Genomic DNA, 57,671 nt, shown 5'->3' with positions numbered 1-57,671 from the left:
CCTGCAGTGCGGCGCCGAGCAGGACCGCCAGACCGGCGATGGCGAACTCGACGCCGCTCACCGACGCCGTCCGTCCGCGCGGCGGTGCCGGGCGTCCGGGAGGGCGCGATCACCGCGCGGGCAGCCGGGGGCCGGGCCACCGAGCCCGTCCGCGCGAGACGCCCCGGGCCGCCGCCTCACGAGCGGCCGACGTCGGGCGGCATCTGCACCGCCGGGGACGCGACTACGGACGGCGCGGCGGAGTCGGAAGAGGACTGCGGTTCGTCTCGATCAGGCTCGACGATCCAGCGGCCGAGGCCTGCGGCGGCGAGCAGCCCGACCACGCCCATCCCGGCCACCGCGAATCCCAGGGAGAGCGCGGCGCCCGTGCCGATCAGCAGCGGTCCCCCGCTGCCGCCCGCGTCCACACACAGGCGCCAGGCTCCCAGGAACGCGGGTCGTTCGGCGGGCGGCGCCATGTCGGCGCCCAGCGTCATCATGATCCCGCTGCCCATGCCGTTGCCGACGCCCATCAGCGCCGCGACCAGCAACAGGGTCACCGGCCCGCCGGTCAGCGGCAGGAGCAGGCACGACACGCCGAGGACCAGCATGGACGGCACGGCGACGAAGCGACGACCATGGAGGTCCATCACCCGACCCGCCGGGTAGAACAGCAGCATGTCCAGCGCGCCGGAGACGCCGTAGATCAGGCTCGTGACGGCCGGGTCGAGACCGAGATGGTCCCCCCATAGCGGGACGACCACCTGCCGCGACGCGCGGATCGCCCCCACCAGGACGGCCGAGGCCCCGAGAGTGGCGAAGAATCTGCGGTACCGGCCGAACATGCGCAGCGGACCCACCGGGGCGCGGACCTCCGAGGGAGCGCGACGCCGCGCGACGTCAGGCAGCGCGAGCACGATCGTCCCGGCGACGAGCACCGCGAGCACCTGGACCCAGTAGCCGCCGCGCGGGCCGAGCAGCACGAGCGCACCGGCCCCGACCAGCGGCCCGACGAACGCCCCGATGCGCACCACACCGGCCAGGGTCGACATCGCCCTGGCCCGCAGCCGAAGCGGCACGACCTCGGTGAGATAGGTCTGTCTGGCCAGGCCCCATACCGAGTTCGCCAGGCCGGCCACCAGCACCGAGGCAGCCAGCGTCGGCAGGTTGGGCGCCAACACGCAGCCCAGCGCGGCGAGCACGGCCAGCCCGCTGGCCACCAGCAGGGCGCCGCGCTCGCCGATCAGGCCGACCAGCCTGCCCGCGGGCAGGTTGCCGAGGACCTGGCCCACGCTGAGCACGGCCACGATGACGCCCGCGATCGAGAAGGACGCTCCCAGCTCCCTGGCGGTGATGGCGATCAGCGGGGCCGCCGCGCCCTGGCCGACGCCGTACAGCGAAGCGGGCAGGAAGACGGCGGGGATGAGGGAGCGCAGCGTGACCGGCGTCTGTGGACCCGGTGTCTCCTGCGCACTCATCGTCGAGGTGCCCTCCGCTCGTCGAACAACGTCGGAGCGGGCCCGTCCGCTGAACCGATCGTCGACACGGTCCCGCCTGCGCGGACCGGGAACGGCGGCGGTCGAGGCCCGAGGGACTCGTCGTCGCCCGAAGCGAGTCTCTGGCGGGCCTCGTCCGGCGTCAACCCGATTCGTCGGGATCAGCTCGACCTGCGCTGTGCCGCTGATCACGGGCGGGCCGCCGGTTCTGCGAGCCTCGGGCCAGTCGGCCTGCGGTGCGTCGGGTCGACTGTCTGTCTGCGGGGCGTGCGGGCAGCTGTCGAGGGGTGCGGGCGTCGAGGTGTCCGCCTGCCTACGGGTACTTCGCCGACCTGAAGATCGTCGGCCGGATCATGCGACACCGGACCGGTGACCGGCGATGCGACGCCGCTGCGGGAGCCCGTCGCTCTCGACCTCGTAGACCCGAGCGCGACCTGGCAGCCGGGGAGGGCGGTCGCCGATCATCCGGTGCGGGACGTCCGCTGCCGGTGCGCGGTGGCAGAGACATCGGCCGCAGACGGCAAGCGCGGCCGATCGGCGGATCACCCCGCCCGCCGCGAACCCAACAGGTTCATGCGGCTCAGGCGTTCTCAGCGGCCGTCTCCTTGAGCACCACGACCGGGATCAGCCGGGTGGTCTTGGCCTCGTAATCCGCGAAGGGGGACATTTCCTTCACCAGGGCCGCGTAGAGCCGGTCGCGCTCCGGTCCGGATGCCTCGATTCGCGCGCGGACCTCGATGGTGCGGGTGCCCACCTCGATGGTCGCGCGCGGGTCTGCCTCCAGGTTGGCTAACCAGAGCGGGTGCTTGTCCCCGCCCGAGTCGGAGGCGGCGATGACGAAGGAGTCACCGTCGGTGATGGTGCCCAGCGGCAAGGTGCGAGGCTTCCCGCTGCGCCGACCGGTGGTGGTCAACAACAGCAGCGGAACGCCCTCGAACGGTCCGCCGACCCGGCCTTCGTTCGCCCGGAACTCGGCGATGACATTCTCGTTGAAGCTGGACATGTGTTCTCCTCCTCGATGGCTTCGACGAGAATACATGGTCGACCAACTAATCACCGCAGTAAAGCGGCAGGCGATCCGGTGGAGGAGAACGTCTTGCACGACGAGACCGACGAAGTCTGTGCCGCCACGGCATCGCTGTTCGGCATCGAGCAGGGCCCGGTCAGCTCGGCGATCGTCCGAGTCGCCCGCGCACACAAGCTGCTCGCGGGCTCGCTGTTGACCAGGCTGGGCCTCTATCCCGGCCAGGAGATCGTGCTCATGCTGCTCGCCGAGAGCGGCTCGACCTCCCAACGGGACCTGGTCGGCAGGCTCGGCATCCACCCGTCCACCGTCACCAAGACGGTGCAGCGGCTGGAACGCGCGGGCTTCGTATGCCGCACGCGTTCCAGCCGGGACGCCCGCGTGATGCTGGTCGAACTGACCGAGGCGGGCAGCGGACTCCTCGACCGCCTGCACGGGGTGTGGGCCGAACTCGAAGAGCAGACCGTCGCCGGGCTGTCGAGTGCCGAGCGGGCGGAGCTGCTGTCCATGCTCGAACGCCTGGAACACTCGATCAGCGCCGCGCCCACGGCGTCCGGACGCTCAGGTTGAGGCGACGCTCAGGCCTGCCTGCCGTCGATCACCTGCCGCACGCCCTCGGCCGCCGCGTCCCCGACGGCGGCGGGCAGCAGCGCGGCGGGCAGGTTCTGGTAGGCGACCGGCCGGAGGAACCGGGTGACGGCCGCCGTTCCCACCGAGGTGGTCGTGGGGGCGGTCGACGCCGGGTAGGGGCCGCCGTGGTGCTGGGCGTCGCTGACCGTCACGCCGGTCGGCCACTGGTTCCAGATGATGCGGCCCGCGAAGTCCGACAACGGCTCGACGAGCTCGGCGGCCACGTCATCGCCCGCCTCGCTGCCCTGGATGGTGGCCGTGAGCTGGCCGTGTCCGAGCCGGGCCACCGCCAGCAGCTCCTCGGTGGAGGAGTAGGAGACCAGCAGCGCGGCCGGGCCGAAGCACTCCATGCCGAGCAGTTCGGGGTCGGCGAGCACGCGTTCGGCGGTCGTCCGCAGCAGGACCGGGGCGACCGCGCTGTCCGCGCCCGCGACCGTCGGAACCGTGTCGACGCCGTCGCAGTCGGCCAGGCCGCCCGTCGCGGTGAGGAAGCCGGTCTGGATTCGCTCGTTGAGCATCGGCCCGACGGTCAGCTCCGGCAGCAGCCCGACGAAGGCGTCCACATCGGGCACCAGCACGACGCCCGGCTTGGTGCAGAACTGGCCAGAGCCGAGGGTGACCGAGCCCGCGAAGCCCTCGACGATCTCGGCGCCCCGGTCCTGCCAGCCTCGGGGCGTCACGAAGACCGGATTGGTGCTGCCCAGCTCCCCGTAGAAGGGGATGGGCACCGGCCGCCCGACGGCGACGTCGAACAGCGCCCGGCCGCCCGAGACGGAGCCGGTGAACCCGACGGCGGACACCCGAGGGTCCCGCACCGCCGCGATGCCGTCCTCGAAGCCCTCGATCAGCGCGAACACGCCTGCCGGGGCGCCTGCGGACTCCAGCGCGGCGACGACGACGGCGGCGGTCTCCCGCGAGAGCCGGGGGTGGCCGGGGTGGGCCTTGAGCACCACCGGGCAGCCCGCCGCCAGCGCGGAGACGGTGTCGCCGCCCGCGACGCTGAACGCGAAGGGGAAGTTGCTCGCGGCGAACACGACCACGACGCCCAGCGGACGCAGCGCCCGGCGGATGTCGGGCCTCGGTCCCATCGGCCACGCGGGATCGGCGTGATCGATCCGCGCCTCCAGCAGGCTGCCGTCGCGAAGCCGCTCGGCGAACAGCCGGGCCTGGAAGGTGGTGCGCGCCAGCTCACCGGTGAGTCGCCCGGTGGGCAGGCTGGTCTCCGCCTGGGCGGTGGCGATCAGCTCGGGTCCCGCCGCGTCGAGCGCGTCGGCGAGGGCCGCCAGCCAGTCCGCCCGCTCGACAGGGCTGGAGAGGGCCAGAGTCCTGGCTGCCCCCTCCGCCGTGGCGAGGACGCCGTCCAGGGTGGGTGCGGGAGTCGTCACAGTGCTGCTCCGATCAGCGTCGGCCGGGTCGAGGGCCGCCGCGAGCGGCGGTCTCGACCTCGGCGCGGTCAGTGCCCCAGACGCCCGTCACCGGACGTCGGCAGGACGGCCTCGGATCGGTCGGCCTCGCCAGGCCGTCCGCTCCACGATCTCGTCCCGGCCCGGCGGTCGTGGGCTCCCCCGCGTCGTGACGCGCGGTCGACCGACGACCACGTGGGCCTCTCGACGGCGAGCCTGCCCGTGATCCGAGGCCGGCCTGGCGGTGCCCCGACTCGGCCGGGCGAATCGTCACCGCCCGGCTCCGACCGGGCGAATCATCACCGCCCGCCTCCCGGCGGGCGAATCGTCACCGCCCGGCTCCGACCGGGCGAATCATTACCGCCCCCGCCTCTCGGCGGGCGAAATCGCGGCCGCCCGGCTCCCGCCGAGCGAATCGTCACCGCCGGGCTGCTGATGCGGATCGTCCGGCTGCTCCCCGTCGCCGCCCCGATCGTGCCATGAGTGTGCCGGTCCTCGGCGCGGGCGGCGCGTGATCGCGAGCACTGCCGGCTGCGTCGCCGCAGGAGAACACTGGTAGACCGGGCCTGCCCACGGGTCGTCTCAGCGGACCGGAGCCGCGCCGGGCGACCGGGTCGTCCGGCCGGTACCGGGCGCAGGCGGCCCGCCGAGCACCGGCGACCCGGCCGCTTTCGGCCGGCCGGGTCCGCGCCGGACGTCGGCCCGCGGATCGTCGCCGAGGAGTACTCGGCGGCCGCCGAGCGATTCCGACCCGGTCACCGGCCCGACGACCGTCGATGCCGAAGGACCTCGGTCCGTGTCGGGCAGGATGATCGCGTGGTCTCCCCGCGGCTGTCCCGCATTCCGCGCATGCCGAGCGCGCTCGACCGGGTCAGGATCGGTCTGCTCCTCCTCGGCGTGATCTTCGTGCTCACCGGAGCGTTGCCCGCCGACGAGGCGGCGGCGAGCATCGCCAGGGTCGCTCCGCTGCTGCTGTTCCTCGGCAGTGTGATCGTGCTTGCGGAACTGGCGATGCGCGCCAGGGTCTTCGACGTCATCGCCACCCGGATCGCGATCATCGGCGGCGGGAACTACCCGGCACTGTTCCTACTGTGCGTCGGCTTCGCCTCGGTGACGACCGTCTTCCTCAATCTCGACACGACCGCCGTCCTGCTCACACCGGTGTTCCTCGCACTGGCCCCCAGGGCGAAGATCGCCGCGCTGCCGCTGGCGATGACCACCATCTGGCTCGCGAACACCGCCAGCCTGCTGCTGCCGGTGTCCAACCTGACCAACCTGTTGGCGGCCGATCGCGTCGCGCTGGACGCCGAGGACTTCGCGGCCCGGATGTGGGCGCCGCAGCTGGCGGCGATCCTGGTGACGACGGCGGCGCTGTGGGCGTTCTACTGGCGCCGGGGCGCCCGAGGCGCCGATCGCTATCTGCCGCCGTCGCCGGTCCGGCTGGAGCAGCCGAGGGAGCGCGGTCTGTGCGCGGTCGCGGCGGGGGCCTGCGTCCTGTTCGTCGGCGCCGTGATCTTCCTGCACGAGGGGATCAGCCTCGCCGCCGCCGGGGCCGCGCTGATCGTGGTGGCGGCCTTCGCCGTGCTGGACCGGCAGGCGTTGCGGCTGAGCCTGATCCCCTGGCGGCTGCTCATCCTGGTCGCCGGGCTGTTCCTGGTGATCCCCACCCTGAGCCGACACGGCCTCGCGGAGGTGATGACGGCGTTGATCGGCACCTCCGACGACGTCGGCGGCGCCGTCCGGGCGGCGCTGACGGGCGCCGGTCTGTCGAATGTGATCAACAACCTGCCCGCCTACGCCGCAGGAGAGGCCGTCGTGCCGCCTGCGAACGGGGATCAGCTGCTGGCCCTGCTGATCGGGACGAACGTCGGCGCCGTCGTCACCCCGTGGGCGTCACTGGCGACGCTGCTGTGTCTGGAGTCCTGCCGCGCGAACGGGCTCGTGGTGCCGCTGCGCCGATTCGTGCGCACGGGCCTCGTCCTCGCCGTCCTCGCGCTGGCGGCGAGCGTCGCCGCGCTCCTGATCACCGGCTAGTCCGTGCGGGACGCTGCCCTCGCCGCGACACCGGCCTTCCCGCGTCAGCCGTAGGGATTCTTGGGCTGGAGTGCCCTGCTGAGGGTGTCGCTCACGTCGTCGTCGGTGAAGGACTCCGGCAGCGGGAGCTGCAACGTGGTGAACAGCGTGCGCGCCTCGTCGACCGAGGGCTCCTCCGACAGCCGCAGATCTCGCACCAGGGCCACGTCGACCCGCCGCGCCTGGTCGAAGCTGGCGACGAGTTCCCGGTCATAGGACCGGTAGTGCGGCGTGTCCCGCTGGAACTGGACGGCGAACGCGCTCGGGTCCTCCTGGGTCATGATCACCCATCGGGAGGAGAGGTCCCAGCGGAACGTGGTCATCACCGCGGACAGGGCGAGGTCGACGCGCAGGAAGGTGAAGCGCTCGCGGTACCAGCACGCCGCCAGGACCGTCGCGAAGGCCTCTCGGCGGGCCCGTTCGGCCGTCCAGGTCTCGCCGGTGCCGTCGGGCCCCGGCGAGAGCGAGGATCGGTACTTCGCGTACTCGGTGCACAGCGCGTCGTCGGTGGGATCGATGATCTCGATCTGCATCTGCATCGGACGCTTGGCGCGGCGGGCGTTGGCCACGCACTCCTTGATCGTCACGGCGCGCAGGTAGGAGCCGGTGCCGCCCTTGAACATCCACAAGTCTGTGCCGTGGTGCGCGTCGGCGTGTAATCGGGCGATGTCGGAGCCGTGCACCAGCCGGACGGCGTTCGCGTCGGCCACGGCTCTGGCCTGGTGCCTGCGATCTCGCAGCAGCGTCGCGGCCAGCAACGCCAGCACGAGCAGGATCGCCGCGTCGACGGCCTCGCCGCCCTCCTCCCCCGTGCCCAGCAGATCGGGGCCGAAGACCTCCAGCAGGCCGAGCAGGCCGATCGTCCCGGCGATGACCAGGGCAAGGAAGCCGTCGGCGTTCTGCCGGAGCCAGGTGCCGAACCGTCGCATGGCTGTCCAGGTCCTCTGTGAGTGGCGGGGTTCACCCACAGACTGGTGCGACGGCCGCCCTGGCCGGAGCGGAATCGGCGAGCCCGATCTTCGGCCGCACCGAGGCGTGCCGGTTCGCCCGTCGCCGCCTGCGGTTCATCGCGTCACTCCACGCCGACGTCCTCGGTGGTCCCGCGCGCCAGTCCCGCCAGGACGTCCAGCGCCCTGGCCAGCGTCTCCGGCGGCGGAGAGCCCAGCGCTAGCCGGACGGCGCCCGGTGCCCTGGCCGTCCCGACGACGAAGGCGGCGGCGGGGGTGACGGCGATCCCGCGTCGCGCGGCGGCGGCCACGAAGGTCTCGGCCCGCCAGTGCTCCGGCAGCCGCCACCAGCAGTGGTAGGCGGCGGGATCGGCGGCCACGTCGAAGCCCACGAGCCGCTCGGCCACGATCGCCTGTCGAGCGGCGGCGTCGTGGCGCTTGGCCCGCGCCAGGGCGTCGGCCGTCCCGTCGGTGATCACCCTGGTGGCCGAGGCCAGCGCGAATCCGGCCGCCGCCCAGCCGCCGGATCGGACGGCCGAGGCGATTCGGGGCACGAGCCCGGGCGGGGCCGCGACGAAGCCCAGGGTCAGGCCGGGTGCCACCCGCTTGGACATGCTGTCCACCAGCACGACGTGCTCCGCGTCGATCGCGGCCAGCGGCAGCGGGTCCTCCCGGAGGAACCCGTTGACCACGTCCTCCACGACCGGCAGGCCCAGCCGCCCGGTCGTCTCGATCAGCTCCGCACGGCGTCGCTCCGGCATCGTGACGCCCAGCGGGTTGTGCAGCGTCGGTTGGAGATAGACCGCCCTTAGCGGCGTCGCCCGGTGGGCCTCGGCGAGGGCGGCGGGACTCAGGCCGTGCTCGTCCATCGGGATCGGCACAAGCGTGACGCCGAGTCGGGCGGCCACGGCCTTCATCACCGGGTAGGTGAACTCCTCCACGCCCAGCCGCTCCCCGACTCCGACCAGGGCGGCGGTGACGGCGGTCAACGCCTGACGTCCGCCGCCGGTGAAGGTGATCGACTCCGGCTCGGGACGCCAGTCCGCGCGGGACAGCAGCGTGGCGGCGGCATCCCGGCTCTCCGGGGTTCCGGCGGCCACGGCAGGCCGCAGCGCCTCGCCGAGCACGTCCGGCCGCAACAGCGGTCCGAGGCTCTCGGCGAGCAGGCCTGACTGTTCCGGCAGCATCGGGAAGTTCAGCTCCAGGTCGACTCGTTGCGCGGCGGGCTCGGTGAGCGCCGAGTGCGGGCGCCCCCGGCCTGCCCGGACGAAGGTGCCTCGGCCGACCTCGCCCACCGCGAGCCCCCGCCGGATCAGCTCGCCGTAGACGCGGGAGGCGGTCGAGGCGGCCACGCGGTGGGTGCGGGCGAACCGGCGCTGCGCGGGCAGCCGGTCACCGGGCCGGAGCCTGCCCGAGGCGATGTCGGCGGCCAGCTGGTCGGCGATGGCGCGATAGTCGTCCACGACGCGAAAGCCCCCTACATTGCACCGAGTGCATTGTTTTCATTGCACTGAGATCGTGCCCTCGTTAAGGTCGGATCGTCAAGAGCGCACGGCGGCCTTCGCTGACAGGGCTGGGCAGGGCCGACTGCCGAAAGCGTGGTCACGGGTGGTTCGACGGCCGAGGACGAACCCGAGACGACGGAGCGGATGTTCGGATGACAACGGGCTCCGCACCACGGCAGGCGGTGCGCTGATCCGACGGGGTCGGGGGACTCCAGCCCGACGGGTCGCGGCAGCAGGCAGGCCCGGCTGGTTCACCTGCATTCGAACCCCGCTGATTCGGAGTGCTGCCCCTGGCAGGCGGGTTCGGGGTGGTTCCCCGACGCCTGCCCTGCGGACCACGGCATCCGAACACGCCTCCCGGACCCGCAGGCCCGAAGCGACCGGGGCGGCGAAGCCGATCCGGTCACCGCACGAACCCTGCGAGGCCGCCACCGCCAGGCCGGTCGCGGGGAGACCGGACCGACGCCCTCGTCGCCGACCGCGCGGCGCGAGGTCCGGCGGCAGGTCCGGCGTCCGACTCTGGTCGGTCAGGTCCGATCGGGTCGACGAGGCGCCGGCAGACCGCATCGACGGACCGCCGTAGGCAGACCAGCTGGTCGGCGGCGCAAGCAGACCCGGAAGCACGAAGCACAACGATCACCCGACACGGCGAGGTCCGACGGACGCTCGCCGAAGGAGGCACGATGCGCACCCTGTCGCACGAGGACGGCACCACCGCCTACCGCGACGTCGGCGAGGGGCCGCCGGTCCTGCTCGTCCACGGCCACCCCTTCGACGGCTCGATGTGGGACCCGCAGGTCGAGCACCTCGCCGCCGCCGGGCGCCGAGTGATCGTCCCCGACCTGCGCGGTTACGGACGGAGCGCCGTCACCGCAGGCGAGGTGACCCTGGACGTCTTCGCCCGTGACCTCGCTGCTCTACTGGACCACCTCGACGTCGAGCGGGTGGTGCTGGGCGGGCTGTCGATGGGCGGCCAGATCGTCATGGAGTTCCACCGGCTGTTCCCCGAGCGGATCAGCGGACTGCTGCTGGCGGCCGCCTCGGCCAGGGCCGACGACACCGAGGGCAGACAGTCCCGCGTCGACACCGCCGAGCGGATCGAGTGGGAGGGCATGGCCGGCTACTCCGACGAGCTGCTCCCCCGGATGATCGCGCCCACCACCGTCGCCACCGACCCGCAGGTCGTCGCGCACGTCCGGCGGATGATGCGCGGCGCCCCCGCCACGGGGGCCGCCGCCGCGCTGCGCGGCCGCGCCCGGCGACAGGACTACGTCGCATCGCTGGCAGGCGTCTCGGTGCCGACGCTGATCGTCGTGGGAACCGAGGACGACTTCACCCCGGTCGCCGAGGCGGAGCTGATGCACGAGCGGATCACCGGCTCGACGCTCGCCGTCATCGAGGGCGCGGGCCACCTGCCGAACCTGGAGCGGACGGCGGAGTTCCACGAGGCACTCGCCTGCCTGCTGACGGCATCCGACACCACGAGGGAGGCGACGGCATAAGTGATTCGGCACCCACCGTCCTGGTCACCGGCGCGGGCAGCGAAACGGCGAGATCCGGCGCCGCGCCCCGCCCGACGACGACTCAGCCCGCGCCCGGCGTGAGGCTCCACTCGGGCAGCGCCTCGCAGAGCGCGCCCCACTCGAACGGCGGCTCGACCCCGCCCGCCGCGACGATGCCGCCGACGATCGCACAGGTCGTGTCGACGTCGCCGCCCACACTCGCGGTGGTCCAGAACGCCTCGCGGAAGTCGTCGAGCCTGGTGAGGGCCGCCCACAGTGCGAAGGGAACGGTGTCCTGCGCGCTGGTCCGGGAGCCGTTGCCCAGCTGCCGGGCAACGAGGGAGGCCGAGGCGACGGGCAGCAGCTCGCGCGCCGTGGCGATGCCGTCGTGGACCCGGCCCGCCGGGGTCAGCGCGAGCACGGCGTCAAGCAGGTCCGCAGGCTCGGACCGATCGGCGCCTGCCAGCAGGGACGCCGCGACGGCCACCGCCACCGCGCCCGCGATCCCCTCGGGGTGAGCGTGGGTGGCCTCGGCGGAGAGTGTCGCCTCCCGCGCGGCACGCACCGGATCACCGGCGAACCAGGCGCCCAACGGCGCGATCCGCATCGCCGCGCCGTTGCCCCACGAACCCCGGCCGTCGAAGGTGTCGGCCACCAGCTCGCGCCACGAGCCGCCTTCCCTGATCAGCCGCAGCAGCCGATTGGTCGACGGCCCGTAGCCGCGATCGAAGTCATGGTGCATGGCGAAGCTCGCCGCCAGGGCGTCCTGATCGATCCGGCCGTGTTCGGCGAGGACGGCGACGACCGAGCAGGCCATCTCGGTGTCGTCGGTCCACTGCCACGGCGCGGGCGGCAGGCGGCGTTCGTCGAGTCGGGTGCGATTGTCGGGGACGAAGAACTGGGAGCCGAGAGCGTCGCCGAGCGCCAGACCGCGCAGCGAGGCCAATGCTCGGGATCGAGGGTCAGTGGTCATCGCGGGTGATCATCACACGGGACTGCCGCTCGACGGACGAGATCGCCACGGATCGACGGGCGGCAGGCGGCGACGCCGCGTTCCCGGCGGGTCAGGCGTGCTCCGTGCAGAAGCAGCCGATGCCCTTCCCGATCCATTCCTGCCCGGCCCATTCCGGATGCCGTTCGGTCATCAGCGCCTCGACTTCGGCGATGATCGTCTCCTCGGACATCGCCGAGTCCCGCCGTACCCAGGTCTCATCGCGCAACAGCTCAAGATAGTCCCGGACATCGGCCAGCAACCGAGGTCCGGAGACATCGCCGTGGCCGGGCACCACCACCCGCGGGCCGGTGTCGATCAGTCTTCGCAGCACCTCGATCCACCGCAGCCCCGAGACGTCGACGTCATACGGCGGAAACCAGGGGAAGATCGAGAACCGGCCGGTCTCGACCAGATCGCCGGTGAACAGGACGTCAGCGTCGGGGACGCTCACCACCTGGTCGCCCTTGCTGTGGGCGCGCCCGGTGGCACGCAGCTGGACGACCCGGCCGCCGAGGTCGAGGTGATAGGTGTCGTCGTAGACCAGGTCCGGCGTGGCGGGCTCGACGCCGTTCAACTGCCGCGCCACCTGGGCGCCGAGGCCGCGAAACATCTCCAGATAACCCGGCCCCTTGTCGGCGAGGTCCGCCGCCTGCGCGCCGTTGACGAGGTAGGTCGCCTCACCTGCGAAGGCCTGCGCACCGAAAGCGTGCTCGGGGTGGAAATGCGTCGTGGTCAGGTACAGCCTGCGGCCCTTGGCGTACTCCGAGGCGAAGGCGAGGACCTTCTCGGCGTTGCGCGGCCCCAGACCGGTCTCGACGACCAACACGGAGTGGTCGCCGCCGATGACACCGATGTTGGGCACGAGTTCGACCCCTCGGTTCGGGAGTACCACCAGGTCGTCGGCGAGTTCCTCGACCTGGCTGATCTCGACGACCGGGTCGTGGGTGAGAGGTTCGGAAGGCATGCTCACACTGTCCGGTCTGCGCGCGGCCCGCGTCCAACACCGTCTCCGCACTCCCGATACTGGATCGGTATCATCGCTGGTCATGGAGTTCCGGCTGCTGCGCTACTTCGTCACCGTCGCCGAGGAGCGACACTTCGGGCGAGCGGCAGTCCGGCTGCACATGACGCAGCCGCCCCTGAGCCGGGCCATCAGGCAGCTGGAGGCCGATCTAGGGGTGGTGCTCCTGCACCGATCGGCCACCGGCATCGAGCTCACCGCCGCCGGAGCCTCCCTGTACTCGGACGCCGCTGCCCTGCTGGAACGGGTCGAGCAGGCCCGCGCCCGCGCGACGGCCGCCGCGGAGACCACGACACTCACCGTCGGCACGCTCTCCGACGGCGCAGGGGAGGCCGGGCCCCGGCTGGCCGCGACGTTCCGCCTGCGCCATCCCGAGGTGTCGATCCGATTCCGGGAAGCGGACTTCACCGACCCCACCACCGGACTGCGTAACGGGCTGGTCGACGTGGCACTCACCCGATCGCCCTTCGACGACACCGGCATCAGCAGGCGTGTGCTGCGCTCCGACCAGGTGGGCGCCGTGCTGCGCACGGACGACCCCCTCGCAGGCCGCGACTCCCTCCGCCTGGCCGACCTCGCAGGCCGCCGCTGGTTCCAACTGCCCGAGGGCACGGATCCGATCTGGTCCGAGTACTGGAACGGCGCGACGCCGGTCGGCGAACGACCCGCAGGTCCGGTGGTGCGCACCGTTACCGAGTGCATACAGGCCGTACTGTGGAACGGCGCGGTCGGCATCGCGCCGATCACGCACGCGCTGCCCGACGGGCTGATCCTGGCTCCGATCGTCGACATGCCTCCGAGCCCGCTCGTCGTCGCCTGGTCGACCGCGCGGGAGAGCCCGTTGATCCGCTCCTTCGTCCAGATCTCCGTCCAGGCATACCGGTCGGCGTCGACGTAGCTCAGGTTCGATCCGGTATCCCGAGAACGCCGCCCCCGCTGAGATCTGATGACTCGTCCGGATCACCGCCGGGCACGCCGCCTGCTGCCGGTCGTCGCTCAGCAGGCCTGCCGAGCGACAGGCGGATCACCGTCCGACGACGAGAGAACACACCGGAAGCGATCCGCCCTTGGCGCCCGGCACCGAGCTTCGCCGCCTTCCAGGTGCATCGCACCCCGGAATGAACCACCGCATGAAGTGAACCGCACCGGATCGCTCCGCCTATCAGGGGAGCGCTCCGGTGTCGACATCGTCATGGCACGAACGCGCCCGCCGACGCACGCACCGCCGGACCTGCGGTCAATGGCAGCCTCATCAAGAAGGGCGTGGCCTGACACCGCGTTCCCGGGCCGAAGTAGGTCAACGGCCCTTCGGGATCGGGTCAGCTTCTCGGTAGCCACCAGGTACGGACGATGGTGTCGGGATCGTCCAGCCATGCGATCTGGCGACCGGAGGCGAGGTCGATGGTGAGGCCGAGCCGTTCCGGGCCGGGCTGACCGCGTTCATACCACCAGTCATAGGCGTCTTCGGCCTCGTCCCAGAGGCGACGTGGGCCGAACTGGCCGACGGTGAACGGCTCGGCGGCAGCCGTCGGCCAGTCGAGGCGGGCGAAGGAGCGCGTCGTCGCATCGTCCAGCTCGACAACGTGGTGGCCGGGGCCGTGCCGGTCACGGCCGAGTGCCAGGGACACGTCGTGCAGCCGGACGCCGATGGCCAGGTTGCCTCGCGCGGGGTCGAGCATCCGGTCCAGGTCGATGTTGCGGCATTCGGTGATTCGGACCGCCGCGCGGGCGATCGTGGCCTCGTCCGGCTCCCACCCGAACAGCCCGCGCCGATGCGCCCGCAGCCGCATGAAGGACAGCCGGGTAGCGAACCGGCCGCCCGCGACGCCGTTCGCCCCGAGGTCGATGGCGAGCAGGGCGCCCGTGGCGTAGTCGGTGCTCCACGGGGTGACCAGCCGACCGCCGGGACGCAACTGCTCGAGCCAGGCCCTCGGGACGACCTCCCGCACCGAGGCGGTGGAGATCACCCGATCGAACGGAGCCGCCACCGGACAGCCTGCCTCACCGTCTCCAGTGACCACGCGGGCGGTGAATCCCGAGGCGTCGAGCGCCGCGCGAGCGGCCTCGGCGAGTCCCGGATCGACTTCGATCGTGGTGACGTGTCCGGCCGGGCCGACCCGGTGCTTCAGCAGGGCCGCGTTCCAACCGGTGCCGGTGCCGATCTCCAACACCGAGTCACCAGGCTGCGGATCGAGCGCCGCGAGCATGTCCGCCACGATGCTCGGCTGGCTCGACGAGGACGTCGGGAAGTTCTCCCCGCCCGCACGGTGTGGCTCGCCGAGGTTGATCTGGGTGACCACCGGCCGATTCGCGGCGACCGCCGTCTCCCACGCCGTGCGGTCGCGGTGGCGCGACACCGCGCGGTAACCCGGCTCGTTCGAGACATCGACCCAGATGGTGTCCGGGATGAACACCGCCCTCCTCACCTCCTCGAACAACGCCCGCCACGCGGGCGCCGAGGGATCAGCCGTCATCTACTTCTAGTCCCTGGTCTTCACGGCCCTTAGCCTTCATGGCCCTTGTCGTCCCGATCGTGCTTCCCGCCGCCGGACTCCTCGGCCGACTTCGTGGCGGTCGGGTCGTAGGTGCCCTGCCCGTCATCCTGCGACTTGTTCTCATGCTTGGCCACGGTGACGCGCCCCCTCGAAACAATTGAGCCCGGCCCTTCGCTCCTGCCTATGCACAGGCTATGGAGGGTGGCCTGCGCCCCGCACGGAACAAGATCCCATCGAGTGAACTCCGGATCGGCGGGCGGGACGTGCGCCGATTGGGGCGGGGAGCGGCCCCCGACAGGCCGCCGTCACCGGGTGACCGGCGGGCCCGCCGCTCCGCCCTGCGCTGCCATCCGGTCGAGCCGAGAATCGGCCGGGATTCCCGGCGGTCAGGAACTAGAGCGGCGCGACGGAGGCCGCCCAGAAGACGTGGTTGATCGCTCCCGGCACACGGAGACCCGCCAACGCGCGATCGAGCGTTCCCATGCTCATCCGGACGCCACCGCCGGTGGAGACGATCTCGACATGGTCGGGAAAGGCCATGCCCCAGGCATGAACATGGGCACCGGGACGCTCGTCGTACTCCCGTACCAGCGCGAATACCCGAGGCGCCTCCTCATCGACGAGTGCTTGGACCCGCTCCTCGAAGGCACGGGGCGGCGGGGCGGGAAGAGAAGACGTCGAGCCGACCTCCGGCTCGACACCATCATGAAGATCACTAACATCCTTCGCCGACATTCATCACTCCTCGCGTTCGATCTGATACCCTTCGCAGTCAATGGTGAACCTGGTCCGCCCGATTAAAAAGTGAACGTCCACTTTTTCACCCCAAAGACGGATCGCTCAGACATGACGACGTCACGCCGAGGAGATCGACATGTTCGACGGCCACCTGGCTGGCAACACCACTGTTCGACGATGGCAGCTCACCGAGGCCTTGCGTCAACTGCGGGAACAGGCGGGACTTACCCACGATCAGGTCGTAGCCGAGCTACGCAAGGGCGAAGGAAAGTGGTCTCGCCCGAAGCTGTCGCGAATCGAGAACCGCGAGCAAGGCGTTCGAGTTCGCGAGGTCGACCAGCTTCTCGATGTGTATCAGGTGCGAGACCGGGAACTTCGTGAGTCCCTGCTCGAACTCGCAGGAACCCCGAAGCGCCACGGCTGGACAGTGGACATCCAGAGGAACCTGCCCGAGGACTTCCATCGCTTCCTGATGCTCGAAACCGCTCTGCTGGAACACCGACAGTTTGAGACGCTGTTGGTTCCAGGCCTCCTTCAAACCGCCGACTACGCTCGTGCACTGATCAGCGGCATCGACCCGGGATTGAGCGAAGACGAGGTAGAGCGTCGGGTGGTCGCCCGTATCACGCGCCAACAGATCCTGAGCCGCACCAAGCCACCCCGTCTGCACGCGATCCTCGATGCAGGACTTCTAGAACGTCCGGTCGGTGGCCGTCGGGTAATGCAACGTCAACTGCGACAGATCGCCGAGGCCTGCGAGGCACCCAATATCACCATTCAGGTACTCCCGAAGTCCGTGGGTGCAAGCCCTGCATTGGAAGGCCCGTTCTCCATCCTCACGCTCCCGGACCCGATCCCCGACGTCGGCTACGCCGACGCGCCTGGACGCGCCGTGTACTTCGAAGATCGCGACCATGTGCGAACGTACACCTTGCGCTTCGGTGCTCTCTCCGAGCAGGCTTTGACGCAGAGCGAATCAGTATCATTGATCAACACAGTTGCGACGAACGTCGAGCGAGACGAATGAGGTCGACATGGACATCGAGGGCGCTCACTGGCGCAAGAGCAGTTTCTCCGGCGGCGGCGGGCCCGGCAACGGAAACTGCATCGAGGTGGCGGCGTTCCCGGACGGGAGTATCGCCCTCCGCGACAGCAAGAACCCCGCTGGCGGAGTCATCTGCTTCAGCGGCACCGAGGTCAGCGACTGGATCACCAGCATCAAGGCTGGCAGGTTCGACCATCTGGGCTGAGCCTCGTCCGCACAGGACGAAGGGAACAGAGGTGATCGATGAGCCCCATCCGTCCTCGCTGTCCTGGCGGAAGAGCAGCTTCTCCGGTGGCGGCGGTGCAGGCGGCGGGAACTGCGTCGAAGCAGCTGCCCTGCCCGATGGCCGCATCGCGGTCCGCAACAGCAAGAACCCCCACGACGGCACCGCCTACTTCTCCCGCAGCGAGATCGAGGCCTGGATCAAGGGCATCAAAGCAGGCGAGTTCGACGACCTCGCCTGACACCGCAGCCGTCACGGTGGACAGCCGTCCGCTGTCGTGTCCAGGAACTACCGCGCGCTGCGCGCCCGCACGTGGGCTCGCTCGCCCTGCGGTCCGAACAGGACGAGCGTCTCCACCGGGTGTCCGTCGGAAGAGCCGAGCCAGTGCGGCAGCGCGGTGTCGAACTCGGCGGCCTCGCCTGCGGGCAGGACCAGGTCGCGGTCGCCGACCACCAGCCGAAGCCGTCCGTTAAGGACGTACACCCATTCGTAGCCGCCGTGCATCTGTGGCGTCGGCTCCGCCGGTTCCGACCTGCTCGGGATGAGCATCTTGAACGCCTGCACGCCGCCCGCGCGGCGGGTGAGCGGGAGGAACGTCATCCCGTGGCGGCGGATCGGCCGCAGGTGGATGCGCGGATCGCCCGTCCGCGGGGCGCCGACGAGATCGTCCAGGGGCACCCCGTAGACTCGGGCCAGCGGCAGCAGCAATTCCAGGGTGGGCCGTCGTCCGCCGCTCTCCAACCGGGACAGGGTGCTCTCCGACGTCCCGGTGGCCGTCGACAGGTCGGCCAACGTCAGTCCGCGCTGCTTTCGTTGGGCACGCAGCCGGGGGCCGACCCCCGCCAACACAGCATCCGTCTCCTCGACCATGAGTCCGATCTTGCCATCTCGGCAAGTTCTCGGGCTGTTTCCATCGGCGCGGTGCAGGGTTGGCGCTGCACGTCGACCTGATGAGGAGACCATGAACGATCACGATCGAGCCGCCCGGTTCTGGGACGAGCAGTTCCGCAAGTATTCCGCTGCGGCGGTGACGGCGAGGGTGAACCCTCGACTGTCCGAGATCGCCGGGCCGCTGACCCCCGGCACCGCACTTGACCTCGGCTGCGGCGCAGGAGGAGACGCCCGCTGGCTGGCCGACCGCGGCTGGCACGTCACCGCGGTCGACATCTCCGCCTCAGCCGTGCGCTCACTCCGGCAGGAGGCCGAGCACAGCGGCAGGTCCGTCACCGCACTCTGCATCGACCTCGCCGAAGATCTCCCCGCAGGCACCTTCGACCTGGTCTCGGCGCAGTATCTCCACACGCCGTTCCCCCTGGACCGCGTCCGCATGCTGCGGAGGGCCGCGAGGTCGGTGAACCCGGCAGGCAGGCTGGCCGTCGTCGACCACGGCTCGACGGCGCCGTGGTCCTGGTACCAGGACGCCAATCTCCGGCACCCGACACCGGCTGAGGTGGCCGAGGAACTCGCCCTCGATCCCGAGGAGTGGTGGATCGAGCGCGCCGACAGCCCGGAGCGGCGGGCCACCGGTCCCGACGGCAGCACCGCGACGGTCGTCGACCACGTGCTGGTCCTTCGGCGGACGGGCCAGGAGGCCCGGCGATGAGCGCGCGACGAGCACGCGACCTCGGGCCTCCTGCCACGGGGACCGGCGAACGGGAGGTGCTCACCGGATTCCTCGACTACCTGCGCGCCTGCGTCGCGGCCAAGGCCGAAGGAGTGCCCACGCGCGAGGCCCGCCGTCCCGGGGTGTCGTCGGGAACGAACCTGCTCGGGCTGATCCGACATCTCACCCACGTCGAACGACACTGGCTGCTCGGCCACGTCGTGGCCGACTGGGCGGCTACCTTCCAACCGCGTCCCGACGACACGACCGAGACGATCCTCGCCGCCTACCGGGCGGCCGTCGCCGAGGCGAACGAGGAAATCGCGTCCTGGGACGACCTCACCGAAACGGGCCCCCGCCCGGCAGGCCGCGACCGCGCGGCGCCGTCCCGGCGGTGGACGCTGGTTCATCTGATCGAGGAGACCGGGCGGCACGCGGGTCATGCCGACATCCTGCGGGAACTGATCGACGGCGACACCGGGCGGTGAGACCCTGGTTCAGCGAGCCCATGGCAGGTGCTTCGAGGATCACTTCGGCCAGGCCTGCGGGATGCCCGGGGTGACGGGGTGATCATGGCGGCACCCGGGCAGGTTCAGCGCCACCGACAGCCCGGTGCAGAAGGCGGGCGGGGCGAGCCGAACCCTCGGGCGGCGCCTGCGGGACCGCGCGTCGAGCCGTCTGGCGTCGACGCCGTTCTCCGGTGTGGACGGGCTACGCGGCCGCGCCCGTGTCGCCCTCCCCCGCTCGACGCCCGCCACCGCCGGGCCCGGCTCCGAGCCGCAGCCGACGCTCAGGCCGGTTCGAGGACGACCACGGGAAGGATTCGCTCGGTACGGCGCGCGTAGTCCGCGTACGGCTTGTACTGCGCCACCACCCGCGGCCACAGCGCGGCCCGTTCCTCGCCCTCGGCGACCCTCGCGCGGACCCGGCGACGGACGCCGCCCGGCAGCTCCACCTCGGTGGTCGGCGCCGCCATGAGGTTGTGGAACCACGCCGGATGCACGTCGATACCGCCCTTGGACGCGACGATGACGAGATTCGGCGCGTCGTCGAGATAGATCAGCGGGTTGGTGCGCGCCTGCCCTGTCTTGCGCCCGACATGGTCCAACAGCAGGACGGGGGCACCGAGGAACGTGCCTCCCCGCCGCCCCTTGGTCTTGCGGAACAAGAACTTGTTCCAGCGAGCTGCTTGACGATGCAGCTTCCAGTACACGGACTTCGGAGGAGGTGGCTTCATGCGCAAATAGTGTCATCATCTGACATTTGTCGTCAACCGCCTCAAGTCATTGAGTGAATTTAGTCCCATACTGTCAGATCAACCGTCGCCGGCGGTAGCATGCGGCCATGACCACGCCCGGCCTGCGCGAGCGCAAGAAGCAGCGGACCAGAGAAGCCCTCACGGACGCCGCCTACGCGTTGTTCCTGCACAAGGGCTTCGACGCGACGACGATCGACGAGATCGCCGAGGCCGTGGAGGTCTCGTCGCGCACGTTCTTCCGGTACTTCGCGTCCAAGGAGGACGTCGCTCTCTCGCCGTTGAATCAGCAGGTCACTTCGATGCTGCGCCTGTTGGCGGCCCGACCCGCCGAGGAGCCCGTGATCACCGCGCTGCGGCGGTCCGTCGGCGAGATCGTGCGGTCGTACGAGACCGACGAATGCTCCGGAGCCGAGCCGGATCGGCACCGGAGCATGCAGGCCCTGCTCGGCACCAACCCGATGCTCAAGGCGTACTGTCTGAAGCAGAGCACCGAGTGGCTGGGCGAGCTGGCCTCGATCATCGCCACCCGAATGGGCGTCGAGCTCACCGAAGATCCTCGGCCCCACCTGGTGGCCTCGGTCATGCTGAGCGCACTGCGGACCACGGTGGACGCCTGGCAGGAACTCCACCCCGACGTCCCGGCCTCGACGCTTTTCGATCAGGCCTTCGATCTCCTGGCCGGGGGCCTGAACTATCCGGCCGCCGTCACCACCGCGCGGCCGGGATGCACGAGCGAGGCAGGCGACTGATCCGGACTGCGGTCGCGCGTGCGCGTCGACCCGGCGCGACCCTGCGCTGCCCGAGCGCGGCGCAGCGAGGCGGCAAAAGGTTCCAAACTGGCGGTGAAGGGAATCAGACGCAGCCGGGCGTTCTCTCACACGGTCATGATCGGCAGGTACGTCGTGCGAGCGCCCGCGATCTCGCATCCCGGGCTGCCCGGCTGCCGACGGAGGGCACACGCGGTCGACGAATGAAGCTGCACGGTCAGGCCGCACCCGTCCTGCCGGAAACGACCTCCCACCATTGCGAGGACCGCTTCCTAGGATCTTCATCAGGCTGAATTCCACAACGGCCGGGCAAGGCAAGAAGCCTCGCCACGGCCATGGGACCTCACCTCACCGCAGCGTCGTCCCCGGCTCCAGGCTGAGCAGCGGCAGCTCCTCGCGGGTGGGGAGCCCTTCCCAGTCGCCGTGGGAGGCGACGGCGAAGGCCCCGAGCACCGAACCGCGTCGGAGTCGTTCGCTCGTCGGCTCGCCGTCGAGCAGGGCGGAGAGGTAGCCGGCGGAGAAGGCATCGCCCGCGCCGACCGTGTCGAGGACCGGCACCCGGACAGACTCCACCTGCTCGACGCCCGCCGCATGGTGCACGCGCGCCCCGTCGGCGCCGAGCTTCACGACCACCTCGGCGACGCCGGCGGTCAGCAGGTGATCCGCCCTGGCCAGGTCGTCGTACCCCTCCGGCTCGACGATCGCCAGCTCCTCTGGCGAGGCGATCACGACGTCGGCCCGTCTGGCCAGCGGACCCAGCACCTCCGCCGCCGCCTCGGCAGGCCACAGCAGCGACCGGTGGTTGACGTCCAGGGACACGGTCCAGCCCTGGGCCTTGGCGTGCTCCACCGCCGCCAGCACCGCCGCTCGCGGGCCGGGCCCCAGCGCGGGGGTGATCCCGGTGACGTGCAGCAGTCGTGCACCGCCCGCCAACACGCCCGCGAGGTCGTCGGGATGCAGCCGGGAGCCCGCCGAGTCGGTGCGGTAGTAGCGGACCCGGATGAGGTCGGCGACGCGCTTCTCGAAGAGGATCAGACCGGTCGGCCGGTCTGCGTCGACCGCGACGCCGCTGACGTCCACGCCCTCGGCGCGCAGGGTGCGAGTGACCAGCTCGCCGGGCTGGTCGGCGCCCACCCGGCCGATCCAGGACACCTGGTGTCCGAGCCTGGCCAGGCCGATCGCCACGTTCGACTCCGCCCCGGCCACCGACAGGCTCAGCTCGCCGCCGAGCCGCATGGGCCCCTGCCCCCGCAGCGCGGCCATGCTCTCGCCGAGGGTGATCACCTCGATCATCGGCTCTGCTCCGATCCGTGCCGGCCCGCCGCGTGCGCGGCGGGTCCCTGTGCTGCCGCGATGCCTGCCTGCACCGGGAACTCCGCCGCCACCGCACGGAACTGACGGGCACGATCACGCAGCTCGGCAAGGTCGGCGCCGTCCGCCGCGCCCGCCAGCAGCGGCGATCCCACGCCGACGGCCAGTGCGCCCAGCTCCAGGTACCGCCGCGCGGCCTCGACGTCGACGCCGCCCACCGGCACGAACGGCACCGTGGGGAACGGGTCGCGGAGCGCCTTGAGATAGCCCGGACCGCCGCCGTGTGCGGCGGGGAAGAGCTTCACGGCCGTCGCGCCCGCCGTGTGCGCCGCGTAGACCTCGGTGGGCGTGAGCGCCCCGACCAGGGTCGGCAGGCCCAGTTCGATCGCCGCGTGGGTGCCGGGGCCGATGGCGGGCGTGACGGCGAAGGTCGCTCCTGCCGTGTGGACGTCGGCGGCGTCCTGGGCGGAGAGCACGGTACCGGCGCCGAGTGCGGCCGCGCCCGAACGCTCGGCGGCCAGCCTGCCGATCAGGCGCAGGGCGTCGGCGCCGGTGAGGGACACCTCGACGAGATGGATGCCCTCCTCCCACAGTGCCAGCACGGCCCTGAAGGCGGCCTCGGCGTCCCGACCTCGGACGATCGCGACGATCCGCTCTTCGGCCAGGCGTTGGGACAGGTTCATCGTGCACACTCCAGAGATCGGTTCGATGCCATGTCGTGGGACGCGGAACGCCCGGTGGGCAGGGGTGACGACCCGTCCGAAACACCTGCCGGGCGGCACTGCGCGGCAACCCGTTCCCTCGGTGGCCGTTCCTCGGCTCGGGCGGCCGACCGCCGTCCGTGGTGACCGTGCACCGGGACGCGCCGTGCACGGCAGACAGGGCTCCGGCCGGACGACGACTTCGGGGCGTCGACGCCGTCGTCCGGGGCGTCGTCACGCCCGACGCCCCGGCTCGGCGCCCCCGACTGCCGCACGCGCTGAGCGGCGGAGCCGGACACCCGGATCGCCGGGCCTGCCGCACCGACGCTGCCGACGCTGCCGACGCGATGTGCCACGCCGCCCCCATCCCGAGAACCCACGACCCCCACCTTCACCCCGGCGATCACAGCGCGCAGCACGGAGCCCGCCCGCGTCGTTCCGCCCGGTCCGGCGTCGGCGTGCCCGACGGCTCAGGCCGCCGGGCCGACATCACGACACAGGTGTGCGCCGTCCCCGCGATCATCAGGCCGCCCCGACGAGGGACCGCCGCCCTGCGGCACGGCCTGCCGCACTCACCACTCGGCCAGCGAGCCGTCGTCATGTCGCCAGATCGGCGAGTGCCAGTCGTGGCCCGTCTCGTCGGCCTTCCGGACGGCGGCCTCGTCGATGGTGACGCCGAGACCCGGCCCGGTCGGTCGAAGCAGGTGTCCGTCGACGAAGCGGAACATCTCCCGGTCCAGGACGTAGTCGAGCAGGTCGGCCTCGGCGTTGTAGTGGATGCCGAGGCTCTGCTCCTGAATCAGGAAGTTCGGCGTGCTGAAGGCGATCTGGAGACTGGCGGCCAGCGAGATCGGTCCGAGCGGGCAGTGCGGCGCCAGCGGCACGTCGAAGGTCTCGGCGAGCGAGCCGATGCGACGCACCTCGGAGATGCCGCCCGCATGGGAGAGGTCCGGCTGCGCGACGGCGATCCCCGCCTGGAGGACGGGGAGGAACTCGCCTCGCGAGTAGAGCCGCTCGCCGCACGCGATGGGCACCGGGCTGGCCCGCACCACGTCGCCGATCAGGTGGCTGTACTCCGGCAGCACCGGTTCCTCGACGAACATCGGACGCGCGTCCGCGAGCAACGGGATGATCCGGCGGGCGTTGGCGGCGGTGAACCGGCCGTGGAAGTCCAGGGCGACGTCACGGTGCGGGCCCAGCGCCTCGCGGGCGGCGGCGAGGCGCTCCAGCACCCCGTCGATCTCCGCGACGCTGGCCAGCCTGCTCATCCGGCCTGCGGCGTTCATCTTCACGGCGGTGAGCCCGGCCTCGACCTGCGCGGCGACGGCGTCGGCGACCTCGGCGGGCTCGTCGCCCGCGATCCAGCCGTACACCCGGACCCGGTCACGCACGGGGCCGCCGAGGAGCTGGTGGACGGGGGCGTTCAACGCCTTGCCCGCGATGTCCCACAGCGCCTGGTCCAGGCCGGCGACGGCGCTGGAGAGCACCGGTCCACCGCGATAGAACGAGCCCTTGGTCATCCGCTGCCAGTGGTCCTCCACCCGCAGCGGGTCCTCGCCGATCAACAGCTCGGCCAGCTCGTGCACGGCCGTCCGGACGGTCGACGCCCGGCCCTCCACGACGGGTTCGCCCCAGCCGACCAGGCCGTCGTCCGTCTCGACGCGGCAGAACAGCCAGCGCGGCGCGACCAGGAACGTCTCGACCCGAGTGATCTTCAACGTGACTTCCTCTCGTTCGACTCGATCCCGGCAGCGGACGCCTCGACCGCTGCTGTCTGAAGCGCTGTCGTCTGGGGCGCTGCTGCCGACGCGGCCTGCGACGGCGTGCCCTCGGCTCCCCCCGCCGCGACAGGCGTGGTGCCAGCGGCATCGGCCTCCGCCGGAGTTCTCGGCGTCGCAGGCCCGGTCTCCGGGTTCGCGCCTGCCACCGGCGCGGCATCGCGCGCCGCCGTCGCCTGCGCTGCGGACTCCGCCCGCTCGGCGGCAGCCGCGTGCGGCGCAGCCGCCGGGGACGACGCCCCCTGGGCCGAGGCCGCCGGGGCCGCCACACCCTCGCCCGCCGTGACCCGACGCAGGTCGGAGTCCGACTTCGCCAGCAGCGCCAGCATCGCGGCCCCGGCCGCCTCGGCATCGGCCGCACGAACGGCGTCGAGGACCGCCTGATGGCTGGGCACGGGGTCGTCGTCGCCCGACTGGTGGACCAGCCGGTCACGTTCGGAGAGACCGGGCTCGATGAAGATCTCCATCCGCACCAGCATCTCGTTGTGGGTGGCCACCAGCAGGGCACGGTGCCACGCGAGGTCGGCGTCGGCGGCCGAGGACGGGTCGCCGCCGACGGCCCGCCCCATCGCCGCCAGCGCCTCGTCGAGCGCGCGCAGGTCGTCCTCGGTGCGCCGGGCGGCGGCGTAGCGTGCGGCGGCCGGCTCGATCACGGCGCGGACCTCGGCGAGATCGCGCAGGAAGTCGTCGGCCGCGCCCGCCGCGAACTGCCAGCGGATCACGTCGACGTCGAGCAGGTTCCAGGTGGCACGGGGTCGGACGAAGGTCCCCCGACGCTGGCGGGCGTCGACCAGGCCTTTCGCGGTCAGGACCTTGATCGCCTCGCGCAGGGCGGTGATGCTGAGATCGAGTTCGGCGCTGAGGCCCGCGAGGTCGAGCGTCTCACCTTCGCCGACCGCCCCGGAGACGATCCGCGCACCGAGCAGCTCGACGGTGTTGCCGTGCACGCCACGGCCGATATAGGCGGCCATCCGCTTCGTCCCCTCCGTTCGCTTCCTCGACACTGCGGCTCAGCGTCGTCCCGGCGCCGTCGCGTCGACGTCCGTCTGCCAGAGTCGATCACGCCGAATCGACCGGCCCGCAGCCGTCGGCCTGCCGCCGAGCTCAGGTCGACTCCTTGTAGGCGCTCCAGCCGCCGTCGATCACCAGGCCGGTGCCGGTCACGTAGGAGGCGTCCGGCGAGGCGAGGAACGCGATGCCCGCCGCCACCTCTTCCGGGGTGCCGAACCGACGGGTGACGGTCTGCCGGATGCTCTGCTCGCGGTCGGCCTCGTCGACGTCGTCCCAGGCGGCCGTGAGGATCGGGCCGGGCAGCACCCAGTTCACCCGCACCTCGGGGGCGTACTCGACGGCCAGCTGTCTGCCCAGCGCGGTGAGGCCGCCCTTCGTCGCGGCGTAGGCGGGCCTGCCGGGCAGGCCGATCAGGGCGTGCACCGAGGACGTCAGCACCACCGCACCCGACACCGTCCGCAGGTCGGCCAGGCAGGCCCGCACGCCGAGGAAGGCCCCGGTGAGGTTGACGGCCAGCTGCTGGTCCCAGGACTGCCTGCTCATCTCGTGCGCGGGACGGACATCGACGGTGTAGGCGTTGCTGACCAGTACGCCGATCGGCCCGAACTCGCCCCGGACCGCCTCGGTCACCGACGTCCAGGAGTCCTCGTCGGCGACGTCGCACACGTGGGAGGTCGCCCTGCCGTGCGCTCGGCGCAGTTCGTCGGCGACCTCGTGCACCCGGGGATCGAGATCAAGCAGGGCGACGGCGGCGCCTTCCTCGGCGAGTCTGCGGGCGGTCGCCGCCCCGATGCCGCCCGCGGCCCCGGTCACCACCGCGGTGCGGTCCGTGAAGCGTGTCGGTGCGCCGCTCATCGATCCCGTCCCTGCTCGTCCATAACGCTGATCTTCGCGTGTCCATTCGCCCGGTCGTACACCGGCCGGGTGAGCACGCCGGCCGGTTCGCCACCCACAGTGAAGCTCACCGCGGCTGCATCGTGGGGCACCACCCGGCCGACCGGCAATGCGCACGGTCGACCGGGGGTGAGTTCGAGGAGGTCGACGGCGTCGACCGACCTGCCGTCGCGGTCGAGGAACTCGGCTCGCAGCAGCCCGCCCGTCGCGGGCACGAAGACGCCTCGCAGCGCACCGGAGCCGTCGGCCGCGCCTGCCTCGGCGGGCGGCTCCGTCCAGTACCCGACGGCGGTGGCGGCGCCGACAACGGCCGAGGTCACGCCGAAGCCGAACACGATCGGCAGTGTGACGCGCTCCCCCGGTGCCAGGGTCGTGAGCGGACCGAGGGCCTCGCACTCCACCACCCGGTCTCGCGGCAGGAGGTCGCCCAGCTCGGCGATCGGCTCGGTCAGCGGGTGTTCCAGCCAGACCTCGACGCGGGAGCCGTCATCCGGGTACTCGGCGGACTCGTCCACCGGGAAGGTCTGGGTCAGGGTGCCCTGCGCGCCCACGTCGGCGAGCCAGCCCGCCGCGTCGGGGAAGCCGACCTTGCCGACGACGTCCTGCGCGGCGACCCGGACGACCGATCCCCCGGTGTCGGTGACCGTCGGAGCCGGACCCGCAGTGATCAACTCGACCGAACGCGGCAGTCCCGACTCGCGGAGGCCGACGTAGACGCCCGCGTGCGGACCCGCCTCCCCGGGGATCTCGCCCGCCAGCTGCGTGACGTTCCACAACGCCCACCGCACCGGGTGCGACTCGACGTTGGTGAAGCTGATCTCCAGGGTGTAGCGGCTCTCGCCCTCGGCCAGCCGCACGGTCCGGATCGTCCGCAGGCCGGTGCGCGGGTCGTCGCCGCTGGTCATGGTGATCTCGGCGACCGTGTCGGCGAGGTGCGGACGTGCCTGGTAAGCGCCGGAGTCCAGCACCGGGTCCGGCGGCCCGGCCCACTGGCCCGCATGGTCCCAGCCCTGCGGCGCGGGCCAGGTCTTGTCCCCGCCGAAGTTGAGCCACTGCGACATCGGGCCGCTCGTCGGACGCGGTCGGCGGCCGTCCACCGGATGCAGCCGATCGTCGAGCAGCCGGGGATTGCGGTACAGGTACTCCCGACCGGCGAAGACCGCGGAGAGCACCCGACCCCCGAGTGCGGGCACCACACCGAGGCGCACCAGGCCGTTGTCGAGATGGAACACCTCGTAGGGCCCGCTGTCGTCCCGCGTGATCGACACCCCGCCGGACGCCGAGGCGTCGAGGTCTGCCGGTCCGCCGTCGTCCTCGGCGTCCCGGGGCGCCTCGGCGGTCACGAGCCCGCCACGTCGTCGGCGACCAGACAGACCTTGCCGGTGCCCGCGCCCGCCGCCAGCCGGTAGGCGGCGTCGGCCTCGGCCAGCGGCAGCCGCTCGCTGACCACGATCTCCGGCCGGACTCCCCAACGGACCAGGTTCCTGGCGAGCTGAGCCATCGCGGGGACGGAGGTCACCCAGGACGCGTGCAGGGTGAGCTGCTTGTGCAGCAGCGTGTCCGACACCTCGGTCTCCAGCGTGCCGCCCTCGCCGACCAGCGAGACCCGGCCCCATTCGGCCGCGTTGTCCACGGCGGTGCCGCGACCTGCTCGGCTGCCGGAACAGTCGATGGCGGTGCTCACGCCTCGACCGCCGGTGATCTCGGCGATCGCCTCGCCCGGTGCGTCGACGCCGACCGTGGCGTCGAACAGGTCCAGCCCGTCGGCCCATTCCCGCCGTTGCGCGGAGGGCTCCACTCCGATGATCCGTCGGGCACCCATGCCCCGACCGATCATCGCGGCGGCCAGACCGACCGGGCCGAGCCCGATGACCAGCAGGTCGTCCTCGCCGCTGACAGCGAGTCTGCGCAGGCCCTCGTAGGCGGTGCCGAAGCCGCAGGCGATCAAAGCTCCGTCCACGTAGGACAGCTCGTCCGGCAGCCGGACGCAGGTGGTCTCCTCGACGAGGATGTAGTCGGCGTTGCCGCCGTCGCGCTGCCAGCCGTAGGCGGCCCTGGCCGCCCCTGTGCAGCTGATCTGGTAGCCGCGCCGACAGTTGTCGCAGGTCATGCAGCCCGCGATGTGGTAGACGATGACGCGATCGCCGACCCCGTACTCACGACAGTCCGGCCCGGCGGCGACCACGACGCCACTGGGCTCGTGCCCGGTGACCACGCCCCGGTAGGCCGGACCGTCGACGCCGCGATGGGTCTTGTGCTCGTGATAGATGTAGCCGATGTCGCTGCCGCAGATCCCCGAGGCGCCGACCCGGAGCAGGAGCTGACCGGGCCCCGGCTCCGGCACCGGGATCTCCTTGATCACGGCGGTGGAGTCGCCGGGGAGGTACACGCCACGCATCGTGGCCGGGACGGCGGTGCCGCTCATGGACGTTGTCTCCTTCGCCTCGTCGAGTGTCTCTCGTCCGGTCCGCGTCAGACCGTGCGCACGGCGCGCTCGCGCCTGCTGATCGCCACGTTCACCAGGACGGCGCCGACGATGATCACGCCGCGCACCACGTTCTGGAAGAACGAGTCGACGCCCAGCAGCACCAGGCCGTTGGCGATCACCGTGATGAACGCGACGCCCAACAGGGTGCCCAGCAGGCTGCCTCGGCCGCCTGCCAGCAGCGTGCCGCCGATGACGACGGCGGCGATGACGTCGAACTCCAGGCCCGCGGCCGCGCCGCCGTTGCCGGAGCCCAGCCGGGCGGCCAGCAGGATGCCGGTGATCGCGGCGAGCAGGCCGGTGGTGGCGAAGAGGATCACCTTGATGCGACCGGTGTCGATGCCCGCCAGCCGCGCCGCCGCGGCGTTGCCGCCGGTGGCGTAGACCGAGCGGCCGTAGGCGGTGTAGCGGGCGACGTAGGCGAAGACCGCGAAGAGCACCAGCATCACCACCGCCGAGGTGGGAATGCCCAGGATGCTGCCGCCGAGTAGGCGGAAGGTGGCGTTGTCCGGCAGCGCGACCGGCAGCGCGTCGGTGATGTAGAGGCCGAGACCGCCGAGCACGCTCCAGAGGCCCAGCGTCGCGATGAACGAGGGCACGGTGAAGCGGGCGACCAGCCAGCCTGCCAGCGCTCCCCACGCCACGCCGAGCGCCAGCGTCGCGAGGATGCCGCCCCAGGTGCCCAGGCCCCAGGCGCCGACGCCCTTGGCGACCAGCACGGAGGAGAACGCGACCGCCGGGCCGATGCTGATGTCGATCTCGCCCGCGATGATCACCAGGGTGACACCCCAGGCGGCGATGCCGATGGTCGCGGCGTCCCGCAGCATCCCGAGCTGGTTGTCCAGCGACAGGAAGCCCGACGCGGTGCTGCCGAGAACGATGTAGAGCAGGGCGATCGCGGCGAGCAGCCCGAGCTCGTTGAGGCGTCTGGTCTTGGTAGACCTGGTGGAGCCGGTGCCGGTCGGGGTGGACGGAGACGTCGGGGACGACTGAGACGTCGAGGACGACGCTGTCCCCGAGGCCGGACCGGTCTGGTGCGAAGAGTTGCTCATCGGATTCCTCACGATTCAGACGGCCATCGTGGCGGCCAGGATGTTGTCGACGGTGATCTCGCTGCCGCGCAGCTCGGATCGGATGCCGCCCGCGTGCAGGCTGAGGACGCGGTCGCACACCAGCGGAAGCTCTTCGAGCTCCCCAGAGACGAACAGCACGCCCGCGCCTGCCGAGGCGAGTTCGCGGACCAGCCGGTAGATCTGGGCCTTGGCCTCGACGTCCACGCCGCGCGTCGGCTCGTCGAGCAGCAGGATTCGGCTGTCGGCGTGCAGCCAGCGGCCGATCACGGCCTTCTGCTGGTTGCCGCCGGACAGGTCGGCGATCGGCGTCTGCGTCCGCGCGGTCTTGATGCCGAGCCTGCGCACCAGGGCGGTGGCGGCCTCCCGTACCCGACTGGTGGAGATCGACGGGCCGGTGGAGACCCGACCGAAGTCCGAAATCACCATGTTCTCGTCGACGCCCAGCATCGGGATGATGCCCTCGGCCTTGCGGTTCTCCGGGGTCAGGCCGACCCCGAGCCGCTTCATCCGCGCCGGTGTCGGGTTCTCGACCCGCGTGCCCTCGACCTCGATGCGGCCCGAGACGATCGGGTCGAAGCCCGCGACCGCCCGCAGCAGTTCCGTGCGCCCGGAGCCCAACAGGCCGCCGATGCCCAGCACCTCGCCGGGGTACAGCTCGAAGGAGACTCCGGTGATCTTCGGCGGGACGGTGAGGTCGCGGACGGCGAGCAGCGGCGTCCCGGTGCGGTCGATCGTCACGGGCGTGACCTGCTCGGCAGCCTCGCTCTCGCCGCCGAGCATCAGCTCGACGATCTCGCGGGTCGTGGTGTCCTTCGCCGAGACCGTCTCCACGGTGCGACCGTCGCGCATCACGGTGATGCTGTCGGCGACCTGTCGGATCTCGTCGAGCCGGTGGCTCACATAGATCACGGCCACGCCTGCGGCGGCGATCCGGCCGACGACCTCCAGGACCATCGTCACCTCGCTCGCGGCCAGCGCGGAGGTCGGCTCGTCCAGGATCAGGACCTTCGGGGTCTGCCGGACCGCGCGGGCGATCTCCACGAGCTGCTGCTCGGCGAGCGACAGGGTGGCGACCGGCCGTTCCGGATCGATGCGCAGGCCCAGCTCGGCCAGGACCTCGGCCGATTCGCGGCGCATGCGCTCGTAGTCGATGCGCGAGCCCGCGCGAGGCCAGCCGCCGAGGAACATGTTCTCCGCGACGCTGAGCCAGGGCACCAGGCTCAGCTCCTGGTAGACGGTGGCGACGCCCAGCTCGACGGCGCGCCGGACGCCGCCGTCCCCGAGGGGCGTGCCGCCGATGCGGATCTCGCCGGCGTCGGGGCGGTCCACGCCCGCGATCATCCGGATGAGCGTGGACTTGCCCGCGCCGTTGCGGCCGAGCAGTGCCCGCACCTCGCCCGACCGGAGCTGGAAGTCGGCGCCCGCCAGGGCCACCACTCCCGGATACGCCTTCGTCACGTCCCGTACGCTGGCGGCGAAGACCTCATCGTCGGTCACCACGTCACTCCACCTTCTCCCGACTGTCCCTGCGGAACGCACTCGGCAGGCCGACCGCGGCGACTGCCCGGCCCCGCCGGACGCGCCGCCCGGCCCGCCTCGACACCGACTGCTCGACACACCGGCCCGATCACGGCAGGCCGTCCGGGTGTTCCTGGAGCCACGTCGCGCCGTCCTCCGGAGTCGTGTAGATCTCGACGGGGGCCGGGAGGATGAACTCCTCCGGCGGGTTGCCCGCGAGCACGGCCTGCGCGGTCTCGGCCGCCATCCGGCCGACGGTGACGCCGGAGATGTCGACGTTGCCCTTGAGCACCCTGTGATCGACCAGCGCGTTGGCGGCCTCGGTGGACATGTCCCCGCCGAACACCACCGTCTGGCCGACCTTGTTCCTGGCCTGCACGGCACGAATGGAGCCGAGGGTCGCGCCGCCCGCCTGGCCGAAGAAGGCGTCGAGGTCGGGGTGGGCGGTGAGGATGCGCTCGGCGACGTCCACCGCCTCGTCGATCGTCGAGCCCTGCTGGTTGGCGACGATCTCCGCGTCGGGGACCTTAGCGAACAAGGCCTCCTCGAAACCGAGTCTGCGCTGCACGCAGACCTCGACCTGCTCGCAGTTGACGATGCCGATCTGCGGCGCCTCGATGCCCTCGGCGATGAAGTACTCGGCGGCGGCGTCGCCCAGCAGCCTGCCGAACTCGAGCGGATCGCCCAGGATGAACGCCTCGACGTACTGTCTGGCCGCCTCGTCGGCGATGCAGGTGTTGTAGCAGATCACCGGGACGCCGCTGCGGTGCGCGAGGCGGATCGCCGGGATGGACGCCGTCTCGGAGACCGGCGAGAGCACCAGCGCGTCCACGTCGGCGGAGCTGACCGTGTCGACGAACGAGCTCTCCTGCGAGGCGTCGCCCTGTGCGTTGAGCTCCAGCAGCTGGACGTTGCGGCCCATCTCGGCGGCCTCGTCCTGCATGCCCTTGCGGACGCCCGCGTAGTAGCCCTGCGCGTCCATGTAGACGACGCCGAAACGACCGCCCTCGCCGATGGGCGCGCCGCAGCCTGCTGCGGCGAGCGCGGCGACGAGCAGGGTCGTCATGACGACCACCGCCCGGCGGCGACCTCTCGCGATCCTCGACATCGGCTCTCCTTCGAACCAACCGGCTGACCCCCACGGGGCGATGTGGAGGAAGTATCGGCACCCGCCGCCAGCCAGGTCAAGAAAAAATACTAATTAATTATTAGTGTCACTCGGGGTGTTCGCATGTTCACCTTGAGGCGGGCACGGTCATGGCGCACGCGGTGAGCAGGCGGACGGGGAGTCGCCGGCGAGTTCCAGCAAGTTCCAGCGAGGACCGGTGCGGGCCGGTGCGCGCCTGGTCGGCGGGGAGACCCGCGCGACGGGGTTGCCGGGTCGGCGCCCGCTCAAGAGCGGAGCCCAGCCGCGCGGGTGCGTCGATCCGGTCGACGGCGTCCTCAAGATCACAGGTGTTCGTGAAGGCCTCGAGCGCCCCCTGCGTAGCGCGACGGCTCTGGCATCCCGATCACCACCCGTGGACTCGCCAGCCTCGGGCCTGGGCAGTGAACGCGACGCCGCGCCCGACCTCGCCGATCCTGATCACGACAGGCACGCGACACGACGGCGCCGCGTCGACTTCCCGCCGAGACGGCCGATCTGCCGCTGCCGACCAACTCGCCGATCCGCGTCAGGCACGCCCCGCCGCGTGCACGGAAGGGACTGTCTCCGCGATGCGCAGCGCGAGGACCTCGGCCGCGATTCGCGCAGGACGATCGACAGACCGCCTGTGCGGCGGACTCGAGCCTGCCATGCTGTGATCTCCACCGAGCCGATGCGGGCGGGGACACCTCGGCCGTCACGTCGGCCCTGTCGTCGGCTGCGGCGCAGCAACGAGCGTGCAGGCGCCCCGAGCCCACGTTCGACGGCGACTCGCGCGCGACACGCGCGGTGCGACCCGTATCACACCACGCGGTGTTAGCGGCTAACATGACTGGTGTGCCGAATCGATCCGCCGAGACTCGAGCGCGCATCCAGGAATGCGCGCTGGAGCTGTTCGCCCGCAACGGCTACGCGGCCACCCGCGTCGTCGACATCGCCGCCGCCGCAGGCGTCTCGCACATGACGTTCTTCCGCCACTTCCCCACCAAGGAAGACGTCGTGCTGGAGGACCCGTTCAACCCCTTCGTCGCCGACCTGATCGCCGCTCAACCGCTCGGCCTGCCGGTTCTGGAGCGCGTGCGGCTCGGACTCCTCAACTCGACGACCGAACTCCCGGAATGGGCGGTCGCCCAGACCAGGGAGCGGATCAGGCTGGCCGCATGTGAACCGGTGCTACGGGACCGGTTCTCCGCACACCTCCATGCCACCGAGCGGTGCATCGTCGATCGGCTGATCGAACAGGCCGCCGACCCGCTCACCGCGTCAACCGCCACCGCCGCCTGCCTGGCCGCCCTGCGCGTCGCGCTGCTCGACTGGGGCGAGCACGGCGAGGAGACGTTGAACGAACGCATCGTCGCGGCACTGGGCGTGCTGGGGCCCACGGCGCAGGACTGAGCAGACAAGACGGCCACCGCCTCGCTTCGCCGCAGCGCCCGGGTCTCGGCACTCGGCCTGCCGAGCAGCGGCGGGCTCGGCAGGCGAGATCAGTCCCGGCGCCGATGTCCGTCGCCGACGCCCGCGACGTCGGCCCCGCGTTCCTGCGCCTCGGCGATGCGTCGATAGACCCGATTGCGGGCCACCAGGACCAGCGTCGCCAAGAAGGCCGACAGCGGCGATCCCGCCAACACGCCCACCTCGACGTGTTCGGCACGTGCGCAGCCCGCGGCGAACACGAGTTCGCCGATCAGCAGCGACAGGTGAAGCCGACACCGGCAGGCATCGACAGCCCGAGGAGGTCCCACCACGAGACGTTCTCGGCCAGCCCGGGCGCCGGTGAATCGCCGCACGAGGGGATCGTGCCGCCGCGCACCGCCCGCACCCGTCGAGGGGCCGGTGCACAGGCAGCCGGGTTGCACGGTCCTCGATCACCCCGACGGTAGCGCGGCGGGGCATAGACCGCGCCCGACCCCTGCCACCGTCACCCCGAGGCCGGGCCGCCGGAACTCCCTTCCGGCCGTCCCGGCCTGGACTCGGGGCGGCGGGCGAGCCCGGTCAGAAGCGGGCGCCGAGATCCGAATGGTCCCTCGGCACGAGGAAGTTCGAGGTCGGGATGCCCCCGTCGGCGTCACGAGGCCCGCTGATCGTCGACGGGTCGACGCTGAACAGGTCGGAGTCCTCCCAGTCGTCGGCGCGGTCCCAGGAGTTCCCGCTGCCCGTGGAGTCGCCGAGCTGGATCGGGACGTCGTCGCCCACCGAGAGGTTGTCGGTCAGCACTGAACTGGACCTGTTGAACCGGAAGCCGTATCCGCCGTTGGCGTAGGAACTGTTGCGGTCCACGACATGGGTGCCCTGGTTGTTGTTGTCGATGAAGCCCGCGACCTCATTGTCGAACGCGATGTTGTTGCGCACCACGTGGTCGGTGGGCGGGCCGTCCCCGCCGCCGAGCTTGAACCCGTTGCCGTCGCCCTGAAAGTCCGGGAAGTTCCACCGGTTGGCGCCGTTGCCGTAGGCGATGCTGTCCTCGATGAGGATCGGTGACAGGAACTCCCAGGCGTCGAAACCGTCGTCGACGTTGTTCCACAACCGCGCCCCTCGCACCACGTTGCCCTCGCCGCTGCCCTCCTTGATGGCGAGTCCGTCGGCACTCTCTCCGTTCTTGCGTGGGTCGCGATTGCTGTGGCTGTCGAGGTCGAGCACCTGATTCCGGCTCGAGTCGCCCTGAATCTGGAGTCCACTCTCGTAGTTGTCCCTGGTGATCAGCCGGTCGAAGATCGTGTCGTCGCAGGAGTCGCAGTAGATGCCGTACGGACCGCGAATGATCTCCAGGTCGCGGTAGATCCAGAAGGCGGCCCGTTCCTGATGGATCGCGCCCCGCTGCGGGCGCGGGATGCTGCCACCGACCGGCGTGTGGCTCGCAGGCAGCGCATCGCCGTCGATGACGGCGCGTTCTCCCTGATAGGCGGTGAGCGTGATAGGGGCGTCCGGCTCACCGCTGTGCAGGATCTGGATGTTCGTGCTCAACGCGTAGGTGCCGCCGCGCAGGGCGATCACGTCACCCGGCTCGGCGAGATCGACAGCGCGTTGGATCCCGCGCAGCGGCTCGTCGATCGTTCCGGGATTCGCATCGTCGCCGTCGGGCGCGACGACGATCAGCCCGTCCTGGTCGGCCAGGGTCCCCCTGCGCGGCTCGGCCGCAGAATCACTACGCGGCTCAGCCGCAGGAACATTGCGCGGCTCAGCCGCGGTGACACTGCGCGGCTCAGCCGCGGTGACACTGCGCGGCTCAGCCGCGGTAGCAGCCTGGGCACCTGCCAGAAGGCCCGGCACCACGGCGACCAGCAGCGCGACGTCTCGCAGGCGGCCTCGTCGCCGCTGCGCACTGTTGCCCATCACATCGCCCTTCCCTCGGGCGCGATCCCCGGGCACCCTGCAGACAACGAGGGGAAAGCGCTTTCCACCACGCTAAGACCAGGCGGAGAGGTGGTCAATCAACCGGATGTCGTGCCCGGTCGGCCATCGGAACCAAGCCGCTGAGACCCGTTCGCCAGCCGCCCTCGGGCAGCAGACCGACCAGGACGCGCGGACGCTCGCGATCATCCGACCACCACGACGATCGAGATCAGCTCAGCGGCGGATCAGGCGCAAGGCCCCCGTCCGGAGCGATGTGTTCGAAGATCTGGTCCACCAACGCCACCACGTGCGGGTCGTCGACCGTGTAGAAGTGCTGCCGCCCCTCCCGACGTGCGGAGATGACTCCGGCGAGCCGGAGCTTGCCCAGGTGCTGACTGACCGTCGCGATGCTCACCCCGACCCGGCCCGCCAGGGTGCCGACGTCGTGCGAGCCGTGCGCGAGCAGCCACACCAGGTGCAGCCGGGGGCCGCTGGAGAGCAGCGCGAAGGTCGCGGCGGCGGCACTGAGCTGCACAGAGGTCGGCTCGGGCGCCGCGCAGGAGTGGGTACGCGGCTCGGCGGACGAAGATTCGGGTCTGATCATGGCGATCTTCATTCTCTCGCACCGACCTGCTGCGACGCGAGACAACCTCAGGCATCACCCCATTTCGTCGTTTCGTCGATTGCGAAACTGTCGAAGGGTGTGGCAGCATGAGGCTCGTTCCGAAGGGGAGTAGCCCGCAAGCCCATCGTTCGACACGCTGAGTTCGACATCGATCTCCGGCGATGGGGCCAGGCCAGCGCAGGTCTGGTGGGCGAGACCTTCGGCCAGCCGCCATTGCCTGGCCGAGGTCGTTCGATGTCCCCGCCCTGGCATGCGCCGTCCGGGGAAGGTGCTCATGTTCGCCAGACTGATCCGATCGCTGGGGTTGTGCCTGATATTGGCGCTGCCCGCGCTGGTGTTCCGCGTGAGCGGCATCGCGTCGGACCCCCTGATCTCCCTGGCGATATTCGGATCGGGCGTGGTCGCCGCGTCGTTCGTACTGGCCTGGGCAGCCGAGGCCGCTCAGGTGGACATCTCCGGTGGGCTGGCCATCGCGATCCTCGCCGTCATCGCGGTGCTGCCGGAGTACGCCGTGGACCTGTACTTCGCCTTCACCGCAGGCAGCAGGCCCGAGTACGTCTCCTATGCCGCCGCCAACATGACCGGTTCGAACCGACTGCTTCTCGGCCTCGGATGGTCGTTGGTCGTGTTGCTCGCGCTGGCCGTCGCCAAGCGACGCACCGGGAAGTCGATCCGCGCGCTGACCCTGGACTCGGGGCACCGAGTGGAACTGGGCTTCCTCGCCATCGCCTCCGTCATCGCGTTCGCCATTCCGCTCAGTGGTCAGATTCATCTGACCCTGGGCATCGGACTGCTCGTCTTCTTCGGGTTCTACCTGTGGAAGGTCTCGCGCGGTGACACCGAGGAGCCGGAGCTGGTCGGGCCCGCCGCCACGATCGGGGCACTGCCGAAGCGCGTCAGGCGGACACTGGTGGTCACGCTGTTCGTCGGGGCCGCCGTGGTGATCCTGGCCTGCGCCGAGCCCTTCGCCGATGCCCTGATCGAGACGGGCGCCCAGCTCGGCATCGACGAGTTCCTGCTGGTCCAGTGGCTGGCGCCGCTGGCGTCGGAGGCACCGGAGCTCATCATCGCCATCCTCTTCGCGCTGCGCGGCAACGGCGCAGTCGCGATCGGCATGCTCGTCTCGGCCAAGGTCAACCAGTGGACGCTGCTGGTCGGCAGTCTGCCGGTGGCCTACCTGATGGGTGGCGGCGGACTGGCACTCGACCTGGACGGCAGGCAGGTCGAGGAGTTCCTGCTGACCGCGACGCAGACCCTGCTGGGCATCGCCGTACTGCTGGCGCTGCGCTTCCCGCGTTGGGCTGCCTGGACGCTGCTCGGACTCTTCGCGGTGCAGTTCGTCTTCCCCGGCCAGGAGGCTCGATACGTCCTCAGCGGGGTCTATGCGGCACTCGCACTGGGCGCTTTCATCTTTCACCGGAAGCACCTGCTGCCCACGCTGGCCGCGCCGTTCCGGGCGCATCCGAACAAGGCGTCCGACGAGACGGCGAAGAAGGACAGCAACACCGCCGCCTGACCATCCCGGCCGGCCGATCCCCCGACTCCCGACGCTGCACACCCGACGGGCCGCGCTCTCCCGGAGCGCGGCCCGTTCTGGCACCAGTGGTCGACCCCGACCGGCGTCGGCAGCCAGGGCAGCCAGGGCAGCCAGGGCAGCCAGGGCAGCCAGGGCAGCCAGGATCCGAGCCTCGAACCCCGCCGACGTGACCGTGCACCCGAGGCAAGGAACGAGGCCTGAGACGAGACGGGAGTGATCGGCGCGGTCGCGGCCCGGCAGCCGAGTCCCGCTCCGCCCCCGACATGCAGGCCCATGACGCGCCGACGGGACCCGAAGCGGGACCGGCGAACAGAGGACCGGGGGAAGTGCGTCGGCCGCCGGGGCGCCGGACCGACCCGCAGACCGGCCGAGTGACCGGACCACCGCCGCTACGCGAGACCAGCCGAGGCACACGAGCCGAGGGCCGAGCGGGACGACCCAGACCACGCCTCGTCGGAGTCGGCGCAGCCCACCACCCGCAGCCCTCGGCCGCCTCGATCCGTCGGGCCCCACCGACCGCGATGATCGAGCATGCGGGAGACCCGGACGGGCACGGCGCGACAGGAACGCGACGGGCGGCACCGAAAGCCGAGCATGCGGCTCGGCGACGGCTCCGCAGGCACGTCTCCCGCTCGCGAGCATGCGAGCCCGACGGAACGGCAGCACAGCGGGCGAATTCCGGATCATGCACTCACAGTAGCCAGATCCGGAGTTCGACGAGGGCGCCGACGAGAACTCATGACAGTTGTCATAAAGATAAATGACAAGTGTCATACACAACTCATGACAGTTGACACTACCTGCGCGGATTCCGTTCCGAGATGATCTGCCGCATGAGTCCTCCGCCCGCCACGTCCCCGCCTCCCCTGCCTCGTCACCACGGTTCGATCAGGCAATGGACGGCACGCTTCGTAGTCGGACGGGCCTCGCACAGACCTGTCTCGACCCAGCCGCCAAGGCGATACAGGCATCCCCGTCGCGCCGACCGGCCGGCAGGGAGCACACCCGACGGCGACCGCCCCGGACGATTCGAGCGCGCGGCCCCGTGGCACGCGACACGCGACACGCACGGCATGGTCGCCCGCAAATGAGGTCGAGCCACGCCCGCATCCGGCCGACGCGCCACAGGCGATCAGCACGCCGCGATACGACCCGAAAAGGGAGTTGAACATCGAGAAGTCGAGCGACGAGAGGTGAATATGACGGCACCCCGAGATCCGGTCAACCAAGGTTGACAGAGCCCATTTCGTCAACCTAGGGTGACGAAATGGGAAGCGATCCACTCCGCCGCCGGAACCGAGCAGCAGGTACGCACGCCTGTCCGACGCCGTCGGCTTCAGGCTGGGTCTTGACCGCCGTCCGGAGGTCCAGGCGAACTGCCGACCTGGCACGACGGACAGCCGCTGCGATCCCCCGTGCCATCAGGCAGCCGGACCGACCGCAGCCGACCGTCCTGCCCGCCTCACCCGAGCCCGCCGGACCGGGTGATGTCCAGGTGATCGACCGACCGACCGACAGACCGACTTCGAGCGAGCCGTGCTGATCGGTCCGCCGTGCCTGTCTGGCGTCGTGCCACCGGTCCTGGCCGCCGCCCGACACGAACCGTCCGCAGCACATCGCCGGAGCCGTGGATCGTCAGCACGCGCGACCGGCGCAGACCGGCCGGTCCGCCCAAGCCGGTCCATCCCGCCCCGTTGCCCCGAGGTTCCACGTCGTCCATCCGGATCAGGAGTGTGAGCAAGGAGATGAGCCCTACTTCCGTAGTGCGGTCGGCCGTCGGTGTCGCAGTGGCCGCCAACCTCCCAGTCCTGCTCTGGGGCGCTCCCGGCACCGGGAAGACGTCCTCGGTGCTCGCGTTAGGCGCCGCACTCGACCTCCCCGTCGAGGTCGTCGTCGGCTCCATCCGCGAGCCGAGCGACTTCTCCGGGCTGCCGATGGTCCGGGACGGCCGGACCTGGTTCGCCCCGCCCCGCTGGGCCGAGCGGCTGTCCGAGGCGGGCCGGGGTCTGCTCCTCCTCGACGAGCTGACCACCGCACCGCCCTCAGTGCAGGCCGCGATGCTTCGCGTGGTGTTGGAGCGCACCGTCGGCGACCTCGAGCTGCCCGCCGCTGTGCGGATCGTCGCCGCCGCCAACCCGCCGGAGTCGGCGGCCGACGGCTGGGAGCTGTCGGCTCCGCTGGCGAATCGATTCGTTCACCTGGACTGGCAGGTCGATGCCATCGACGTCGCCGAAGGCCTCGCGGCAGGCTTCCCCGTGCCCACGACGGGTCCGCTCGTCTCGCCGTCCCCCGCCGAGATCGGCGGAGCCCGGTCGATGGTCGCCGCCTTCCTGCGGGTACGCCCCGAGTTACTGCTCGCGGTGCCCGAGGAACCGAGCAGGGCCGGGCGAGCCTGGCCCAGTCCGAGGACATGGGAGGCAGCGGCCACGATCCTCGCCGCGTGCACCACCGGGGAGGTCGCCGAGGAGGTGCGGGCGGAGTTGGTCCTCGGCGCGGTCGGGGCGGCAGCGGGCTTCGAGCTGATCTCCTGGCTGCGCAACCTCGACCTCCCCGACCCGGAGACCCTTCTCTCGGCTCCGGACACCCCGTTGCCGGAGAGGGCGGATCGGCTCTATGCGGTGCTCGGTGCGGTCGTCGCGCACGTGGCGGCCGACGGCAGCCCGGCCACGTGGGAGGCGGCCTGGGCAGTGGTGGCCACGGCCGCACGCAAGGCACCGGACGTCGCCGCCGGGGCCGCTCGGTCGCTGGCGAAGGCCAGACCTGCCGGGGCCGCCCTCCCCCACGCGATGCGAGGGCTGACACCGATCCTGCGTGCGGCCGGACTGCTGCGATGAACAACAGCCAGAACCCTGAGCTCGGATCAGAAGGAGCGGCCGATCAGGTGCTGGCCCGGTTCGCCTCGGCTCGGCTCTGGGCGGCGCATCGGGCGCCGTACCTGGCCAGCGCCGTCTTCGCTCTGACCCCGGTGGTGCTGGCGCCGTTGGTCGACGAGCGAACGGGCGGGCTCGTCCCCGACCCGGAGTTCCGTGCATTCCCCGTCGACACCCGGTGGCACGTGCACCTGGAGACCGGCACCGCGCTGACCACTCCGGTGCCCGAGATCGGCTGGTGGCTGCTGCACCACATCGGACATCTGGTGCGCGCGCATGCCGCGCGATCACCGGTCCGCGCCGAGACGACTGTTTCTGCCGCCGCCGGAGCGCCAGGCGACACCGAGGCGCGGCGGTGGAATCAGGCGGCCGACGCGGAGATCAACGACGACCTGGCCGCCGAGGGCCTGCCCGGCCCCGACGGAGTGATCTCTCCCGCCGTGCTCGGTCTGCCCCCACATCTGACGGCCGAGGAGTATCTGTCCCGGTTGGACGTTCTCGCCGAGGCCGTCGGCCGAGGCGGGCACGAGTTGGCGGAATCGGTCGACTGCGGCAGCGCGGCCGACGGCGTGCGCCGGGATCAGGAGCTTCCCGAATCCGGCGGCGGACCGACGGAGCTGGAGCGTGAACTGCTGGAACGCTCCCTGGCTGTCGGAATTCAGGACCGCGTCGCCGCGAGGAGCGAGGTGCCGCTCGGCTGGCGACGGTGGGCCGAGGCGCGGCTGCAGCCTGCGGTGAACTGGCGGGCACGGCTCGCCGCGCTGATTCGACGTGGACACGGCCTGACGAGCGGACGCGTCGACTTCAGTCATCGACGTCCGTCCCGCCGGGCCGGATCATGCCCGGACATCGCGCTACCCGCCATGGTGCAGCCGGTACCCGCCGCCGTCGTCGTGATCGACACTTCGGGCAGCGTCAGCTCAGTCCGGCTCCGCCGCCTGCTCAGTGAGGTCACCGCGATCCTGCACGGCGTCGGCGGGACCGGACGCAGGCTGCGAGTGCTCTGCTGCGATCTGACCGCGCATCCCGTCCAGGAGGTCACCCGTGCCGAGGACGTCGTCCTGCTCGGCGGTGGAGGCACCGACATGCGGGCCGGGATCGCCGAGGCTACCGCGCTGCGACCGCGGCCGGACCTGGTCATCGTCCTCACCGACGGCCAGACCCCATGGCCGGTCCGCCGTCTCGCCGTTCCGCTCCTCGTCTGCCTGATCGGCGAGGACGGCAGCGCCCCCGAGTGGGCGCATACCGTGCGAATTCCTGAGGAGGAGCCATGACCATCGCGTTTCCCGACGACCCGGAGGAGCCGCACGACGCCGAGGCCGTGGCGAACCCTCGAACCGGCGACGGAACGGACAGCCGCTCGGCCCCGACGGGAGAGGGCCCCGACAGTCCGAGCGAGGAGGGACGGGCCGGGGACCGAGACCGGACAGCGGGCTGGGGGGCGGGTGCCGCCGAGGACCTCAAGCCGGAAGCGCTGCACGAGTGGTCGGCGTCCGGCTGCACCGTCGCCGAGGCCCGCCGATGGATCTCGGACGGGTACACCGCGGCCGATGCCGCGCGATGGCGACGAGCCGGGGTGTACACCCCGGACGCGGCGCGGGAATGGCGCTCGGCGGGCCTGACCCCTTACACCGTGGACGGTGCGCTGCGTGCAGGCATGACACCGCGTGACGCGGTGCGCTGGCGCGAACTCGGCTATTCCGTTCAGGCCGCAGCCGAACGCCACCTCGCCGGGGAGAGTCCGCACCCGAAGGGCTGGTGGCATCGCTTCTTCGGCCGCCGACCGGTGCGGTTCGGCGAGGAAGGCGGCAGCGAACGCGGTGGCAGCGACCGAGACGGCAGCACTGGTGGCGGCGGGGAGCGCAGCAGCGCGCGCGGAGGGCCGGGGCCGACCGACCAGGGTCAAGGTCAAGGTCAAGGTCAAGAGAGTGCAACACGGGCCGGGGACCGTGACTCGGGGCGCGGCAGATCGGCCGCGATGCGGGTACTGCTGCACGCAGGCGTCACCGCCGCCACCGCACGCGAGTTCGTCGACGCGGGCTGGTCCGGCAGGGCCGCGATCGCCTGGGCCCGCCGAGCCGTTCCGCCGACGGACGCCTCGATCTTCGACGCGCTCGGCCTCTCCCCCGCCGAGGGGGCCCAGCGGCTGCGCCATGGCGAGGATGCCGTCTCGATGATGACCGACTGGTGGCGGGCAGACGTCCCGCTCGACGAGGTCGCGGCCTGGGCCGGGGCCGGCTTCGCGCCCGAGGAGGCCGCCGCGATGCGAGCCGACGGAGTCGACGTCGAGCAGGCTGCGATTCTGCGCGCGCTGGGCGAGGACGAGCGGTGACCGGGCCCGATGCGGGGCAGGCAAGCCCCGGCCCGGCCCGATGCGGGCCGGGGCGGAGCGGGCAGGCTGCCATCTGGCGATGAGGTGAGGCTCGTACGGGAATCCCGTCGGGACGGGATGCGGACGTCGACGATGCCCGACAAGGCACCGGGGGTCGGCGACACCGGGTGGGCAGGCGGTGCGGCGAGGGGTGCACCGAGTCCCCGCTGAGCCGGTGCGGACCCGGACCGCGAGTGGAGACAGAACAGGGAGCGACGAGACAAGCTCAGACCGCCGGTCGGCCGGCTGGCCGGTCGAGTCCCGAGGAGCTGCCGCAATGAGCGGTCTCGAGGCGGAGCCGGTGCAGGCTCCCGGCAGAGCCGGTGCGGACGAAGGGCCTGCTGCGCGTGCTCGGACCACAGCTCCGGCGACTGCTCGGGAACCCGGCCGCGTCGACCGACGAAGCCGAGAAGGCGGTTCGCCGAACAGGATTTCGTCGCGCACGCCGCGACGACGAATCGTGCGGTGAGGAGTCGGGGCGAGTCGCGTCGGGGCGGGACAAGTCGGGGCGGGTCAGGGCAGGACGAGTCGGGGCAGGGCGGGGCGGGACGGAGCCGAGTCAGGACGGAGCCGAGTGATGATCGCGAAACGGTGTGGGGGGGGCTGGCAGGTGGCGCTCGGCATCGCCTGCTGCGCGCAGTGAGAGACGCGGTCCCTCTCGACTGCTCGGTTCCACGGTTCGTCCTCGGCAGACGGCGCAGAGACGTGCCGGTCCGGCGAGCTCAGGCAGCGCGGCGCCGATCCGCCATCGCTCGCCCGGCATCAACCGCCTCACCAGCCGGGATGGCTGAATCCGGCCGCACACGGTCACCGACATTGACCACGCAGTGATCATCGCTAGGTTCGGAGATCGACAACCCCCGTCGCGGCGACGTCCGTCCCTTCCCCCCGCCAGACGCCACGGAACCCCTCTCGTTCCCCGGTCCGGACTCGGCGACGTCGCCGGGTGTCTGGGAGATGACGACGGGTCGCGCCGCGTGTCATCGCCGACGGAACGGAGTTCGTCCATGCCTGGATTTCCTCGACGTGGTTTTCTCGCCGGAACGGTGGCCGCAGGCGCCGCAGCGCAGCTTCCCTGGCTGACAGCGCAGGCGTCCGCCGCCACGAGGCAGACCTCGGCCGCCCCCGCCGAGGTCAGCCTCGGCTGGCTGGAGGGCGGCGCACCCGCCGAGGTTCCCGGCACCACGTGGGGTGTGCCCTGGCCGAAGGGGGCACTACCCGCCGATCAGGCCTTCGCCCTGCACACCGACGGCGGCGACGAGGTGCCGGTGCAGACCTGGCCGATCGGCTACTGGCCGGACGGCTCGCTGAAGTGGTCGGCCCACGCCGTCGGCCCGCACACCGCCGCCGATGCCTACCGGCTGACACCCGGTGACGGATCGGCGCCCGCGGCCCCGGTGACGGTGCGGGAGGACCGTCGCATCGTCGAGATCGACACCGGAGTGATCCGAGTCCGCATCCCGCGCAGCGGGTCCACCCTGATCGAGTCGATCAGTCGCGACGGCGTGGAGATCGCCGGTGCGGGTGAGTTGATCCTGATTCGGGGCGACTCCGCCGAGGACGGCGACGAGGGCAGCAGCAGGCGGGAGCGCTTCGTCGGCCGCGTCGGCACGGTGACCGTCGAGCAGGCCGAGGCGGTCCGCGCCGTAGTGAAGGTCGAGGGCGTGCATCGGGCCCGTCGGGGTGGTCGGGAGATGCTGCCGTTCACCGTGCGGCTCTATCTCTACGCGGGTGCCGAGAACCTGCGGATGATGCATAGCTTCGTCTTCGACCGGGACGGTCAGGAGGACTTCGTCCACGGGCTCGGCGTGCGACTCCAGGTGCCGATGCGCGATCAGCAGCACGACCGGCACATCCGGTTCGGCGGGCAGGACGGCGGTCTGCACGCGGAAGCCGTGAAGGGCCTGACCGGTCTGCGGCGCGACCCTGGCGTCGAGGTCCGACAGGCGCAGGTCGCCGGTCGGCCGACGCCGCCGGTGGACGGCTTCCCGGACAACGTGCGCACCCGGATGCATCTCATCCCCGACTGGGGTGATCACACGCTGAGCCAGCTGTCCTCGGAGTCCTTTCAGATCCGCAAGCGCACCAAGGCCGGGCACGGCTGGGTGCCCTCGGCAACGGGCAGGCGCGCGTCGGGCCTCGGCTATGTCGGGGGCATCAGCGGCGGTCTGGCCTTCGGGCTTCGCGACTTCTGGCAGCGGCATCCCACTCAGCTCGACGTCCGCAACGCCGCGACGGAGACGGCCGAGGTGACGGTGTGGCTGTGGTCGCCCGATGCCAAGCCGATGGACCTGCGGTTCTTCCACGACGGTCTCGGCCAGGACACCTACGAGGAGCAGCTCGAGGCCCTGGAGATCACCTACGAGGACTACGAGCCCGGCTTCGGCACCGCTGAGGGGATCGCTCGAACCAGCGAACTGCTGTTCTGGGCGCTGCCCGCCACGCCGACCGCCGACCGCCTCGCCGCGATGTCGGCCTCGGTGAGCACACCGCCGCTGTTGACCGCGCCGCCGGAGCATCTGCACGGCGCGGGCGTGTTCGGCGATTGGAGCCCGGTGGACCGCTCCACGCCTGCCAGAGCCGAGATCGAGGATCGGCTGGACTTCCTGTTCGCCTTCTACCGTGATCAGATCGAGCAGCGGCACTGGTACGGGTTCTGGGACTATGGCGACGTCATGCACACCTACGATGCCGACCGCCACGTCTGGCGGTACGACGTCGGCGGTTATGCCTGGGACAACTCGGAGCTGGGCACCGACATCTGGCTGTGGCTGCACTACCTGCGCACCGGCAGCGCCGAGGCGTTCCGGCTGGCCGAGGCGATGGTGCGGCACACCGGCGAGGTCGACGTCTACCACTCCGGCCCGTACGAGAAGCTCGGCACCCGCCACAACGTGCAGCACTTCGGGTGCAGCGCCAAGCAGGTGCGCATCAGCACGGTCGCCAACCGGCGGTACTACTACTTCCTGACGGCCGACGAGCGCGTGGGCGATCTGATGCACGCCCAGATCGACGTCGACCAGACGTTCCTCACGCTCGATCCGAGCCGCAAGGTGCGCGGCGACGTCTACGAGCCGGACCCACAGGCATTGAGCATCGGCACCGGCACCGACTGGAGCGCGTTGGCCGTCGCCTGGCTCACCGAGTGGGAGCGCGGCGGCGATCCGATCGCGCGGGAGAAGCTGTTCGCGGGAGTCGAGACGATCCCGCAGCTGCCGAACGGCTTCTACACCGACGGCGAGCGCTACGACATCGACACCGGTCGCTACCACCTGCCTGCGGATCACGGGATCAGCGTCTCGCACCTGAACGCGGTGTTCGGCCAGGTGGAGTTGTGCAGCGAGTTGATCGATCTGCTGGCGGACTCCGCGTTCGAGGAGGCCTGGCTCCAGTACTGCAGGCTGTACAACGCCACGGCCGCAGAGCAGGAGGCCGAGCTCGGGGAGTCGCTGGGCAATCTCAACCTCGGGCAGGCACACTCCCGGCTCACCGCCTACGCGGCCAAGCGGCTCGGTGACGAACGGCTGGCCGAGCGGGCGTGGGCGGAGTTCTACGGCGGTGCGGCGGGGTACGGACCCGATCTCGACTGGTCGGTGACCCGGATCGAGGGGCCGCGCACCCTGAACCCGATCGACGAGGCCGCCTTCGTCTCTACCAACGCCAGCGCACAGTACGGGCTGGCGGCCATCCAGAACCTGGCGTTGATCGGCGACCGCCTGCCGGACTGAGTGCGGACGATCCCGTTGTGCTCGCCTGATCAATCCCTCCATCGGCACGGCCCTGGCGGGGCCCGTCCACCGGAATCTTCCCGCTCGGCGGGCCTCGTCGGCGGAGCGGGATCGAGACGGCCCCGCGTCGAGACCGGGTCGCTCGCCACACCGGGTCGGGTCACTCCGGGTTCGGTGGCCGGACGAGACCCGTGCGGACTCGTGGTCCGTCGGTGTGCGCGAGCCGCGCCGCGAACCTCCGGGCGGTCGGCCCGCGAACCGGCGGTGGACGCCGAGTAGCTGCGCAGCCCGCCCCACGACAGTGCGGCAGAGCTATTCGGGTCGGACGGACTGAAACGGCGGCACGTCGACCCCGGGCCTGCCGGGTCCGAGGTTCCAGTCCGTCTGACCCAAGTCCGTCGCCCGGTCCATCGCGGCGTTACCCGCCTCCGCCGGTCGGCCGGGGAGTGGGATCTGCTTCGCATCGCCTGCATAGGGGACGGCATCGAACGTCGTGCGGTTCTCGGTCGAACCCGCCCGCGACGGGATAGGAGGCCGGGCTGCGAGACGGCAGGCTGCCGGTGTTTCCCGGTAGCGGAAGACGCGGCCCCCTCGGACATCGGATTCCGCTTCGCGGTGGGTGCGGTTCGTGATCAGATCTACCGCAACAAGCGCATCCACTCACCGAGTCGCGCACGAAGATCACCCGATGGGGAGCCCGAGTCCGCGTCCGGTCGCGGGGCTCGGCCCTCGCAGGCGTCCCGGCGAGTAGATGATCAGCTGCGTCGGGAGTCGACTCGGGGCGACACGGCGTCCGACGCGGCTCGCCGAGCCGCGTCCCGGATCGCAGTCTCCTCCGCATGCGAGCGGCTGCGCTGCGTCCAGCAGACGAAAGGAATCGCGACATGCACCTCAGGACGACAGGTCCCCTCGACGCTCCGGTCCTTCTGTTCATCCACGGCGGCGGAATGGCCGGGTGGATGTGGAACGCCCAGATCACGCATTTCGAGCAGCGCTACCGCATCCTCGTCCCCGACCTGCCCGGACATGACAGGAGCAGCGACGAGGATTACACGACCAGTGCGGCCGTCGTCGAGTCGCTCGCCGAGGAGCTGCGCAGGCTGCCTTCGGGCACGGACGTCACGGTGATCGGCTTCTCCCTCGGCGCCCAGATCGCGATCGAACTGGCCGCCACCCACGCCGATCTCGTCACGCGCGTCGTGGTGGTCAGCGCGCTCACGCAGGGCGCACCGCTGCCGGGTCTCGTCGACTGGATCGTCGGTGCCACCGCGCCGTTGGCTCGGATGCCCTGGTTCGCCAGGATCCAGGCGAAGTCCCTCTTCGTTCCCGACGAACTCCTGGACGACTACCTCCGGACCTCGGCCGCGCTGACGAAGGAGAGCCTGGTCGCGCTCACCCGGGCCAACGCGGTGTTCCGGACACCCGAGTCGTGGCGCGAGTTCCCCGGTCGGGCATTGCTCCTCGCCGGTGACAAGGAGCCGCGCGCGCTGCTGCGCGGGATGCCACAACTCCATGCGGACCTGCCCGGCAGCGAGTGGGAGGTGCACGCAGACACCGGGCACGGGCTGCCCCTCGCGCATCCCGCCTGGTTCAACACCCGGGTCGACGACTGGATCACACGGCCCTCGTACTGACCGGAGAGGGTCTGCGGCAGGAACGGAGCACGCCCACGGCGCGGTTCCGACTCCGGTCTCCGCGCGGGGCCCTCGTCCTGGCGACCGGTGCAGACCGGCCGTCTGCGGGCTACTCGGCGCCCGATGCAGGTTCGTCCTCCGCTGCCTGGTCGTCCACTGCGGCCGATGCCGGGGCGGCCGGGTTCGACCACTCGACCGCGATCTTGAAATTGGCCTCGGCCGAGGTTCTGGCGATGACCACACCCGCCTCGGCCGAGACCTTCACCGCGATCTCCACCGTGACCTTGTCCGGCTTCCTCGGCATGTCACTGATGCGTTCGACGGTCATCGCGCCGAAACGGCGAATGCGCTCGATGGACTTCTCGACCCGCCTGCGCAACCGCCGATCACGCTCGGCCGCATCGCCGTCCGATTCGTCGGCATCGGCGTGGTGCTCGGGAGAATCGGAGTCTTCGACGTCCAGATCCTCCAGATCATCGAGGTCGTCCAGGTCACGGTCCGCCCGTCCCGGCTTCGACGGAGCGACCCGTCCTCTGCCCACGGGCTCGGCGCCGCCGTAGTGCGGTGCACGCGACTCGTCGCCCTGGATGGGTACCGGATCGCCGTCGTCGAAGGGGAGGTACTCCACGTGCACGGTCACGGTCGTCTCCTCGGATCGTCGTCGAGCGTCCCGCCGAGCCCGCCCGGCAGAAGTTGATCGCCGCCTGCGGTCGCCACCCGGTACGACGGCCGCCCGACACGGTTTCGCCTCGACCCCGGCCCGCCGCGTCGTCATCCGAGAAGCCGTTCGAGGTCCCGACGGCAAAGTTAGCGTGATCGCTCCGCAGCGCGGGGCGGTATCAGGCGAGTCGATCGGCGAGATGCTCGGCTGCGACGACGTCATGCGGTCGGACAGAGACCGATCATCCCCGACGTCGGCCGTCGCTGGCGGGCCTGGCGACTGCCGATTGGTCGACGGCCGTGCGTCACGAGCACCGACCGGCATCGAGGGGCTACCGCACCCGCGTCTGCCTGCATGCACGGCACGGCCGTGCAGGTCCGTTGTGGAGCGTGACCGGACCCGCCCGCTCCGGATGCCGGGCCCGTGTCCGGCGTCGAATGCGGTGCGAACTCCGTCGAACGGGCTTTGACACCGCTCGGGGTCACCCGTACCGTGGAAAGCGCTTTCCATTCGTCTACGGTGAGGCCTCGTGTCGATCTCGCGTTACCGCGACCTGCTCTCGACCCCGGCCGTCGGGGCATTGCTCGCGTCCTCGGTCCTCGCCCGCGCCTTCACCGGGATGACCAGCCTCGCGATGCTGCTGCTGGTCACCCAGGATCACGGCTACGACGTGGCGGGACTGGTCACCGGCACCTCGGTGGTCGGCTCGGTGCTCACCGGACCCGCCGTGGCCCGGCTGGCCGATCGCGTCGGACGACGGCTCGTGCTCCTGGTGTGCTCGGTGACCTACACGGGCAGCCTGGTCACTCTCGCGCTGCTGCCCTCGGAGCCGCTCCTGCTCATGGCGGTCGCCTCGGTGGGCGGCGCGACGACGCCGCCGGTGATGGCGGCACTGCGGGCCGCCATCGCGGCCCTGACCTCCCCGGAACAGCGACTGACCGCCTTCTCCCTCGACTCGACCTTGCAGGAGATCGTGCTGGTCGTCGGGCCGATGGTCACCACCATGCTCGTCGCCTTCGCCGGTCCGCAGGCGGCACTGATCGGCTCGGGCGTGCTCACCCTGCTCGGCACCGTCCTCTACTGCGGACAGCGCGCCGCCGAGGCGGGCAGACCGGCCCGCGCCCCGCACAGGCGCCGAGGAGCCCGCCATGAGCCGCAGTCCGATTCGGCGCCGCCACCACGCAAGGGCAGGCTCGCCGGACCGGGCTTCGTCATGATGATGGGCTCCGCCAGCGCCTTGCTGGCAGGCCTGGTGATGGTGAACCTGGCGGCCGTGGCGGGAGCGGGCGGACCGGACGCGCCGACGGCCTCCGCCTTGATGCTGGCCTGTGTGGCCGCCGGGTCCGGCATCGGCGGCTTGGTGTTCGGCGCGCGAGCCAAGGGCCGCGCCGCGCTCGCGCTGTTCCCCGGTGGTGTCGCCGTCGGCGCCGTCCTGCTCGCACTCGCCCCGAACACCGTGGTGCTGGCGATCCTGCTGGTCCTGTTCGGCACCATGGTCGCGCCCGCCCTGACGATGCTCTACGACGGACTCACCCGGCGTGCCTCGGCGACCCGCGCCACGGAGGCCTTCGCCTGGCTGTCCAGCGCCACCGGAGTCGGTGGCGCCATCGGCAACATGGCGGGCGGGACGGTGGTCGAGCATCTCGGCTCGCGTGGCGGCTTCCTCGTCGCGGCGGCCTCCCTCGCGATCTGCGCGGGAATCTGCTCGCTGCCGGTTCTGCGCAGACCCGCGATCCGACCGGAGCCCGAGAACCAGCCCGTGGTCGCGGGCGCCCCGCAGCCGCCGTGACGTCCGGCCGGGACTCGATCGATCGCCATCGCCGTCCTCCTCGGGGCGGCAGCAGGCCGCTCGCCCTGGATGCGGCGGCCCGGTCGGGTCTCGGCGGCGGCATCGCGAGTGAGTCGAGCCTGCACCGCAGCGTCGCACGCGCCTCGTCCGGGCTGATCAGATCCGGCAACCTGCGAGCAGGCCTGCCTGCGTGGCCGGGGGGCAGCAGATCGACCGGTCCGGCTCGGCGCGCCGCCGATCACTGGCGACTCCTGATCATCATGGGCAGCCGTCCCTGGCCGCCTCGGTCATCACCGGAGGTTCCCGGACCGCCCGGGTAGGGCACGCCCGCGAGGCCCTCTCGACAGGGTCCCGCGAATCACGCCCGTTCGCGGCCCTGCCAGGCCGCCCAGAGCCGCGCATACCGACCTCCCGAGGCGACCAGCTCGTCATGGGTGCCGATCTCGACGATCCGGCCGTGCTCCAGCACCACCACCCGGTCGGCCGTCACGGCCTGCGGCAGTCGATGGGCCACCACCAGCGTGGTCCGGCCTTCGGTCGCTCGGGCGGCGGCCCGCTCCAGCTCACGGGCGCCCGCGCTGCCCGCCTCGGCGCTGGCCTCGTCCAGGACCGCCACCGGCGGGTCGGCGAGCACCAGCCTCGCCAGGGCCAGTTGCTGCGCCTGCGGGGCGGTGAGTCGACGGGCGTTCTCGCCCACCACCGTGTCCACGCCGTCGGGCAGTGCGGTCACCCAGCCGAGCGCTCCGACCCGGTCGAGGGCGGCGCGCACCCGCGACTCGTCCGCATCCGGAGCCGTCAGCCGGACGTCGTCGATCAACGGCCCGGAGAAGACGTGGACGTCCTGGCTGATCAGAGCGACGTGCCTGCGCAGCTCACGCAGGCCCAGCTCCCCGATCGGCACTCCGCCGAGCAGCACCGAACCCGAGGCGGGAACCAGCACGCCTGCCGCAATGCCCGCCAACGTCGTCTTGCCCGCCCCGCTGGCGCCGACCAGCGCGACCCGCTCCCCCGGCCGGATGCGCAGGGTGACGTCGGCCAGCACCGCCGGCCCGTCGGCGGGCACCGAAGACCGGGCGGCATCGGGACCGGCGGCAGCGCGACCGGCGGCGCTCCCCGGCGGCGCCGAATAGTGATGCGAGACCGAGCGGATCTCCAGACCGGTGTCGGCGGGTCGCGGCGGGTCGACGGGCTCGGCGGCGGCGGGGATGTCGGCGACGCCGACGAGCCGGGCCAGGCTCGCCCCGGCCGACTGGATCTTGTCGAAGCCCAGCATGACCGCGCTCAGCGGGTTGAACAGTCGGTGGAAGTACAGTGCGGCCGCCGTGGTGGCTCCCACGGTGGCCAGGTCGCCACGGACCAGCAGAAAACCGACGACGATGATCGCGGTCAGCCCGACGAACTCGCCCGCGTTCACCCTGGAGCCGAAGCGGGTGAGCAGCCGGAAGACCCGCACCGAGATCGACTTCGCCGCCGAGGACCGCTCGTTGATCATGTCGACGCGCTCGGCGTTCAGCCGGTAGGAGTCGACCGTGGCGTGCCCGTGTAGCGAACTCATCATGACCTCGGCCCGCTCGGCGATCGCCACTCGCTCGGCCGCGTATCCCGGCCCCGACCTCGGCAGATACCAGAACAACGCCCGGATGTAGATCGGCAGGGCGAGCAGGCCCGCCAACCCCAGCCGCCAGTCCAGCGCGACCAGACCGCCCATGGTGAGCAGCAGGGCGAGCACGGAGGAGACCAGGACGGTCGCCTCGTTGGCCACCACGCGGCCGACCACCGCGACGTCGTCGCCGACGCGGGAGAGCAGGTCGCCGGAGCCGGTTCGCTCCAGGACTCCGGGCGGGAGGTGGAGGGCTCGGTCGACGACCCGCTCCCTGAGCCTGGCCAGCATCGTCTCGCCCGCCCGGACCATGAGAGCACCCGCCAGCGCGGTCAGCACACCGCCTGCCAGCGCGGCGCAGGCGATCAGGAGGACGACCTCCAGCACGTCGCCGCCGGTCGCGCCGCGCGTCACCGCGTCCACCAGCCTGCCCAGCGCCCAGGGGGCGACGAGCCCGCAGAGATTGGCGAGCACGCAGGCGATCAGCGCGGCCGAGGTCGTGCCGGGGGTGTTCAGCAGTTCGGTGCGCATCACCTGCCAGGACCGACGCGCCGAGGCGATCGGCAGGGACGAGGCGGCCGACTCGTCCGCCGTCGGCTCGCGACGACGCTTCCGCCGGGTGCGGCCGGGCTGACGAGTGCGGCGGGATCGTCGCCCGCCCCGCTCGTCGGAGTCGGTGCCCGCAGGGACGTCGGTCGCGACCGCGTCGGCTTCGGCGACCGCGTCGGCCCCGACGGAGTCGGTTGGCGTCGCGCCGGGCGAACCCACGACGACCGCGTCCAGCCGGTCACTGCGCAGGCTCGCCGCGCCCGCGATGCCCGACCGCCCGGTCGACGTCTCGGCCACCGCCGCTCCCTTCACGCCTTCCGACGAGCCTGCGGCCGTCGAGAGTGAGCCTGCCCGCGCCGAGCCGGGCCGGGCGGGCTCCCCGGCCCGGGCTGCCGAGCGGGCCTGCTCGGATCGATTCGTCGACGAATGCGTCATCGCAGGACTCCGCTCCGGTACCGCTCATCGGTCGCCGCAAGCCCGGCGTGGGTTCCCACGGCCCGAACCCGGCCGTCCGTGATGACGACGACCCGGTCGGTATGGGCCAGCAGCACCGGGCTGCTGGTCAGAACGATCGTGGTGCGCGACGTCGGCGCATCGGCGCCGTGCCGAAGGCGGGCCAGCCCCGTCGCGATCGACTCCTCCGTGACGGCGTCGACGGCGGTGGTCGGGTCGTGCAGCACCAGCACCGGCGGATCGGCGACCAGCGCGCGGGTGAGCCCGATGCGCTGCCGCTGGCCGCCGGAGAGGGTGGCACCGCGATCGGCCACGGCGTGGTCCAGGCCGTCGGGATGCGCGGCGACGACCTCGTCGGCCGCCGAGGCGCGCAGCGCCGCCGCCACCTGCTCGGCCGTGGCCGTCGGCCTGCCGGTGAGCACCGCGGAGCGCAGGGTGCCCTCGAAGAGGTCGACGTGGTGATTCTCCACCAGCAGCGCGCTGCGCAGCTCGGTCAGTCGTAGGGCGGTCAGCGGGACGCCGCCCAGCAGGGCAACGTCCGAGGACGGCGGGGTCGCCCCCGGCTCGTCACGGCGCGAGGCAGCCACGTCCGCTCGCGGGACGACGTCCGCCCCCACCGCGACGGCGGCTCCGGAACTGCGTGTCTCCTCCGTCGGCGGACCGGCGGGGACCCGCCCGGAGAGCAGTTCCAGCAGTGCCTCGGCATCACGGGCGTCCTCGGTCACCACTCCAACGAACTCGCCGGGGTCGACGCGCAGGTCGAGCCCGCGCAGGGACCCGTGCTCGATCCCCGAGAGCCGCAGCACCGGCGGGTCGATGAGGAGCGTGTCGCCCGGCTCCACCCGATTCGGCGTGTCGATCACGGCCACCAGACGCGCCGCCGAGGCCTTCGCGACGGCGAAGGCCTGGCCGCAGAAGCCGAAGAGCTGCACGGGCTCGGCGATGAACTGCGCGAGGCCCACCACGGTGATCAGCTCGCCGATGCCGATGCGGCCCTCGACGGCGAACCAGCCCGCGAAGCCTGCCACCGCAGCGAGTAGGAGCCCGCTCGCCGCCGTCGTCGAGCCTCGGTACACGCCGATCGGGGTGGCGGCTCGCAGGGTGCTGCACAAGGCGTCGGCGCTGCTTCGCCGGTAGCGCTCGCCCGCGTTGTGTCCGGCGCCGAGGCCGCGCAGCGCGTGCAGGCCTCGGACCAGGTCCGTCGCCAGCCCGGAGAGCCTGCCGACGGCGGCCTGCTGCGCGCCGCTGCGCCGGGTGAGCAGCGGCGCGGCGAACTGCAGCAGCACCACCAGGATCGGGACGCCGATCAGCACGCCGAGGCCGAGCGGCACGTCGATGCGCAGCAGCACCACCGCGGAGATCACCATCGCCACCGAACCGGCCACCACGAGCGCCACGATGTCGAGCACGGCCGAGGCCCGTTCCGCGTCGCCGGTGGCCACCGACAGCAGCTCCCCCGCCGGGGCGCTCGTCTCGGCGCCACGCGGGTCCAGTGCCCGGCCAGCGACCTCGACACGCAACAGGTGTGTCTCCTGCTGCATCGCGCCGAACAGCGAGCGGGCTCCCAGCCGCCAGGCGAGGGTCAGGGTGAGGAACAGCGCCGCGAGCGCGACCACGGACCAGGTCAGCACACCGCCGTCACCGGTGACCACGGCTCGGTCGATGACCAGTCCGATCGCCACCGGAACCATGGTCTCGGCGGCCTGGTGCGTGCTCAGGCCCGCCACGCCGACGGCGACCCGACGACGATGCCTGCCCACGGCACGGCGGAGCAGTCCCCCCGGCGTCATCGCCTCAGCCCGACACGGAGTCGACGGCGGTGGCCGAGTGGTGCCTGCCGATCGGAACGACCATCGGCGTGGCCGAGACGGGGCAGGGCACCACCCGCGAGGCCATGCCGAACACGTCCGACACCAGCTCCTCGGTCACGACGTCGGTCGGTGCGCCCTCGGCGACGATGGCGCCCTGCTTCATCGCGATGAGGTGGTCGGCGTACCGGCAGGCCAGGTTCAGGTCGTGGAGCACCAGCACCACGGTGCTGCCCTTGCGCCGGTTCAGGTCCGTCAGCAGGTCCAGCACCTCGATCTGATGGCTGACGTCGAGGAAGGTGGTCGGCTCGTCGAGCAGCAGAAGGTCGGTGCCCTGGGCCAGCGCCATGGCGATCCAGACCCGCTGTCGCTGGCCGCCGGAGAGCTCGTCGATGGAGCGCCCGGCCAGTTCCAGGGTTCCGGTGGCCAGTAACGCCTCGGCCACGGCGTCGTCGTCGCCCGTGCTCCACTGGCGGAACCAGCCCTGATGCGGGTAGCGGCCCCGGCCCACCAGGTCGGCGACCCGGATGCCCTCCGGGGCGGTCGGCGACTGCGGAAGCAGGCCGAGCACCGCAGCCACCGCCTTGGTCGACTGGGAGTTGATGTCCTTGCCGTCGAGGTGGATCGTGCCTGCGGCGGGGGCCAGCAGCCGGGCCAGCCCACGCAGCAGCGTGGATTTCCCGCAGGCGTTGGCCCCGACGATCACGGTGACCTTTCCCGGCCGGATCTGCACGTTCAGGTCCTTGACGACCTCGCGGCTGCCGTAGGACAGGCGCAGATTCTCCGCGCTCAGCGTGTGTCGGTCCGTCATCCGATGCTCCTCATCACCTGTGCCACCACGTCCACTCCACGCCGTCCGTCGCGTCTCATTCCGCGCGGTCTGCATCCGCGGGGGGCGCGTCGGCGGCGATCGACTCCATCGGGCGTCATCCGCTTCGTCCTCCGCGATTCGACACGGCCAGCAGCCACAGCAGGTACGGCGCCCCCACCAGCCCGGTGATCACGCCCACCGGGAAGTCGACGCCGTCGATCAGGTGCAGGGCGATCAGGTCGGCCGTGAGGACGAGGAGACCGCCGGTCAGGGCGGACGGCAGCAGCGCGAGGCCCGCTCCTGCGGTCAGCCGCCGGGCGATGGGCGCGGCGACCAGCGCCACGAAGGACACCGGACCGGCGGCGGCGGTGGCCACGGCCGCCAAGGCCACGCCGACCGTGATCAGCCCCAGCCGCGAGCGCTCCACCCGGACGCCCAGTCCCGCTGCCGAATCGTCGCCCAGTTGCAGCGCACGCAGTGGTCGGGACAGCACCACCACCAGGGGAAGCAGCACGGCCAGACACCACAGCAGCGGCGTCGCATGGGCCCAGGTCCTGGAGTGGAGGCTGCCGGTCAGCCAGACGAGGGCCGCCTCGGCGGTCTCGACACGGGACCTGGTCATCACGTAGGAGATGACGGCGGTGAGGATCGCCGCCACGCCGATGCCCACCAGCACCAGCCGCTGTCCGGCGACTCCGTGTCGCCAGGCCAGCAGATAGATCGCCAGCGCGGTGACCAGCGCGCCGCAGACCGCACCGATCGACACCGCCGCGCCGCTCGCCCCGAACACCACGATGGAGATGACGGCGGAGGCGGACGCCCCCGAGGTGATGCCGATGATGTCCGGGCTGGCGAGCGGATTGCGCAGCAGGCTCTGGAACAGGGCGCCCGAGAGGCCGAGCGCGACGCCCACCAGTAGTCCGGTCAGGGCCCGAGGCAGGCGCAGTCCGCCGATGATGAAGTCGGTCGTGGGCTGGGCACCGCCGACGAACCAGGCGAGGACCTCGGAGGCCGGGACGGGGAAGTCGCCGAGGGACAACGACACGACCAGGACGACGGGCACCGCGACGGCCAGACCCAGCGTCACCGCCGTGTTCCGCAGGCCCTGTCCCCGACGGGCGCGGGCCACCGCGTGTCGAGCGGACTCGGTCGCGCCAGGACGGCGAGGGGAGTCTGGCCGGTCGCCGCCCCGGTCCCGCCGAGGCGGCCCGCCTGCGGGCCGGGTTCCTGGCGCGCCGGACGGGGTTCGCTCCGAGCCCGCCCGATCGAGGATGCCGCCGGTTCCGT

Annotated in this window: 49 protein-coding genes (2 of these 49 cut by a window edge); 18 read left to right on the top strand and 31 right to left on the bottom strand. The window is 71.5% G+C overall.

The window, feature by feature from the left end:
• The 3 genes from UA74_RS13585 to UA74_RS13575 form a co-directional block, all read right to left on the bottom strand.
• Positions 1-61, bottom strand: the 5' portion of a protein-coding gene (locus tag UA74_RS13585) for a hypothetical protein (RefSeq protein WP_075764489.1). Its footprint begins 284 nt before the window's first position; 61 of the gene's 345 nt are visible here — the first part of the coding sequence; its start codon is at positions 59-61; its stop codon lies off the left edge, out of view.
• A 115-nt stretch (positions 62-176) separates the two neighbouring features.
• The gene (locus UA74_RS13580; RefSeq protein ID WP_083684038.1) at positions 177-1,457 is read right to left on the bottom strand and encodes an MFS transporter; all 1,281 of its coding nucleotides are present in this window, start codon (positions 1,455-1,457) and stop codon (positions 177-179) included.
• 598 nt (positions 1,458-2,055) lie between these two features.
• Positions 2,056-2,478: a nitroreductase family deazaflavin-dependent oxidoreductase gene (locus tag UA74_RS13575; RefSeq protein ID WP_075740555.1), complete on the bottom strand. Its 423-nt coding sequence runs from the start codon at positions 2,476-2,478 to the stop codon at positions 2,056-2,058.
• A 15-nt stretch (positions 2,479-2,493) separates the two neighbouring features.
• Between UA74_RS13575 and UA74_RS13570 the strand changes: the two genes are divergently transcribed.
• The gene (locus UA74_RS13570; RefSeq protein ID WP_083684037.1) at positions 2,494-3,069 is read left to right on the top strand and encodes a MarR family winged helix-turn-helix transcriptional regulator; all 576 of its coding nucleotides are present in this window, start codon (positions 2,494-2,496) and stop codon (positions 3,067-3,069) included.
• Positions 3,070-3,077: 8 nt separating this feature from the next.
• Here UA74_RS13570 and UA74_RS13565 read toward each other — a convergent pair whose 3' ends face one another.
• On the bottom strand, positions 3,078-4,586 hold the full coding sequence (locus tag UA74_RS13565; RefSeq protein ID WP_404799989.1) for an aldehyde dehydrogenase (NADP(+)): 1,509 nt from the start codon (positions 4,584-4,586) through the stop codon (positions 3,078-3,080).
• Positions 4,587-5,348: 762 nt separating this feature from the next.
• On the opposite strand from UA74_RS13565, the gene UA74_RS13555 reads away from it, so the two are divergent.
• The gene (locus UA74_RS13555; RefSeq protein WP_232237746.1) at positions 5,349-6,566 is read left to right on the top strand and encodes an ArsB/NhaD family transporter; all 1,218 of its coding nucleotides are present in this window, start codon (positions 5,349-5,351) and stop codon (positions 6,564-6,566) included.
• 44 nt (positions 6,567-6,610) lie between these two features.
• Here the strand turns inward: UA74_RS13555 and UA74_RS13550 are convergent, their stop codons facing one another.
• Both UA74_RS13550 and UA74_RS13545 read right to left on the bottom strand, forming a co-directional pair.
• Positions 6,611-7,534: a hypothetical protein gene (locus tag UA74_RS13550; protein ID WP_075764487.1), complete on the bottom strand. Its 924-nt coding sequence runs from the start codon at positions 7,532-7,534 to the stop codon at positions 6,611-6,613.
• A 143-nt stretch (positions 7,535-7,677) separates the two neighbouring features.
• On the bottom strand, positions 7,678-9,015 hold the full coding sequence (locus UA74_RS13545) for an aminotransferase-like domain-containing protein (protein ID WP_075740551.1): 1,338 nt from the start codon (positions 9,013-9,015) through the stop codon (positions 7,678-7,680).
• 725 nt (positions 9,016-9,740) lie between these two features.
• On the opposite strand from UA74_RS13545, the gene UA74_RS13540 reads away from it, so the two are divergent.
• On the top strand, positions 9,741-10,559 hold the full coding sequence (locus UA74_RS13540) for an alpha/beta fold hydrolase (protein ID WP_075740550.1): 819 nt from the start codon (positions 9,741-9,743) through the stop codon (positions 10,557-10,559).
• 82 nt (positions 10,560-10,641) lie between these two features.
• On the opposite strand, the gene UA74_RS13535 is transcribed toward UA74_RS13540, so the two are convergent.
• Together UA74_RS13535 and UA74_RS13530 are read right to left on the bottom strand one after the other, a co-directional pair.
• Positions 10,642-11,532, bottom strand: a complete 891-nt coding sequence (locus UA74_RS13535) for an ADP-ribosylglycohydrolase family protein (protein WP_075740549.1) — start codon at positions 11,530-11,532, stop codon at positions 10,642-10,644.
• 91 nt (positions 11,533-11,623) lie between these two features.
• Positions 11,624-12,517 carry an MBL fold metallo-hydrolase gene (locus UA74_RS13530; protein WP_075740548.1) on the bottom strand — a complete coding sequence of 298 codons (894 nt, stop codon included), beginning with the start codon at positions 12,515-12,517 and terminating at the stop codon, positions 11,624-11,626.
• Positions 12,518-12,599: 82 nt separating this feature from the next.
• Between UA74_RS13530 and UA74_RS13525 the strand changes: the two genes are divergently transcribed.
• A complete protein-coding gene (locus tag UA74_RS13525) occupies positions 12,600-13,472 on the top strand; it encodes a LysR family transcriptional regulator (RefSeq protein WP_075740547.1) in 873 nt (290 codons plus the stop codon).
• A gap of 421 nt (positions 13,473-13,893) precedes the next feature.
• On the opposite strand, the gene UA74_RS13520 is transcribed toward UA74_RS13525, so the two are convergent.
• The 3 genes from UA74_RS13520 to UA74_RS31785 form a co-directional block, all read right to left on the bottom strand.
• The gene (locus UA74_RS13520; protein ID WP_075740546.1) at positions 13,894-15,048 is read right to left on the bottom strand and encodes a methyltransferase domain-containing protein; all 1,155 of its coding nucleotides are present in this window, start codon (positions 15,046-15,048) and stop codon (positions 13,894-13,896) included.
• 29 nt (positions 15,049-15,077) lie between these two features.
• Positions 15,078-15,203, bottom strand: coding sequence for a hypothetical protein (locus UA74_RS34000; RefSeq protein WP_257787508.1), 126 nt, complete (start codon positions 15,201-15,203; stop codon positions 15,078-15,080).
• 259 nt (positions 15,204-15,462) lie between these two features.
• Positions 15,463-15,804, bottom strand: a complete 342-nt coding sequence (locus UA74_RS31785; protein WP_157442214.1) for a hypothetical protein — start codon at positions 15,802-15,804, stop codon at positions 15,463-15,465.
• Between the two features lie 139 nt (positions 15,805-15,943).
• On the opposite strand from UA74_RS31785, the gene UA74_RS13510 reads away from it, so the two are divergent.
• Genes UA74_RS13510 through UA74_RS13500 form a run of 3 tightly spaced genes read left to right on the top strand, consistent with a single transcriptional unit; the run spans position 15,944 to position 17,316 of the window.
• Complete coding sequence (locus tag UA74_RS13510) at positions 15,944-16,834, top strand: helix-turn-helix domain-containing protein (RefSeq protein WP_075740544.1); 891 nt, start codon at positions 15,944-15,946, stop codon at positions 16,832-16,834.
• A 7-nt stretch (positions 16,835-16,841) separates the two neighbouring features.
• A complete protein-coding gene (locus UA74_RS13505; RefSeq protein WP_075740543.1) occupies positions 16,842-17,057 on the top strand; it encodes a DUF397 domain-containing protein in 216 nt (71 codons plus the stop codon).
• A 31-nt stretch (positions 17,058-17,088) separates the two neighbouring features.
• Positions 17,089-17,316, top strand: a complete 228-nt coding sequence (locus UA74_RS13500) for a DUF397 domain-containing protein (protein WP_075740542.1) — start codon at positions 17,089-17,091, stop codon at positions 17,314-17,316.
• A gap of 47 nt (positions 17,317-17,363) precedes the next feature.
• On the opposite strand, the gene UA74_RS13495 is transcribed toward UA74_RS13500, so the two are convergent.
• A complete protein-coding gene (locus UA74_RS13495; RefSeq protein ID WP_075740541.1) occupies positions 17,364-17,945 on the bottom strand; it encodes a helix-turn-helix domain-containing protein in 582 nt (193 codons plus the stop codon).
• Positions 17,946-18,036: 91 nt separating this feature from the next.
• Between UA74_RS13495 and UA74_RS13490 the strand changes: the two genes are divergently transcribed.
• Positions 18,037-18,678 (top strand): class I SAM-dependent methyltransferase, encoded by a 642-nt coding sequence (locus tag UA74_RS13490; protein WP_075740540.1) that lies wholly within the window; start codon positions 18,037-18,039, stop codon positions 18,676-18,678.
• Complete coding sequence (locus UA74_RS13485) at positions 18,675-19,166, top strand: DinB family protein (protein WP_075740539.1); 492 nt, start codon at positions 18,675-18,677, stop codon at positions 19,164-19,166. Before UA74_RS13490 ends, UA74_RS13485 begins: the two co-directional genes overlap by 4 nt.
• Before the next feature lie 302 nt (positions 19,167-19,468).
• Here the strand turns inward: UA74_RS13485 and UA74_RS13480 are convergent, their stop codons facing one another.
• Positions 19,469-19,915, bottom strand: a complete 447-nt coding sequence (locus tag UA74_RS13480; RefSeq protein WP_075740538.1) for a nitroreductase/quinone reductase family protein — start codon at positions 19,913-19,915, stop codon at positions 19,469-19,471.
• A gap of 107 nt (positions 19,916-20,022) precedes the next feature.
• Here UA74_RS13480 and UA74_RS13475 point away from each other — a divergent pair, with 107 nt between their 5' ends.
• Positions 20,023-20,685, top strand: a complete 663-nt coding sequence (locus tag UA74_RS13475; RefSeq protein ID WP_075740537.1) for a TetR family transcriptional regulator — start codon at positions 20,023-20,025, stop codon at positions 20,683-20,685.
• A 366-nt stretch (positions 20,686-21,051) separates the two neighbouring features.
• Here UA74_RS13475 and UA74_RS13470 read toward each other — a convergent pair whose 3' ends face one another.
• The 10 genes from UA74_RS13470 to UA74_RS13425 all read right to left on the bottom strand — a co-directional run bounded on the left by UA74_RS13470 (position 21,052) and on the right by UA74_RS13425 (position 32,582).
• Entirely contained in the window at positions 21,052-21,996 is a 945-nt protein-coding gene (locus UA74_RS13470; protein WP_075740536.1) for a sugar kinase, read from the bottom strand.
• Complete coding sequence (locus UA74_RS13465; protein ID WP_083683187.1) at positions 21,993-22,697, bottom strand: bifunctional 4-hydroxy-2-oxoglutarate aldolase/2-dehydro-3-deoxy-phosphogluconate aldolase; 705 nt, start codon at positions 22,695-22,697, stop codon at positions 21,993-21,995. The genes UA74_RS13470 and UA74_RS13465 overlap by 4 nt, the downstream gene beginning before the upstream one ends.
• 590 nt (positions 22,698-23,287) lie before the next feature.
• The gene (dgoD, locus tag UA74_RS13460) at positions 23,288-24,433 is read right to left on the bottom strand and encodes a galactonate dehydratase (RefSeq protein ID WP_075740535.1); all 1,146 of its coding nucleotides are present in this window, start codon (positions 24,431-24,433) and stop codon (positions 23,288-23,290) included.
• Positions 24,430-25,464, bottom strand: coding sequence for a FadR/GntR family transcriptional regulator (locus UA74_RS13455; protein WP_318533300.1), 1,035 nt, complete (start codon positions 25,462-25,464; stop codon positions 24,430-24,432). The genes dgoD and UA74_RS13455 overlap by 4 nt, the downstream gene beginning before the upstream one ends.
• Positions 25,465-25,597: 133 nt before the next feature.
• Complete coding sequence (locus UA74_RS13450; RefSeq protein ID WP_075740534.1) at positions 25,598-26,359, bottom strand: SDR family NAD(P)-dependent oxidoreductase; 762 nt, start codon at positions 26,357-26,359, stop codon at positions 25,598-25,600.
• A complete protein-coding gene (locus UA74_RS31780; protein ID WP_075764483.1) occupies positions 26,356-27,741 on the bottom strand; it encodes a DUF4380 domain-containing protein in 1,386 nt (461 codons plus the stop codon). Before UA74_RS31780 ends, UA74_RS13450 begins: the two co-directional genes overlap by 4 nt.
• Positions 27,738-28,823, bottom strand: a complete 1,086-nt coding sequence (locus UA74_RS13440) for a zinc-dependent alcohol dehydrogenase family protein (RefSeq protein ID WP_075764481.1) — start codon at positions 28,821-28,823, stop codon at positions 27,738-27,740. The genes UA74_RS31780 and UA74_RS13440 overlap by 4 nt, the downstream gene beginning before the upstream one ends.
• 47 nt (positions 28,824-28,870) lie before the next feature.
• On the bottom strand, positions 28,871-29,935 hold the full coding sequence (locus UA74_RS13435) for an ABC transporter permease (protein WP_083683184.1): 1,065 nt from the start codon (positions 29,933-29,935) through the stop codon (positions 28,871-28,873).
• A 15-nt stretch (positions 29,936-29,950) separates the two neighbouring features.
• A complete protein-coding gene (locus UA74_RS13430) occupies positions 29,951-31,456 on the bottom strand; it encodes a sugar ABC transporter ATP-binding protein (protein WP_232237745.1) in 1,506 nt (501 codons plus the stop codon).
• 127 nt (positions 31,457-31,583) lie between these two features.
• Positions 31,584-32,582 carry a substrate-binding domain-containing protein gene (locus UA74_RS13425; protein ID WP_083683183.1) on the bottom strand — a complete coding sequence of 333 codons (999 nt, stop codon included), beginning with the start codon at positions 32,580-32,582 and terminating at the stop codon, positions 31,584-31,586.
• Positions 32,583-33,455: 873 nt separating this feature from the next.
• Here UA74_RS13425 and UA74_RS13420 point away from each other — a divergent pair.
• Complete coding sequence (locus UA74_RS13420; protein WP_198043014.1) at positions 33,456-34,013, top strand: TetR/AcrR family transcriptional regulator; 558 nt, start codon at positions 33,456-33,458, stop codon at positions 34,011-34,013.
• An 89-nt stretch (positions 34,014-34,102) separates the two neighbouring features.
• On the opposite strand, the gene UA74_RS13415 is transcribed toward UA74_RS13420, so the two are convergent.
• From UA74_RS13415 to UA74_RS13405, 3 genes are all read right to left on the bottom strand, one after another.
• On the bottom strand, positions 34,103-34,363 hold the full coding sequence (locus tag UA74_RS13415) for a hypothetical protein (protein WP_157442213.1): 261 nt from the start codon (positions 34,361-34,363) through the stop codon (positions 34,103-34,105).
• Positions 34,364-34,610: 247 nt separating this feature from the next.
• Complete coding sequence (locus UA74_RS13410) at positions 34,611-35,948, bottom strand: right-handed parallel beta-helix repeat-containing protein (RefSeq protein WP_075740528.1); 1,338 nt, start codon at positions 35,946-35,948, stop codon at positions 34,611-34,613.
• Between the two features lie 229 nt (positions 35,949-36,177).
• Positions 36,178-36,552: an ArsR/SmtB family transcription factor gene (locus UA74_RS13405; RefSeq protein WP_075743779.1), complete on the bottom strand. Its 375-nt coding sequence runs from the start codon at positions 36,550-36,552 to the stop codon at positions 36,178-36,180.
• Positions 36,553-36,847: 295 nt separating this feature from the next.
• Here UA74_RS13405 and UA74_RS13400 point away from each other — a divergent pair, with 295 nt between their 5' ends.
• The 6 genes from UA74_RS13400 to UA74_RS13370 all read left to right on the top strand — a co-directional run bounded on the left by UA74_RS13400 (position 36,848) and on the right by UA74_RS13370 (position 48,713).
• A complete protein-coding gene (locus tag UA74_RS13400) occupies positions 36,848-38,089 on the top strand; it encodes a sodium:proton exchanger (protein WP_075743778.1) in 1,242 nt (413 codons plus the stop codon).
• Between the two features lie 1,766 nt (positions 38,090-39,855).
• On the top strand, positions 39,856-40,944 hold the full coding sequence (locus tag UA74_RS13390) for an AAA family ATPase (RefSeq protein WP_075743777.1): 1,089 nt from the start codon (positions 39,856-39,858) through the stop codon (positions 40,942-40,944).
• Entirely contained in the window at positions 40,941-42,254 is a 1,314-nt protein-coding gene (locus UA74_RS13385; RefSeq protein WP_075764477.1) for a vWA domain-containing protein, read from the top strand. Before UA74_RS13390 ends, UA74_RS13385 begins: the two co-directional genes overlap by 4 nt.
• Positions 42,251-43,312 (top strand): hypothetical protein, encoded by a 1,062-nt coding sequence (locus tag UA74_RS13380; protein ID WP_198043013.1) that lies wholly within the window; start codon positions 42,251-42,253, stop codon positions 43,310-43,312. The genes UA74_RS13385 and UA74_RS13380 overlap by 4 nt, the downstream gene beginning before the upstream one ends.
• A 1,046-nt stretch (positions 43,313-44,358) precedes the next feature.
• Entirely contained in the window at positions 44,359-47,079 is a 2,721-nt protein-coding gene (locus UA74_RS13375; RefSeq protein WP_075764475.1) for an exo-rhamnogalacturonan lyase family protein, read from the top strand.
• An 884-nt stretch (positions 47,080-47,963) separates the two neighbouring features.
• On the top strand, positions 47,964-48,713 hold the full coding sequence (locus UA74_RS13370) for an alpha/beta fold hydrolase (protein WP_075764473.1): 750 nt from the start codon (positions 47,964-47,966) through the stop codon (positions 48,711-48,713).
• A 109-nt stretch (positions 48,714-48,822) separates the two neighbouring features.
• Here the strand turns inward: UA74_RS13370 and UA74_RS13365 are convergent, their stop codons facing one another.
• Positions 48,823-49,353 carry a CU044_2847 family protein gene (locus tag UA74_RS13365; RefSeq protein ID WP_075740523.1) on the bottom strand — a complete coding sequence of 177 codons (531 nt, stop codon included), beginning with the start codon at positions 49,351-49,353 and terminating at the stop codon, positions 48,823-48,825.
• 550 nt (positions 49,354-49,903) lie between these two features.
• Between UA74_RS13365 and UA74_RS13360 the strand changes: the two genes are divergently transcribed.
• Positions 49,904-51,163: an MFS transporter gene (locus UA74_RS13360; protein ID WP_075740522.1), complete on the top strand. Its 1,260-nt coding sequence runs from the start codon at positions 49,904-49,906 to the stop codon at positions 51,161-51,163.
• 358 nt (positions 51,164-51,521) lie between these two features.
• On the opposite strand, the gene UA74_RS13350 is transcribed toward UA74_RS13360, so the two are convergent.
• From UA74_RS13350 to UA74_RS13335, 4 genes are all read right to left on the bottom strand, one after another.
• The gene (locus tag UA74_RS13350) at positions 51,522-53,747 is read right to left on the bottom strand and encodes an ABC transporter ATP-binding protein (RefSeq protein WP_083683181.1); all 2,226 of its coding nucleotides are present in this window, start codon (positions 53,745-53,747) and stop codon (positions 51,522-51,524) included.
• Positions 53,744-55,555: an ABC transporter ATP-binding protein gene (locus UA74_RS13345; protein ID WP_075764471.1), complete on the bottom strand. Its 1,812-nt coding sequence runs from the start codon at positions 55,553-55,555 to the stop codon at positions 53,744-53,746. The genes UA74_RS13350 and UA74_RS13345 overlap by 4 nt, the downstream gene beginning before the upstream one ends.
• Before the next feature lie 4 nt (positions 55,556-55,559).
• A complete protein-coding gene (locus UA74_RS13340; RefSeq protein ID WP_075740519.1) occupies positions 55,560-56,384 on the bottom strand; it encodes an ABC transporter ATP-binding protein in 825 nt (274 codons plus the stop codon).
• 115 nt (positions 56,385-56,499) lie between these two features.
• Positions 56,500-57,671, bottom strand: the 3' portion of a protein-coding gene (locus tag UA74_RS13335) for a FecCD family ABC transporter permease (protein WP_083683180.1). 10 nt of this gene lie beyond the right edge of the window; the window shows 1,172 of its 1,182 coding nt (coding positions 11-1,182); its start codon lies beyond the right edge, outside the window — the gene reads right to left on this strand; the stop codon is at positions 56,500-56,502.

The organism is Actinoalloteichus fjordicus, assembly GCF_001941625.1.
Taxonomy (GTDB): Bacteria; Actinomycetota; Actinomycetes; order Mycobacteriales; family Pseudonocardiaceae; genus Actinoalloteichus_A; species Actinoalloteichus_A fjordicus.
Note: the sequence above shows the minus strand (reverse complement) of the source record. Positions and strands in the feature narration are given on the sequence as shown.

Coding starts and splice junctions, on each gene's coding strand:
- UA74_RS13580 (WP_083684038.1), bottom strand. CDS start 1,457: ATGAGTGCGCAGGAGACACCGGGTCCACAGACGCCGGTCACGCTGCGC.
- UA74_RS13575 (WP_075740555.1), bottom strand. CDS start 2,478: ATGTCCAGCTTCAACGAGAATGTCATCGCCGAGTTCCGGGCGAACGAA.
- UA74_RS13570 (WP_083684037.1), top strand. CDS start 2,494: ATGGCTTCGACGAGAATACATGGTCGACCAACTAATCACCGCAGTAAA.
- UA74_RS13550 (WP_075764487.1), bottom strand. CDS start 7,534: ATGCGACGGTTCGGCACCTGGCTCCGGCAGAACGCCGACGGCTTCCTT.
- UA74_RS13540 (WP_075740550.1), top strand. CDS start 9,741: ATGCGCACCCTGTCGCACGAGGACGGCACCACCGCCTACCGCGACGTC.
- UA74_RS13535 (WP_075740549.1), bottom strand. CDS start 11,532: ATGACCACTGACCCTCGATCCCGAGCATTGGCCTCGCTGCGCGGTCTG.
- UA74_RS13530 (WP_075740548.1), bottom strand. CDS start 12,517: ATGCCTTCCGAACCTCTCACCCACGACCCGGTCGTCGAGATCAGCCAG.
- UA74_RS13525 (WP_075740547.1), top strand. CDS start 12,600: ATGGAGTTCCGGCTGCTGCGCTACTTCGTCACCGTCGCCGAGGAGCGA.
- UA74_RS13520 (WP_075740546.1), bottom strand. CDS start 15,048: ATGACGGCTGATCCCTCGGCGCCCGCGTGGCGGGCGTTGTTCGAGGAG.
- UA74_RS31785 (WP_157442214.1), bottom strand. CDS start 15,804: ATGTCGGCGAAGGATGTTAGTGATCTTCATGATGGTGTCGAGCCGGAG.
- UA74_RS13510 (WP_075740544.1), top strand. CDS start 15,944: ATGTTCGACGGCCACCTGGCTGGCAACACCACTGTTCGACGATGGCAG.
- UA74_RS13505 (WP_075740543.1), top strand. CDS start 16,842: ATGGACATCGAGGGCGCTCACTGGCGCAAGAGCAGTTTCTCCGGCGGC.
- UA74_RS13495 (WP_075740541.1), bottom strand. CDS start 17,945: ATGGTCGAGGAGACGGATGCTGTGTTGGCGGGGGTCGGCCCCCGGCTG.
- UA74_RS13490 (WP_075740540.1), top strand. CDS start 18,037: ATGAACGATCACGATCGAGCCGCCCGGTTCTGGGACGAGCAGTTCCGC.
- UA74_RS13485 (WP_075740539.1), top strand. CDS start 18,675: ATGAGCGCGCGACGAGCACGCGACCTCGGGCCTCCTGCCACGGGGACC.
- UA74_RS13480 (WP_075740538.1), bottom strand. CDS start 19,915: ATGAAGCCACCTCCTCCGAAGTCCGTGTACTGGAAGCTGCATCGTCAA.
- UA74_RS13475 (WP_075740537.1), top strand. CDS start 20,023: ATGACCACGCCCGGCCTGCGCGAGCGCAAGAAGCAGCGGACCAGAGAA.
- UA74_RS13470 (WP_075740536.1), bottom strand. CDS start 21,996: ATGATCGAGGTGATCACCCTCGGCGAGAGCATGGCCGCGCTGCGGGGG.
- UA74_RS13465 (WP_083683187.1), bottom strand. CDS start 22,697: ATGAACCTGTCCCAACGCCTGGCCGAAGAGCGGATCGTCGCGATCGTC.
- UA74_RS13455 (WP_318533300.1), bottom strand. CDS start 25,464: ATGGCCGCCTATATCGGCCGTGGCGTGCACGGCAACACCGTCGAGCTG.
- UA74_RS13450 (WP_075740534.1), bottom strand. CDS start 26,359: ATGAGCGGCGCACCGACACGCTTCACGGACCGCACCGCGGTGGTGACC.
- UA74_RS13440 (WP_075764481.1), bottom strand. CDS start 28,823: ATGAGCGGCACCGCCGTCCCGGCCACGATGCGTGGCGTGTACCTCCCC.
- UA74_RS13435 (WP_083683184.1), bottom strand. CDS start 29,935: ATGAGCAACTCTTCGCACCAGACCGGTCCGGCCTCGGGGACAGCGTCG.
- UA74_RS13425 (WP_083683183.1), bottom strand. CDS start 32,582: ATGTCGAGGATCGCGAGAGGTCGCCGCCGGGCGGTGGTCGTCATGACG.
- UA74_RS13410 (WP_075740528.1), bottom strand. CDS start 35,948: ATGGGCAACAGTGCGCAGCGGCGACGAGGCCGCCTGCGAGACGTCGCG.
- UA74_RS13405 (WP_075743779.1), bottom strand. CDS start 36,552: ATGATCAGACCCGAATCTTCGTCCGCCGAGCCGCGTACCCACTCCTGC.
- UA74_RS13400 (WP_075743778.1), top strand. CDS start 36,848: ATGTTCGCCAGACTGATCCGATCGCTGGGGTTGTGCCTGATATTGGCG.
- UA74_RS13390 (WP_075743777.1), top strand. CDS start 39,856: ATGAGCCCTACTTCCGTAGTGCGGTCGGCCGTCGGTGTCGCAGTGGCC.
- UA74_RS13385 (WP_075764477.1), top strand. CDS start 40,941: ATGAACAACAGCCAGAACCCTGAGCTCGGATCAGAAGGAGCGGCCGAT.
- UA74_RS13380 (WP_198043013.1), top strand. CDS start 42,251: ATGACCATCGCGTTTCCCGACGACCCGGAGGAGCCGCACGACGCCGAG.
- UA74_RS13375 (WP_075764475.1), top strand. CDS start 44,359: ATGCCTGGATTTCCTCGACGTGGTTTTCTCGCCGGAACGGTGGCCGCA.
- UA74_RS13370 (WP_075764473.1), top strand. CDS start 47,964: ATGCACCTCAGGACGACAGGTCCCCTCGACGCTCCGGTCCTTCTGTTC.
- UA74_RS13350 (WP_083683181.1), bottom strand. CDS start 53,747: ATGACGCATTCGTCGACGAATCGATCCGAGCAGGCCCGCTCGGCAGCC.
- UA74_RS13345 (WP_075764471.1), bottom strand. CDS start 55,555: ATGACGCCGGGGGGACTGCTCCGCCGTGCCGTGGGCAGGCATCGTCGT.
- UA74_RS13340 (WP_075740519.1), bottom strand. CDS start 56,384: ATGACGGACCGACACACGCTGAGCGCGGAGAATCTGCGCCTGTCCTAC.